The organism is Photorhabdus temperata (assembly GCF_025384845.1).
In the GTDB taxonomy this organism is placed as follows: Bacteria; Pseudomonadota; Gammaproteobacteria; order Enterobacterales; family Enterobacteriaceae; genus Photorhabdus; species Photorhabdus temperata.
On sequence record NZ_JAJAFX010000015.1, the window covers coordinates 1 to 57,671 of the forward strand.

Consider the following 57,671-nt stretch of genomic DNA (forward strand, 5'->3'; position numbering starts at 1 on the left):
CCACAAAAATAGCACCTGCCTGACAGAACAGCATGACCAGTATTATTGGATAATTGATACTATTGCTAATCGTTCAGGTGCCCATAATATCCCGTTATATTATCATCTGGCCGGTAATATCGATTTAAAGAAATTACGCTCTGCTTTGCTGTATACCATGCAATGTTCCCCTGCTCTCCGCCAAAGAGTCACCATGACGGATGGGCAACTCTCTTTAACTCTCTCATCTGCAACCGAAGAAAACCTGCCCTTCGAATATATCGATCTGACTCATGCTACTGGCATCAATATTGAGATTTCATTGCGCAAAATCTTAAATGATATGGCATTCAAACCGATGTCATTGCAGGACAATCCACCGGTATGTTTTAAGTTGTTGAAAATAGCAGAGCATAAGCATTACCTTTTGTTAAATTTCCATCATGCATTTTGTGATGGAATGTCGATTGCTTATGTATTGCAACAATTATCCTCAGCTTATACGGATAATGCACCGAAAATTGCAGCAACTGTAGAAACAAGAGTTACCGTAATTAATCCGCGCATGTCGGACCAAACATTAAATTTTTGGACAGAAAAATTGCTCAACGTATTTTCTGTTGCCGGACAGCAAGATATTACATCAGGGGCTAATCTGCGGGTTCGTGGCCGACGCTACTCAATGCCGTTGTCTCCTCAATTAATTAACACGCTGTCCTGCGTGCAAAAGAAACACACGGTGACTTTGGAACATATCGTGATTGGGGCATTTCTGATGACCATCAGATCATTACTCAATAAAGACGAATTGATCCTGGGTATCCCTTGTGCCAATCGTGTTTCTCCTGTGCCATTCGATGGTGTCGGCAGCTTTGCTACAACGTTGCTACTGCCCTATGTTACTGCGGAAACCTCATTAATTAACGTATCCAAGTATGTCCGTGATTTCCTGATGGATGCAAATGCCCATTCAAATATCTCGCTGGCGTATCTGAAACAACACCTTCACCACCACCACAGCATACAGTTACCGGAAATCTCTTATTACTTCTCTTCTCAAATAGGATTCTCCACCGGTTTATATCTTGGGGAAACCCATTGCACAAAAGAGAAAATCAAGGGACTCAAGCCTAAAGGGGATATCGCGCTCGAACTGGTAAATTCACCAACCGGGATGGGCCTGGAGTGGCTCTACGACGATGATATTTTCTCTGAAGATATCATCAGCGACATGGGGCTGTTTTTGCTTGATTTATTAGATTGCATGGGCGTTGAGCATAACTTAATGCCTGACGATACGGAACGATAACAACAACTAAAATGGATGCTGATTGTGCTGGTTAAAAAAAAGAAATGGGTAGTTACCACTATCATCATGATCGTTTTTCTTGCCGTGATTTATAACAAATTCAATCGGAAAGAAACGCCTGCGGTCATAACAGAACAAATCATCACCGGAACGCTGGGCGATGTTATCACGATAGTAGACGCTGCCGGTGTTATACAACCAACCCGCCAGGTTAACGTTGGTAGCCAAATCTCAGGCCAATTAAACCAATTGCATGTTGAGGTCGGGGATGTTGTCGAAGCAGGTAAGCTGGTTGCCAGCATTGATGACACTTTTTATCGCACCAAAGTTGAAGCAAGCCACGCACGACTGGAAAAATTACGTGCCATTCTGAAGGAAGAACGATACACCTATGAACTTCTGTCCATCACGGAAAAACGCCAGAGGCAGCTTAACCTGCGCTCCGCAACCAGTCAGCAATTGCTGGATGAAGCCACCTTCGGCGTGAAGAAAAGTCAGGCAAGAATTGAAAGCCTCAACGCTGATATCAGGCAAAATGAACATATTTTGCGTAATGAAGAAGTCAGCCTCAGTTATACCCAAATCTATTCACCTATTGCCGGCGTAGTGACCGCAATCCATGTTGATCCAGGGCAAACCCTGAATGTTAATCAACAAACACCGGTTCTCATGCAGATTGCCGATCTCAAGAATATGACTGTTTATGCAAAAGTTTCCGAAGCAGATATTAACCAAATCGTCCTGGGGCAAAAGGCCTCCTTTAGGACCTATGGGGCAAATCAGCATATATGGCACGGTAATGTTAAGAAGATTATGTATAAACCTGACTTAATTAATAATGCAGTTTATTATACCGTTCTGTTTGACGTTCCTAATGATAATTTCCTGCTGAAACCCAGTATGAGTGCTGATGTCACTATTGTGACGCACGAAAGCACCGGGGTAGTGACCATCCCCAGTGATGTACTGAATAATAAGCGGCATCAACCTTTGGATAATAATCTAACCGCCTACTTTTTACGTGAGATGAAAGATGGAAATATCGTAGTAAGAAAATTACTTGTCAGGCATAACGACGGCATTCGCTCAGTCGTTACCAGCGGATTGCAGAATAACGAACAAATCGTTGTGCTTGCCAAACAAGATAATGCCGGGGGTAAAAATGATAACACTCAATAATATCTGCAAAACCTACGGTAATAAGAGTAAAAAACATCTTGCCCTGAAAAATATTTGCTTAACAATCGGCCAGAATGACTATGTTGCTATTCTTGGGCGCTCAGGCTCAGGGAAAAGTACCTTATTGAATATCATAGGGCTTTTAGATATCGCCAGTGCAGGAGAATATATTATTAACGACCTCAAGGTTACTCAGCAAAAGATTCACTCACTAGCGCTCTTACGGCGGAAATATTTTGGTTTTATCTTTCAAAACTATAACCTGCTCGATAACTACCGCATTGATGAAAATATCCTGATGCCCATGTACTATTTAAAAAGAAACTTCGATTATGACAGAGAACACTTCAATTACTTAATAGATCGCCTCCATCTTAATCCATTATTAGCTAAATACCCACGTCACCTCTCTGGGGGAGAACAACAACGCGTTGCTGTAGCCCGCGCATTAATCAACAATCCGAAATTTATTATTGCCGATGAGCCTACCGGTGCGTTGGATACTACCAATGCGGCCAATCTCATGCAGCTTTTTACCGAATTACATCATAGTGGATGTAGCATCATCCTGGTGACGCATGATCAAGTTGTCGCCGGATATGCAAAACGCAGGCTGTACCTGGATAATGGTTCTTTGGTGACTCAATAGGCATGAGTAAAATATCCTTAACGTTTAATATTTATTCTACTGTTATCCTGTTCAATCTCAAGATGGCAGCACGTTCCCTTACCGCACATAAAACACGGGTCTTCCTGACTTTGTTATGTATTGCTGTCGGGGTAACCTCAATTGTGATTATGCAAGCAGTCGGATCAGCAACTCAGGATCATATTGTCAAAATGGTCTCCTCAATGGGGAGTAATATCATTTCAGTGAAATACAAAGGACAGGAAAACGGCGCTTTCGATTCCCATCACGATTATCTGACACAAGCAGATATAACGTCACTTTCAGGCAATCCACATATCAGCCACAGCACCCTTTTTTCCACTGCTACAGGAACGATAGTTTCTCCACAAGGCACTGCCGATGCTCAATTAACCGGTGCCAATGCGAATATAGCGGTTATCCGTAATCTAGTGATTGAACAAGGACGTTTTTATACACCGCAAGAAGACGCTGCCCTGGCAAATGTCGTTGTTTTAGGTGCCTCTCTGGCCGAACGACTCTTTCCGCAAAAGGAAACTGCATCTGAACAGAGTATCAAGATCAACGACATCTCCATGCGGGTTATTGGTATCTTGGCACAGAAAGGCGAAAGCATGGATGCAGGGGTCGATGATACTGCGTTTTTACCAAGAAATAGTTACCTGGTGCGACTGTTCGGCAATACACCTCCCAGTGGCATGGTGTTGAAAGCCAAAGATGCCGCCCATGTCGAACTGGTTAAACACGCCGTTGAGGAACGGTTGTCACGGTTTAAACGTCAACAAAGCTATGAGATACGTAGTACCACAGAGTTGTTAAAAACACTCAATGAAACTCAATCACAAATTAACCTTTTCCTGTTGGCAATTTCATCAGTAACACTCTTTGTTGCCGGTGTCAGTGTCATGAATACCATTCTGATCAGTGTCAGAGAACGTAAACGGGAGATTGGTATACGGCTTGCCGTAGGCGCAAGTTATTCCGATATTTTTTATCAGTTTCTTACCGAAGCATTTTTAATTTCATTATTGGGTGCGTTATTGGGATTATTATTCTCATTTATCGGTTTCAGAATATTATCGTTATTTGATATTGCTGTTGGTTCCTCTTTTTATTCCTTTTTATTGGCTTCCCTCTCGGCATGCTTCATCACAATGGTGTTTGGTGTATATCCATCACATCGCGCAGCAACATCCGCACCGATCGAAGGGATCAGGGAATTATAGTTTGTTTTGTTTAATGCAACTTTGGAGACACAATGAAAAATCAGCTTTTGTATGAAATTCTACACCGGGAAATCATGGCTCTTCACCCAGAAGTTGAGGAAATACCGGCAGATGAAAATCTTTTTGATATCGGTTTCGACTCGATAAAAATGCTGATGCTGGTTGATCGGCTAAAGTATGCAGGGTATCCAGTCAAATTTGCGGATTTGGTCCGGTGGCCGACAATAAATGACTGGGTCAATCTGATGGCAAAAGATTAATGTCGCGATCTGCTGTTTCATGATGAGTGGTGGCTGATCCATGCAGCAAGATCTGCAATCACCTGCTCTGAGATCTGCCCTGGTTGCAGATAATCCTCTCCACCAGCATATCCTGTCGTGGGCAACAAAATATGATTTAATCCCGTATAGAGTTTGAACGTCACCTGTTTATTGCCTTTCAATGCGGTTTTCCACATGGCGAAGTCAATATCATACGGAACCTGAAAATCCTGATCGCCTTGAGCGAAGAATAGAGGCATTGCGGACAAGCCGGTTAAACAGGTAAATGCGTGGTAATCCTTAAGCTGCTTGAGATAGCTATCCGGCACTGCAAGGAAATCTGCGAGGGATGTGGTGTTTTTCCCGCTGGTATCTGAGCTGGCGGTACATTCCGGGGACAAATCGACATCTTGTAACTGGGATAAAATCACCTGAAGTAAACTACGAAAAGGCGTAGCCAGCATCGCAATGCCGATAATATTTCTGCCTGATTTTTGCCGCAAATTCTTTGCAATTAGCGGGCTAACATATCCGCCGAAACTATGCCCGACAAGAAATACGGGCACATTATAGAATTCAGCATGTTCTATCAGACCAGCTAAAATATTGCAGGCATCATCAATAACCTCTGTGTTGAGATCGATAGCCTCAGAGTCGGTATTCCCCTGACAGGCGCGATAGTAGCGTTTGTCAAAACGCACACTGGCGATACCATGTTGGCTTAATTCATGTGCCAGCATGCGAAACAGTGGATTAGGCCCAACATCATAATCCATCGAATGTGGGCCAGAACCCGCAACCAATAGTACAAGCGCTGTAGTATTTTGGGAGGATGGCAGGCACACCAGACCGTCAGGAACATCTTCAAGACCAAACTCCCTTAGTGTTTTTTCGGTGAAAACACCTGATTTTTCATGCGCATCAGGTAGTGGGCACGGAGCCAGCATAAGCGAACTAATTAGCTGATCTTTCAGCCCAATATAAAGGTTGAGTTTTCCATTCAAGGTATTTAGTCGCAGACGGCAAGCATCTTGCTGCCGGGAGATAATATCAATATCTGAATTACACAAACTGTCTGCCAACGCAGTTAAGGCCAGATCATCAGCCGCCATACTCAATGGCTCACTCATCAATTCCCTAGCCTTTTCCCACTGCTCGTCAAACAACGCAGTTATTAATACCTGTATTTCCCCATCCAATGAGGCAATTAAACGCTTAACAAGCATGTCTTTTCTCAGTTTCCGGCGGCCACAACCGTAGTACCAGAGATCTCTCCTGCATGACCGATATAAGGGAAATCTGCTAATCGATCGGCTGCTGACTCAAACAGTTCGCAGAAGGCGCTTTAGCTTCCTACTTCCCAAGCAAAGCCCTAATTACGATAAGTACGTTAACGGGTCCTCATCCGATGCCAACGCCAGTGTGTTGATCACCTTAAGCATATACACGACAAATTTTTCAGAAAAACCATCACCAAAACAATTTTCATCTGCGGTGACATCAACAGATAACTTATATCCTTGTCGTTCATTGATGACTTCAACCCTGATGGGCAAACTGGTGTGATCCCGCATATCCTCCTCATCATCAACCATTCCACTCTCCAACAACTCATTGAGTCGGTGAAAATGAACATAACTGAAAGCCGCCTCAAAAGGAGATCCACCAATTATCTTTTGTACCTCAGAATACGGAAAGCGACGATAATGCAATATTTGACTTTCAACATCGAAAGCTTGTCTGGCAAGGGCGTGCCAATCTTGTGCTATAGTCAAATCTAACGTTAATGGTACATGGTTAAGAAAAAGTCCTAATGTCAAATCAGCTCCCAAGGCTTCTGGCCGACCATTGACAGACATACCGACAATCGGTGTTCTATCTGATAACTGGTTGGCTACCGTGACAAAAAAAGCTGTGAAAAATATGCTCTTAAGCGGTATACCCCATTGTGAAGATTTATCATGCAGTAATCCGGCGGTATCGGCAGGAACTGAAGCCGAAACTTTACAGTAATGAGCGGTTGGATTCGCTCTTTTTTTCCCTCGTCCATGATATCGACTGAAATAAACTCTGGCACTTTCATCCTGAATAACTTCTCTTTCCAGCCGGACAAATACCTCTGGAGAAACCGGTTTTTCCAGCAATATTGAAGTACCCTCCAACCTGGCTTTATAGAGCTGTAGCAATTCAAATATGAAAACAGATTCACTCCAGCCATCCAATATTGCGTGATGAAATGAATAGGAAAGTTTAAACTTACGATCATCCAGTACCGCAGCATGTACCCTCATCAATGGAGCAATTTCCGGGTCAAATTGTTCACTTAACTGCTTAACAACCTTTTCATGCAATAATTGAATATCCTCTTGTTCCTTGCCAGCATAGCTTTCTATCTTGAGCGGCAAAGAGGGTAAAGATTCTACAAGCTGCATCGGTTCTGAAAAAGTCGCAAGATCAAAGCGTATACGTAAAGAAGGATGTCTGAAAGCTAGCTCCTGAAGCACATCGCGAAAAATATGCTCATTGAGAGGCAAATTGATATGTCGTGAAATCACATCCAAGTAAATAGTTTTACTACTCAGCAAACCTTCAAATAACATACCCAACTGTAACCTTGTCGCAGGGTATGCCGCTTCAATTCCCAAAGGTAATAGTTGCTGATCTGCATGGCTAATCAGGCTACTATTTACTGTCTCTATTTTATTTCCTTCAGATAAGTTATCAGGTGTTAATCCTTGACACACTTCCCGCAACGTAGGCGATTTGAATAACCTGGCAAGATCGATCATTAGACCTTTTTTTTCTGCCTCTGCAATAATCTGTATGGCTAATAATGAATCCCCGCCAAGAGCAAAAAAATCTGCTTCAGGGCTAACTTTGAAAGGACCAAGGATGTTGCTCCAGATTTTCGCAAGCAAAACCTCAGCAGGCGTCAATTCATCCTGGATTACAGAGGTGTCTGCTCTTTTTTCATTCTCCCAACTCGCCAGTTTTTTGCGGTCTGTTTTACCACTTGAGGTAAGTGGAAGCTGGCTATGAATGATAAATCTATTGGGGCACATATATTCAGGGAGTTTATCTTTAATGTGCCGAGTAAGGATATCGTCCGTTAATACCGTGTCAATATTAACGGTAAGATGTGCAATAAGCTGTGCTGACTGCCCTTCCTTTTGATCACTGAGCACAACGCACACTGAACTCACCATTGGATACGATTCGATAATCTTTTCAATCTCAGCCAGTTCAACCCTGTGCCCTCTCACTTTAACTTGATCATCAAAACGTCCAATAAATTCAATAAGCCCCTCTTCTGACAACTGCCCTATATCACCTGTGGCAAACATACGGGCACCACGCAGATGAGAGAAGGGGTCTGGAATAAAATGTAAGCTGGTTAATCCGGGTTTATTTATATATCCCCGGGCCAAAGAGAGACCACCAATATATATTTCTCCATATTCACCCGGTTCAACCTGACGAAGGGCCGGGTCCAACAGATATAATTTCGCACCTTCAATGGCATTTCCCAATGGCAGCCGGGAGGCTTCCGCTCCAACATTAATCATGGGATAGCTGCTAACCAGCGTCGTACCTTCCGTCGGACCATAAACATTATTGAAAAGAAATACTTTCCTATCTGTCAATTTGCGTGAAATATACTTCCGGGCATGTCTGGCTGACATTGCATCACCGCCAACAATCAACTGACGGACATTGTCAAGCGACTCTGGTCGGTGATCAACCAGCACATGGAATAGTGCCGGCGTTAAAAGCAGTGTCGAAATCTTTTGATCAATGAGACACTTTGGTAATTCATCAAGCGCCTGATAGGAAGGAGAAGCTAAAACAAGTCTTGCGCCGTTCACCAATGCAGACCATATCTCAAAAGCCGAAGCATCGAAGGCCATAGGAGCCAACTGGAGTACTGTTTCCTCCGGTCCGAAATGTACATAATCTTGTCTAGGGCTAACTAAATTAACTGCTCCCTCATGGGAAACCGCTACCCCTTTCGGTTTCCCTGTACTGCCAGACGTGTAAATCACGTAAGCAAGATTATGAGGTTGTAGTTCAGGCAGAGAGGCAGATAGCACTCCCCCCTCCTCATCAATAAACATACTGAGAGAGGTATCAAAAGGCAAAGCCGCCTCAGCTGATTGATTTACCAAAACCAAAACAGCTCCAGCATCCTCTATCATATAACTCAATCGTTCTGATGGATAATCAGGTGGCAAAGGAAGGTAGGCCGCCCCAGCTTTAAGTATACCCAGCATTGAGATAATCATTTCCGGAGAACGTTCCAGATAAATACCCACAACATCTTCTGTTTTTACCCCTGCGCTGATGAGCCGTTGGGCTAATCGGGTTGACCTTTGTTGCAATTCAGAATAAGTCAGATTCAAACAATTGAATGTCACAGCAATATGATTGGGATAATTATTAGCAGCTTCTTCGAACTGTAAATGTAAGAGTTGATGTTCTTGATTCAAGAGATTCATCATTATTTTCCTTGCAACGATATTGCTGGCGTAAATCTTACCGGCAACGAGTGGAAACCTGACAGAAATGTTGAATAAATTGGCAAGGGTGTACTAACCAGAACAATATCCTGTACCTGTTCAACTAGAGCATTAAGTAATGCAGCTATTTCTATGCGTGCAAGTACGGCACCAAGACAAAAATGCGCACCATAGGCAAAAGAAAAGTGACGATTTTCTGCGCGGGAAAGATCCAACACCCCAGGATTATGAAAAACTGATTCGTCGAAATTAGCAGATTTGATCCATACAGTGACAATTTCCCCTGCTTTGATATGAATACCACCCAGTTCTGTATCACGAGTTGCAGTACGTCCACTATGCAAAGCTGGTGTTGTCCAGCGAAGCAATTCCTCAACCGCTTTACCTGTCTCTACGTTTCCTTGCCGTAATTGATGCCAGCTTTCAGGATGTTCTGAAAATGCTTTGATGATACCAATCATAGTTAAGCGAGTGGTTTCATCTCCACCAAGCAACAGGCTATAACAATTAAAAATAAGTTCCTCTTGTGTCAACGCAATATCACTATAACTCATCGCAATTAAGTTACTGACAAGATCTTCGCCAGGCGCTTCAAGCTTTCGTTTCTGAACTAATTTAAAGAAATACATCAACACGCGATTACGGGCAATACGGGCATCAACGTCCTCCGCATCCTGCAAATTTGAGGCAAGCGCTGAACTGGAATCAGTGAACAGTTTCTCACGATCATCTTCTGGTATTTGAAGAATATCGCAAATTGCAGATAAAGGGATCTTGGGTGCCACATCAATAGCAAAATCAAAAATTCCATTACGAACAGCCCGTCCGATCAGTTCATGCATCGCTGTCTTTATTTTTTCCTGCAATGATTCGAGATTTTTGGGGCTGAAAGAGCGTAACAATACCTTACGAATCTCCCGATGCCTCTCTCCATCAGATACAGCAAGCATTTTCCCTCCCGCAGAATCTCCCCCACGCAAAAGTGTCGCCAAAACATTTCCCTGGGTCGAGCTGTAAACTTCACTGTCACGATAGACTTGTGAAGCATATTGGTGACTACTCACCACCCAGAATCCAGGCTGACCATTAACCTCAGGATGCCAGGCAACGGGCGTTTCTTTTCTTAATGTCGTCCATAACGCATTAATGTCCGGACGCAGATGCGTACTGGGATCAGTTAAATCAATATTATTTAGTATTAATAGATTAGTCTCACGGTATCTCATAATGCCCCCAACTGGTGAGCATCTAGCTCAACAATGTTATCGTTATCTGGGAATCGAACCTGGTAACGCAAAGTTCGACCAACGAGATGATAAATATTCAAAAATTCGTTATAGTCGGGAACATGACCCAAGATGATATTAATCTCATTGGTTTGTGTTCCCCCAGGCAAACGGCTTCCCGGCCAGATATAGGAACGATAAAAAGATATAGCAGGGATCTCATTAAGCTCCTGTTCTCCTGTAATAGTTACTATTTCACAGGGTTGGGTCGGAGCAATATGAGATATATTGAAGAAAATATCATTCGATAAATAATTCTGAGGAAGCTTCACGGGTTGCCCCATCGCTATACGGGCAGCAACAGCGAACAAACTGATATTAAAACTCATTTTTGCCATTTCATTGATGCCTCCCCCCACTCGCCCATTGATTTCAATTATCCGTGGGCCATTTTCAGTGAGTTTTATTTCTGTGTGAATCAGTCCACTCATAATGCCTAAAGCCTGTAATGAACGTGTTGTCAGATGGTAAATTTCATCCTGTTCATCACGGCCTAAAGTTGAAGGCCAGAAGTGACCATATTCCCTGAATGGGTGACTTAAAGGCATTTTTCCAGTAATTGCGATATGTTCGACAACACCATTTATGACAGCACTCTCGACAGAGACATAATCTCCGAATGGAGCCGTCACTTTACCCACCAGAAATTCTTCCAGTAATAACGCTCCGTTTGCCTCAAAACCAAGTTTTTCTTGAGCAAATAATTCCTCAACAATGCTTTTACCTGTGCATACATCTTCAATAAAAAACGTATTTACGCTCCCTCCACCATAAGAAGGCTTCAATACAGCGGGCAGCCCAACAGCATTCACAGCCTTTTCCCAATCATCAGTTCGGTTAATAAGGTGAAAACGTATTGATTCTATGCCAGCATTGGAGAATACTTTACGTTGGGTAAATTTATCTGTGAGTTGTGTTACCGTAGAAATGCTATGAAAAAGTAAGTTAAGTTTTTCTGCTAAAAACGCAGTCAAACGTAATGCCCTTTCGCTAAAAGTCACAATCCCAACTGGTTGGTATTTAGCTAATTCTTCTGCTGCCACTTCAGCTAAAGTTCCATCAATAACAATGCCAAATCTTTCAAGTAATGGCCGTCGGTAACGTGCATATTCACTGTTCTGAATAACAAATATCAGTGATGCAACGCCCTTAAGTTCAGCGACAATATCATTCGGCGCAGCGGCACCTTCATCATAAACAACAACGAGTGAGCCAGTCTTTTTTTTCAAACTATCCTCACGTAAAGAAACTGGCCGCATATCTTTCCAGACTTGCTCTACCCATTCGGCACACTCTCGTCGTGTACCTCGAAATCCTGCTTCATTCCAACCTGCCCCAAACGGCCAATCAGAACGAATACATGAATATTGCCCTTCTTCATTTATCAGAACAATGAATTCGAAAGAGTCATCATTTTCTAATTCAGGCTGATTGCTATTTATTTTATTTCTAATTTTCTGGTTGGAATTAACTTTATTGGCTTTATTTTTCATCGGTAATTTTTCTCCTATTATCGTTTTCTGAGAGTGCTGTATTAATGGCGTGGCAGACTCCCTGAAGATTTTCCCGATAATAAAAATGTCCACCGTGAAGCAATACAGCTTTAAAATAACTTTGCGTAAATTGTGCCCAAGCTAATAAATGTGCCTCTGTTACCCAAAGATCGGTATGACCACCATCCGCCATCGAATAGGCATTGCCGCCTCCAAAGGGAGCAATGACGACCGTAGGTTGTTCGTGACCAGATTCCAGGGAGTAATATTGCCATAATCCCGGAGCTAGCCTTCTTCTCATTCTCTTCCCTCCTCACTACTATGAAGAAAAAAAGGGGTAGTCCAGTGAGCGTCAATCCATTCCAGACACTCTTTTTTTGAACCCTTAACTTCCATCGCGTACCAACCATCCGGCAGTGTTCTGGATATTGACCAGACAGAAAATATATTCTGCCTATTCTGGACAACCATACGGGTCATACCAATTCCCTCCGCCTTTGAATGGTTACAATATGGTCAGCTTTAGCGAGAAGATACGCATTATGTGAAACGACAATCCACAGACCAGGCCAGCATTCAGGTAAGGTGGACCACAATCGACGGGTTGTATCCACATCCAATGACGAATCACAGTTATCAACAACATAAACCTCTGCGGGACGGCATAGCATTCGGGCCAACGCCAAACGCTGACACTGACCACCAGATAATTGCCCAGCACTGCCGGAATTAATGATGGTATCAAGACCTTCAGGCAATTCATGTGAGCCAGGAGTCAAGCCTACAGCCTCTAAAGCCTGAACCATGACTTCGTCATTAATATCCGTATCGCCCAATGAGAGGTTTTGTCTTACTGTTCCACCAAAAAACCCCGCTTTCTGTCTGGCATATCCGATACGTGGATTCCGCCACCAATTTTCATTCCCCAACACTTCCCTGTTATTCCACAGTACACTGCCAGAACTGGATTTTTCCAAGCCAATTAAACAACGCAAAAAGGTGGTTTTACCCGAACCAATCTCACCGACGATTCCGACGATCTGATTAGTAGTCGCTTCAAACGAAACAGGGATCTGAGCATCCGAATATGCAAGATGATTAACACTCAGTTTATGAAGAGCCTCACCTTGCTCATATTCTTTCTCTTCACTTTTATCTGTCAAAAGCTGTCTGATGCGTTCATAACACACATCCGCATTTTTATAATTGGCAATCGCCCGGCCAAAGAAAAATATCTGTTCACTGATCCAGCCTATATATGTCAAAAATAATGCCAGATCGCCTATGGTAAAACTGCCATCAACAATTCGTTTACTCACGACTAATAAAACGACCGATGTCCCAAATATGACGATATTTCTAAATAAACCAGAAAGAAGGTCAGTAAATACCTGGTGTCTGGCTTGAATAGCCCGGCGAATGACAAATTTCTGCGACAGTCTCTCAATCTGTCCCGCAATTTTGTTGCTAAGGCGCAGGTCGCGTATACCTGTTAAAATGTCAGTAATTTTACCCGCTATATCTCCCTGTGATTGACGCTTGCTCTCCTGTAAATCACCCACTCTGCGTTTAAGTATCGTCCCAATCCAGAGGCCCGCAACCATAGGCATAAGCGCAAGCGTAGTTATTATGTCGGTATTGATAAGTACAGCCAATGCGATGATTAAAAGTAATGTTCGGTAGAGAAAATCAGAGGTCCAGCTCAGAAATTCCGCAATTTCATCACTATCATCACGAATGCGGTTCAGAATATCGCCTTGTGAAAAAGATCGTTTCTGATTGTGGGAACCATGACTGACTCCCCATAAAATGCTCTCTTTCAGATGAGCACTTACCTTAAAGATCAGCGTGAAGTCTAGGTTCAGCCCCAGCAGGAGAATCAACGAACGCAAGACCATTGCAGCAATCGCAAATGTAAGCAACCACCAGACGGCAGGGTTAGCCGGTTCATTTATCGCTCTGTCCAGCAACTTGCTGATTAACCAACCAACCAACAAAGGCAGGCCATGTATAAGCGTCCACACAGCCATTGTAATGAAATAGACAGGGGCAAATTTCCTTACCAGTCCGAGCAGAGCCGGTAACATTTTAGGTTTAGCCGATACACTGGATATAGTCATACAATAAGTCCATGATTGTTCGTTAATGTTGCGATTTCTGACCCTGTGATTCTCTGTTGGACCCGCCCGTCATTGATAATGATAACTTCATCAACGGCTGCAAGCGTATGAAGGCGATGTGCGACCATTACTACGGTACGGTTGCGGCTTAATTTTTCGAGCAATTTCAGCCAGCTCTCTTCTGTCCGGGGATCAAGCTGAGATGTTCCCTCATCAATAATCACCAGGGGGCAGTGCTGTAGCATCACTCTGGCACCTGCTATCATTTGAATTTGCCCTTCTGACATTATCCAGCCATTAGCTCCGACTTGTGTATCAAGGCCATCAGGTAATACCCTGACCCATTCAAGCGCATCTAATTCCTGGAGAACATCCCAAATCTGAGCGTCAGATATTTCATCACTGAACAGCGTTAAATTTTCCCGCAGCGTTGCGGAAAATAAATGTGATCGCTGACTAAGGACAGAAACCTTTTTTGCAAACTCTTCAGGTTTAATTGTTGAGACATCAATATTCCCAATGGTTACTCTTCCTAAGGCGGGTCGCGCAAATCCACATATCAAATTAAGAATGGTACTTTTTCCCGCTCCCGTTCTACCGATAATGCCAATTTTACTACCCGGAGCGACATAAAAATTAACACCATGCAAAACCTGTATTTCTTCCCCGTGATAACTGAAATCAACGTTATCGAAATGAATAGAAAGGGGACCATCAGGCAACAGATTATCTGATGATTTACCTGAGTTACCTTCATTTAACGTTTTTGCCGCAAGTGACAAAGCAGCAAATAATTTCTGGATTTGATCCACCTCTGACGACATGTCCTCCATCGGCTCCCGAAGCCTGTCAACATAGAGGTAAACCATGGTTAACGTACCGATGCTTAAACTGTCCTGACCAAGCAACTGAAGCCCGAAACCAAAACCAATACCGAAACACAATGCGAAGAAGAGTTGAGTAATTGGCCAAAAAGCTCTGCCGCCAATATAAGCACTGCGTTCAAGTTTGAGCAATATTGACAGCATCTTACGAAGTGCAATGGAAGGCCAACGCGCCTTTGACAACGGTTGTAAATCATCCATTGCATGTAGTGAATCACCAATGAAACCAAAGATACGAGCTTTTTCAGTTCGCGCAATTAACCAGCGGCGAACAGCAAGTTTGGTCAATTTAGTCAACACATATGCCACCAATATTACAACAACAGCCATTGAAATACCTGCCTGGGGCATGACGCTGAATATAATTATCAATGTACCGAGTGCCAGCGCTAAATTACCAATCGCCTTGAAGCCTGCTTTGGAAATTGTTTTTCCTATAATGTCAGCGTTACCTTCGACATTTTCCAGTAACTCTCCCCGCGATCTTCGTTCTATTTCCAATACCGGTAAAACCGTTATTACATGATGAAAGAGCTTGTATCTAATGTTATCTGCAATACCCCAACCTGCCCGGGTACTCATATAACTCATGACCAAACTACCAATGACACCAAGCAAGGCGATAAAAATATAAATTATTGCCAACACGATAAGCTGATCAGCAATGGTTCCTGATGTCGCCCTATCGACGTAATCCCTTATAATATAAGGACCACCCAAATCGCATAACAATGTAACAATTAAGGCCAGAAAAGCACATATAACCGTTCCCTTAAATGGTATGGCACTATGCAACAGTATCTGCCATGCAGTTAAATTCTTTGACATGATCTTTTCCATCTTTGGGTTATAACTCCTCAGAATTCGTCAATATCAGTTCACGTTTATAAGCTAAAACTAATGCATCAATACGCTCTCTTGTAAAAACCTCTCCGGCAAATTGAGAGCGAATCTCCATACACCCATCGTTAACATAAATGTTGTAGCAAAGCAGATAGGCCAAAGGAGAACCAGCCGTCTTCCATTGACCGGTATTACTGGTAGTCACATTGATAATTGTTGTATTTTCCTCATGCTGGCTATTGAGAAATGATAATTCACCTTCGAAGTCAAAACGGAGTTGCGGTCGCTGAATTGAACATAACTTATCAGAGATATCAGTATTAGCTGACAGATAGCGCAGCACCTCATAACCAAAGCCCCGCACCGGGATCTCTGCCAATCTTTTCGCAATTTCTCTGGTATGTTCATCAAAGTCACGTCCTTTTGAGAATGGCAATTTAAAAGGATAAGAACTGGTAAACCATCCAACGGTATTGCCCAGTTCAATATCCTCAAATATATCTTCCCGACCATGCCCACCCAGTTCAATTAGAATGTCATCCTGTTCCGCAGGTAACCACCATTCAATAACCCTGGCGAGTAACGCTAAAAGACGAATGGCGGGATGTTGGTCTTTCCCATTCACATGAAGGAATGCTTTTGTCCAGTTACTATCAAATATCGTCGTGACTTCAACCATATTTTCTTCCTCACAGGGAGTGTTGACCTCAATAAGGTGTTGAACATGGTTAAAGTCTTGAGATAACCAATATTGACACCCCAGACTTTCAGGATCATTCTGCACCAATTGATGTAATCTGCGTGCCCACTTGAAGTAAGGAGTTGTGACTTCACCGGGTAGAGTCTTACGGTCAAGTAAATGGGTAAAGTCCACCGTAAGTATTTCCCATGAATAGGGATCGACAACCAGATGGTGTACGATCAAGAGAAGTTGATCAAAAGCACCGGCAGGCATCCGGTATAAATGGGCTCGCGCTATTGGTCCGTTGACAACATCCAGGCTTTCATGGCCTGCATTCGCCAGCTTATTGAGTGTCTCTGAAAGCTCCCCAGACGAAAGCATCTGGAGGTCATACTCCACTATATGAATTTTGTTTTCCGTTAAGATGCCTTGCCATTTACCCCTTCTAGTTGATATGAATCCCGCACCAAGTACCGGATGGCGGGTTTGTAGTTGGGCTAATGCACTCTCTGCTTCTGCAAGGGTAATTTGCCTGCCAAATGTAAACAGCACACCATGATTATAGTGGTTGTAATTTGGGATACTCCGCTCAAAAAATGCAAGTTGCGCAGGCGTTAACGGCGCTAAGTCGTTTAACTCAATAGGTTCTGATGCTATCTCTGATAATGCTTCTCTCCATGCAGAAAGGAAGCGATCTATCTCCCCTGGAATATGTCTGCCGGGTACATATTCTATCGTCAATATCAGCCGGCGATTGACAATGCCGGCATTAATTTCCCATTCTAGCGGGCGATGACTTAGTGCCGCCCGCCGTAAGCCAATATCTTCCTCAATGGCAAAATAACTCTCAATGTTATCATCTTCAGTGATTCGCCCAAGATAGTTGAAACTTATCTGCGGAGCTTTTTGAATACAATGAGTTTGGTTGAGATAAGCCGATATCTGTGGATTTGATTCGATAATCACCTTGGTAACATCGGCTATTGTGATGTCATCACTGACAGGAAGTTCAAGCGGGCCAAATGTCGTAAACCAGCCAATTGTTCTGGATACATCCGCGATCCCTTCAGCCTCTTCCCGTCCATGACTTTCAAACTCAATGAGCAGGTAGCCCTCCCCATACTTAGAAGCGACAACTTTAGCCACACCTGACAGTAAGGCTGCTGGCATACCTCTATTAGACATATGAGCAGCACATGACACAATGCGCTGTGTTTCCTCTTCAGACAATATAAGTTCGTTTACCGCACGTTTGCCATAGAGATTAGCGATTGAGCTATTAACCGTAATCACATGAATGCCTTCTGATGATATCAGAGGAATAACCGTTTTGACTGTTTGCTGATGTTGACGCTGAGACCACCGTAAATATTGTATTGTTTTAGACGGTAATGAAGGTTTAATCTCCTGGATATATGAGAGATAAACACGTTCCAAATCTTCCAGTAATATCTGCCATGAAAACTGATCAACAATAAGGTGATGCAATGTTAATAACAGTTGGTTTTCATTGAGCAATACCGCGCGTATGAGAGGACCACCCTCCAATGAAAGTGAAGCATGCGCTTTATTTGCTATTGACTCTATCGAAGATGAAAGATCGTGTTGCCATAAAATATTCTCTCTGACAGAACCAATACATTGAACCCGCTCACCATTCTCAAACGGGAAATAAACCCGCAGTTGATCATGATGTTCCATAATGGTGTTGAGCGCCAGAGATAAAATATGTGCGTCCAAACGGGTTTTAGCTTTGAGTACATAAGATTGGTTCCAGTGATGTGGCGCCGCAAATTGTTGAGCAAAGAACCACCGCTGAATAGGTGTCAACGGGCCACGAACTAAATCCGGTTCAGCAATCATCACTGTTCTCTTCTTATCAAGAACATTAACCAAAGCTTGGATAGTGGGATATTCAAATAAATGCCTTGGCCTGAGCATAATTCCCATTGAGCTAGCTTCGTGTGCTAACCGGATGCCTAAGATAGAGTCTCCACCCAAGGCAAAAAAATCATCGGCTATACCTACCCGTGGTAATTTAAGATACTTACACCATAACTTACATAATATCTCCTCTGTTTCATTACGTGGCGAAATATAGTTATCCTCTTCCTGGGGAACATTTGCCAATGCTCTAAGCTGCTTGCGATCTATCTTGCCATTTTGATTGCAAGGTAATGCCGTCAAGATCTCATACCTAGCAGGGATCATAAATGCAGGAAGTTCCCCGGCCAGAAAGAGCTTCAGTTTATCGGCTATCAGGTTCGCTCCCAGTACTGGGGTAACGAAAGCAACCAACCGCTCAAATCCGTCAGTATTAACTAATTCAACGGCACACATTGCCACATCGGATCTGCTGGCTAGCAAAGATTCAATCTCACCTAACTCAACTCTTCTTCCACGAATCTTTACTTGATTATCTGTGCGGCCCAGACATTCCAATGTGCCATCAAGACGCCAGCGACCACGATCACCCGTCCGGTACATTCTTGAACCTAGTTGCTGATGATAAGGATCAGGGATGAAAGCTGCGGCGGTAAGGCCGGGTTCCCCAATATAACCCCGGCCAACATTAGAACCGCCAATGTAAATTTCACCGGCAATCATGGGTGGAAGCAATTGTAAATCATCATCCAATACATAAATCATGACATTCGGCAACGGCGAACCGACGGGACAAAAAAGCCCATCAAGATTGTTACTCACAATGCCCTGAGTGACATCATCAGTACACTCTGCCGGTCCATAAGCATTCAGTAATGTTATATCCGGTAAACACCTATTCCATCTACGGGCTAAATCAGTGCTGAGTACTTCTCCCGTGGCAATTAATCCACGCAAATAGCGCTGGATAAGAGGTTTTAGCTGCGGTTCTGATTCGACAATATCGATAATGATTGAAATTAACGAAGGCACAAGTTCAATGTACTCAAACCGCTGGGTAATGATTCTGTCAATCAATACCACAGGATCTTTCACAATATTGTCTGGTACAACGCATAAAGTCGCGCCGGCAGTCAGGCCAGCAAACATTTGCCATACAGATATATCAAATGAAACCGGTGCAGTCTGTGGAATAGGTACACCAACCCGCAGATTACAGTTTTGCACTCTAAACGACAGTAAACTCAAAAACGAATGGTGTTCTATTCCAACCCCCTTTGGATTACCCGTCGATCCAGAAGTAAATATTATATAAGCCAGATCATCAGACTCCGGAATACAGCGCATAAGTTGCTGTATGGAATAAGTGTCTATTGCTGAATGATGCCATTCTTGCTTCAAAATAAGCCCAGAGAAAGAAATATTAATTAATTCACTCAACTCTTCTGGCTCATCAGAAATAAATACCTTTGCATATTTCAGCATCTGCTTTTTTCTGGTTGACGGTAACGCAGGGTCAACAGGAAGATAGGCGGCACCGGAAAATAATATGCCAGTGGCAACAATAATAAACCCCATGTTTCGGGGTGCAGAAATCGCTATAACATCGTTGGGATTAACATTCAACCCTTTCAATTTCAACGCTATTGATACCGAGATATTAACCATCTCCCGGTAATTAACAGTATCATTATCATCCCAAATGGCTAATGCGTCCGGCTCCTTATGAGCAATGTGCAAAACACGTTCAAGAAATGACTTTTCTTTCACTGGTTTTGATGGAAAATTGAACTCTTCGAGCAACATTGATGAAAGATGTGCGTTAACCACAGATATATTGCAAACCTTGATATCCGGCTGATTAAATCCATTTTCTATAACTTCCGAGATCCCACTGAGTAAAATATCAAGAAAATAGCGAGTCATACCAGTAGCTTCAGCTCTAAGCTCACTGTCACCTATTTGCAGTACCAGCCCTTCGGCCTTAATTTGATTACCAATGACGACAATCGGATACCCATCCTGATATTTTTCAAGAATACCGCTTTCTACGGAATGATGTGAAAGAACCGCGCTACAATTTAGACGAACTTCATTCAGCCACTCACGAAATGTTGCCGTTGGAGGAACATGCAAGAGTACCGGTAACGATTTCCCATTAGCCAAATCCGTGTGAAATACGACTGATGATGTTATTCCAAATCGCCGTAACACAATAGCCATTGACGCCGCAAGCACTGCCCAGGAAAGCAATTCAGAATTAGATGTAACTTGTTTGAAATTCGCAGCAACCCTCTCTTTCAGTGGATAAACGACGTTAATTATTTGTTTTTCGCCATTCTGAAAAATCTCTGAGGTCGCCGCTGTCGCTGCTGCAATCTCAGTCATTTTTTCCAACCAAAACTCACGATCTCTCAAGTTCATCATATTTTGCTCAACAGGCCGCTTAAAAATTAAAATCGGGAATAGGTTCAGACTCATTGTCGGTATGATCAAAGAGTCCAAATATATCCATCTCCACACCTGACATACTGATCCGTTCAAGAGCGTGATTAAATTCATTCAACCAGTGGCTGGCTATTTCTGAGCCAAATAATGCGCTTGAATATTCCAATCTTAGCTGTAAATCTTCTCCATATTCAGTACAGGTAATATTAAGCGGATATTTGGCACCAACAGGATCAATATCCAGAAGCTCGACCTTTTGCTGCTCTTTCCCTAAATAATTAACTGGTAATACTGCGTTGTGATAATCAAACATAGTGATATCAAATGCAGATCCGCCAACCAATTTAAATATGCTATCAACAGGAAGTTCACAATGGGAAATTGCACTCAGCGAAGCTGACTTCACTTTATTCAATGCCATTAAAAAGGGCTGCTGAGGATGAATTTCTGATCGTATAATTGTCGTATTTACATAACATCCAATCGTGTTTTCGTCCTCTGGCAATCTGTTTGAAACCGGCATAGCAATGCATATATCTTTTACAGCCGTGATCTTCCATTGCAATGCAACCCAGACAGTGAGCATGATCATTTGTATTGTGACACGGTGTTCTTTCGCTATTTTTTTCAGTCCCACAACAACTTCAGGTGAAATATCTAAATGAATATTAGCTCCTTGCAATGCAACAACTTCCCCCTTAACCAAGTAATGACTACCCGGTAATTTGGCAACGGTTGCCCCCGAAAGATAATCTGTCCAAAAATCAATAAGTGCTTTTCCTTCAACACCCATGAGCATGTCACGCTGATAATGGCTGTAACTAATATAATCCCGTTCAGGAATAGCATGGCGACTATTGCTTAACGCAGCAAAAATAAGCCGCCATGACCAGCCATCAAAGAAAAGATGATGAAATGTCAACAATAGTATTTGTCGCAAGCCATCCTGAAACTTGACAGAGATAAGTTCAAAACGCACTGGTGGTATATCATAGGGAGAAAGCGGCTCTGCAACTTTAGCCCTGAGAATATCAATTAAGACAGGCATACCTGATGATAATGGGGTATCAGTCAAAGCAAACTCCTGTAGCACAAGTTTGACAGGTTGAGCAGGGAAGATAACCTGTATTACCTCCTCTTCTGCCTGTTGTAATGCGCAACGAAGCATAGGCTGATGTTCAACAATCTGGGAAAGCTGTTTTTCAACCCACTCAATATTAATTTCCACTTCACTGAACAATGCCACAGGAACATTATACGCGCCGGTTTCTCCGGCAAGTTCAATAGCTGCCCATATGGATTGCTGCTGCCCAGTCAGGCTACCTTGGTCAATACTTGACTTATTTGTTTCAGGAACCCGTTTTTCAAAGGGTATAGCTGCTTTAGCCAGGTCACAAAACGCTTCCAGACTTGTAGATTCAAGTAAATCCATTAATTCAAGTTCAATTCCCAACGCCTTATTGATCCTGACAATCAATTGAGCGCCATTAAGTGAGTTACCACCAATATCAAAAAAATCATCAGCCAATGTGACAGCAGGTTCTTTTAATATTTTGCGGATCAGCTCTAACAGAGTATCCTCTACCGAAAGTGTATTGTTGACAATCTCACTCTGGGCGGCAGGTTGCTCTTTTACTCTTTCAACTGTTTTTGGCCAACATGCCTCTGCGGCAAAAGGCGAGATAGGAAGCTCGATACGTTTAGGTAACCGATAACCAAATCCATTTTCCCAACAGAGATCAATACCGCTCTCAAAAATCCTCCCAAGCACTACCAATAGAGAACAATCCACCGATAATGTGTTCATACCGATATTTCTGATAATCTCCGACAATTCACTCGCTGCGGAAAAATCTATAAAGCATATATCCCTGTTTTCTTCATAAACTTTTTTTAGTCGCTCAGGATCAAGTGTAATAGAAACCTCCACCTTCACCTCAAATAATGCCGTGACAAAATCAACCTCTCCATTGGCAACTTGCGCAGCCAATTTACCTATTCCATGCCCTAATATAATGTCAGTAGTGAGTCCGAATGAGGAAAACAAAGCATAATGAGCAACTAACCATGTCAGATAACGTTGTGGTAGTGTAAGCTCCTTGCCCTGAATCACACTCTTTGCCTGATGAATAACAGCCGAAAAAGCGGGAAAAGCCCTCATTCTCTCTGAAATTAAATGGCTATCAACCTCACAAATATCACCGAATATAAGCCCATACTTGGGTTTATCCACCGCACTATTCACCTTCACCGTTTTTCTGATGAGTGCATCTGAGAGATCTCCCAGCGATTCAGCCACGTAGCTCCAACGGCAGTCCATATGTTCTCTACCCAACATCAACACATTAGCAATATCTGCCAACGAATACTGATGTGACATCAACGCCGTAGATAATGAATTCAGGTACTGTGAAAGACAGGCTTTATTGCTGGCAGACACGACAATAAGTCGCTCTGTTTCTTCCGAGCACTCTGTAATAGCGGTAATTTCAGGTTCCTGAATGACAAAATGCACATTCGTGCCACTGAGACCAAATCCGCTTAAACCGGCTACACGTATTCCATCAACGGCTGACAACCACGGCTGATTTGAATCAGATATTTTTACAGGCGCGTCCTCTGTTAATGCCAATAATGGGTTCGGTATATTGAAGTGTACCGTCGGAAAAATAGTTTTTGCCCGAAACTGAGCAATGATACGCATCAATCCGGCAAAACCTGCCATACCACTAAGATGACCAAAATTCCCTTTCACAGAGGAGATTAAACATGGTTTTTCCTCGCGCGGCGTTGATTCGAAAGCCTTAATTAATCCATCTAATTCAATAGGATCGCCTATTTTAGTCCCGGTACCGTGAGCTTCTATATACCCAATGTCATTACCGGTGATATTCGCCCGTTCCCATGCAGAGACAATAACTTGAGTTTGTGCCTGGCTACTGGGTGCCGTTATGCCATTACTTCTCCCACCATCATGATTGGTTGCGCTGCCACGAATAACCGCATGAATGATGTCTTTATCTCTGGTCGCGTCACTCAACCTTTTGAGCAAAACGAAACCACCTCCTTCGCCAAAACCAGCCCCATCAGAGGCTGCATCAAAAGGACGGCAACGATCAGTTGATGATTCAACACCAAGCCCTTGGTTGTCTCCCTTTATTTTCTGAGGAAGCGGGCCCAAAATCAGTTCACAGCCACCCGTCAACGCAACATCACACTCTTCTGTCAGCAACATCTTGCAAGCTTCGTGTAAAGCAACCAAGAAAGAAGAACAACCTGTATCAATTGATTGAGCAGGACCATGCAAGTTTAACAGATAAGAGATACGCCCCGCAGCAAGCGCATGTAAACTGCCAATGAATGCTAATGGATTAGCCTGATCTCTATCGGTAAGCAGTTGATAAAGATCCGGTCCAAGCCCACCATGTGCAGCGACCAGTACCCCAACCGACTTTCCTGATAAATCGTCAGGTTTATAGCCCGCATGACCAATCGCTTCGATTGCAAGTTGCAGTGTAAGGCGTTGTCTCGGATCAATTAATTCAGCCTCACGGCGTGAAAGATTAAAATAACGATAATCAAAACCAGAAATATCCTCAAGCCATCCCCCCTCCTTCTCATTACCATTCAGAGATATTCCAGTTGCAGATGCCCTTTTTGTAGAGAATGGACGGACACAATCTGAACCTTGAGCCAGTAATCGTTCCAATTCATCCCATGTTGAACAGAGCGGAAGACGAAAAGAGACACCCACTACAGCAATCATATCCTTATCATATAACTTCATAATTGCACCACCTTAGTAGACTTAAGGGTGATATTCGAAGCATCAATATATGCAGCTAACGCCGAGATCGAAGGATAACTAAATAATATCGCTATCGTGAGTTGCGGATAATGACGTCGCAACTTTCCAAAAACAGCTAATGACTTAAATGAATCCCCACCTAATTCCATAAATTTAGCATTGATATCGATATCCTTAAGTCCCAATATTTCACGCCATATTTCAGTAATTAATTTTTCGGTGGCTGTATGGGGCTGATTCACTACCAGTGCAGACCTTTCGCATTCTGCTTTTTCTGTCATGCTTTTCAGCATAACCATGTCAACCTTGCCGTTAACCGTGACAGGGATCTCATCAACCCGGTATATTTTTGAAGGTATGTGACTAGCGGGAAGTACTGTCTGTAATCGTTGCATCAAGGCAGTAATATCCACCGTGCCTACAATACAAGCAACTAATTCTATGGAATAACGAGTATTGTTCGTAATACTAATAACAAATGCCTGCGCTACATCTGGATCAGCAAGAAGGGCATTTTCTATTTCCAACGGATCAATTCTGTATCCCCTTACTTTTAATTGGCGATCCTCACGCCCCCAAAAAAGGTATTCTCCATGAGGAGTTTCTTTCGCTAAATCCCCACTGGCAAAGAATCTTTCACCTGCAATGCTGATAAAACGCTTATTCGTCAATTCGTCATCACCAAAATAGCCTCTGGCTAATGATCGTCCACCGATATAAAGCTCTGCTGTTTCACCTACCCTGACAGGTTTGCCAGCCTTATCCAATAATCTTATCTCCACACCGCTGAGAGGGCTCCCCAGCGGGATAATTTCCCTGCCAGCATCCTCTTCAGAGATCTTATGCATTAACACACCTATCGTCGTTTCCGAAGGGCCATAATGATTAAAAACAGTAAGATCAGGACGGCGTTGTATAATGGCCCCGGCAAGACGGGGAGGAAAAATCTCTCCACCAAGGATAAGCACCTTTTCAGGTAATAACTCTGAGAGATCAATTTGAGTAGCAAGAACCTCCAATTGGGAAGGCGTACATTTAAGCAATCCGATTGAAAATTCCCTTATCGTCGCAGCAAAAGCTTTTGCATCTAAAACCACTTCATGGGAAATGATCTGGAGCGTACGGCCAGATAAAAGAGCACCAAAAATACTGGTATTTCCAAGATCAGAAGCAAAAGTTGTCGTACAGGCAAGACTATTCGGCAATGGTCCTATACGCTCAACAAAAGCAGTAAAATAGTTAAGGACAGAATAGTGTTCTATAGCAACAACTTTAGGCGTACCAGTTGAACCAGAAGTAAAAACCAAATAAGCGATATCACCTGGCGATCTTCCTACAACCGGGTTGTATTGCCCGTATCGAGTTGCTGTTTTCTCAACATTCAACTTAACAAACTCGCCAATGCGGTTTTCATTCTTATTATCAGTCACTACCAGATCCGCATGAGCAATAGACAAAAGAGCTTCAACTCTATTCTCAGGTTCATACTCATTAATATGTACATAGACGGCACCGATGGACCAACATGCCAGCGCAACAACAATCCCCAAAGGAGAGCGCGCTAATAAGGTAGCAACGATATTCCCTTGACCAATCCCATTGGATCTCAACTGTTCTGCAACGGCACCTGCACGGCTTGCCAGTTCTTGATAGGTTAAGAACTGAGCATCTTGTCGCACTGCAATCATTGAACCTGACGTGATCACATGATGATTAAAAATATCTGCACAGGTTGTAGAAGAATCAATCACCACCATAACTTATTCCTGATTTAATTTATTGAATGTTGAGTGCATAGGATTAGCCATCATGACATAAACTTTTCTGTAACCTATGAATGGCTCTCTACCATGTGCAATGGCTAAATTATCAACTATAGCAACATCGCCACTTTGCCAATTCGGATAAACAGTTTCTTCATCCAAAGCGACACGTATCTCTTTTAATGTCTGCTCTTCAATCGGCGAACCATCGCCATACTTTGCCATGCGTGGGATATTTTCTTTTCCCAATGCAGCCTCCAGAGCTGCACGAATTTCAGCTTTCAAACTTGAAGGATGAAATAGATTCGCCTGATTGAACCAGCTTTTAATCCTTGTCCGTGGATGTGTTAAAACTCCCTGTACTACCTGTTTTGTGTAGAGAATATTCTCATCAATCCAATCGAACTCTATGCCCTCTTCCAACAATCTATTTTCGACAATATCTCGATCATCTGTCTGGAAAACATGCTGCCAGGTCAAATCAAATCCAGTATTATAACGACGCTCATAAGCCACTCCTTTGTTTTCAAATTTATTTATTATTTCGACAGGCAATCGATTCAAAACTTTCCTGTAATCGGCAAGTGTCGTTTGTCCCCCTGTTTTTGCCGCAGTTTGCACCCAAAACCATAAATATTGCGGCCAGGTACGACGATATGACATCTCATTATGCAGTGGTATACGTTGATCAGCAGGGTATTCGGTTGAGGTAAATATTTTACTGGCAATCTGAGTACGCGGAGTCGAAGGTTCTGTATAATCAATGATATCGGGTGTCACAGCTTGTACGGAATGACGAAAATCATCCACGCTATCAAGTTGAAAACCCCGAAAAATTATCGCCCCATGCAAATCCAGCAGTGCTGTATATTCATTCCCGTGTTTCTCCAGATAATCTTTTAACGATGTTCTGCCCGATTTAGAACAAATCACTTCATAAGGTAACTTTTCCATTCCCGACTCCCCAAATACTTAGAATTATTTGCATTAAATAATGCTGCGATTACTGTAATTAATAACATATCGAAACAGAAAAATCTGTTTGCATTTAACCAAATACAGTTATCGCAAAATGTTCGTGTTTATCACTACACGATTAAAGTCTTTATAAATACTGACCTAATAAAACAGTCACAATACCTTTCTAAAATTACCCCACATACCTAGCTGGCAAATATATGGACAATATCAAAGTACATATAAAATAGCGTACAGGATCACATTTTCATGCCTGAAATCACACCAGTAGCTTATTAGTAGAAATCTCATCTTAAAAACAACAATAAAAAATCAATTTCCATAGTTTGAATCTATTGTTTACTTTATAATTTAATAGAAGTACTACTTCCCTATATTATTGGTATGAAGTGATTAATTCAGCTAGGTATAGCTGACACTGAACAAACCTCTGCCATCGATTCCTCCAGAATATTTAATCCATCTTCCAAATGTTTCTGGCTGATGGTCAACGGACTCAAGCATTTTATTACCTGATTATCTGCACCACTGGTTTCTATAATCAACCCCTTGCTGAATGCTTTTCGGGTAATACGGGATGCCAGAAGACCTGTTATACAATTTATCCCTTGTAGCATACCACGACCGCAAACAATGAAATGTCCTTCGCCAAATTTATTCGCCATACTTTTCAGACGATGGGTAAGATATTCACTTTTAGTATTGATTGATAAGGCAAACGTATTATCTATCCAATAGTTATCAATGGCCGCCTTAGCTGTAACAAAGGCAAGATTATTCCCCCGGAATGTACCGTTATGCTCTCCTGGCTGCCATTTATCAAGCTCCGGATGAATTAAAACCACAGCAAAGGGTAAACCATATCCGCTCAATGATTTGGACATAGTCACTATGTCAGGAATAATACCAGCAGATTCAAACGAAAAGAAATGACCAGTACGACCACACCCCGCTTGTACTTCATCAACAATCAAGATGACGCCATATTTTTGGCAAATAGCTGAAAGATTTTTCAGCCAACTCAATTTAGCTGCATTGACCCCACCTTCTCCCTGAACGGTCTCAACTATAATAGCTGCCGGGAGATCAATACCGCTGAAAGTATCACCTAATACTTTATTCAGGAAAACCGTCGTATCAATATGTTCCCCCAGGTAACCATCATAAGGCATACGTGTTACACCAGTGAGAACAATACCTGCTGCGGCTCGGTGATGTGAATTACCTGTAGTGGCAAGTGCTCCCAGACTGACACCATGAAAACCATTAGTGAAAGCAATGACGTTTTGCCTGCCGGTGACTTTACGCGCCAACTTCAGTGCAGCTTCTACCGCATTCGTTCCCGTCGGCCCGGTAAACTGGACAACATATTTCAAGGCACGGGGTTGCAGGATTTTATTGACAAATGTTTCTAAAAATTCGCCTTTCGCTACAGTATGCAAATCCAGTCCATGAGTGATGCCGTTATCACGAATATATTCAATTAAACGTTCTTTCAGAACAGGGTTATTATGACCATAATTCAATGCACCTGCGCCTGAAAGAAAATCTATATAAGAAGCTCCTGCTTTATCAAAGACCAGGTCATCCTGAGCATGATGAAATACTCGAGGGAATGATCGTGAATAGGACTGTACGCCTGATTCATATTTAGCAAAAATATCCATTTTTCTCACCTTGGTTAGCTAAGCCACAGTATAAAACCATTTTTTCTATATACGAAAATTATCATCCTCTCATTCTCTGTCTATGCACATTAAGGATTGATATTCAACGTTGCCTAACTGACATCAAAAATAGGATGCCAAAGAACGACAGAATACCAAGCCATTTCCATGTCAGACATTAAACTTCCCATAGTGAAATAAGCCATCCAGACTATTAAGACTTCTGATATTATATAAATTAGGGATGACTACCAATCTTTTAATTGCAAAAATAAATTATTTATTCTCAATATTTATTGATGACAAGCTTCCAGTGGAATATCAAAAAACATTCCAAATGATTAACTCCTTTTTCCCCACTAGCAACTTGGAAACTATCATTTTCTAGTTTTATAAGCATTATTGACTGCATGTTTCATAGCATATTATCAATAAACTCTTACTATGTTTATCATGTGTTAATATAAATGTAAACTAAAAACGTTAGACTAACTAAATATTAATTAAAACTTATCTTGTCAATGATGTGTTCTTTAACTCAACAATGTTAAATATATCAATAAATTATGACTAAATATCTTAATAGGCAGCCTATTTCAGTCAATTATATATAATCGAAGTAAAAATCAGCAATAACATTCTGAATTATAATTACTTTTAAAGATACAAAGAGATAATATAAATACATTTCTGGTTAGCATTAATCGCACGCTGAATTCGCCATAATTTTTATCATTTATTACTAAGGAGATGACATATTACCTTATTGAATTAAAATTAAATTAATTAAAATAAAAAAATAGATATAAGTTAATGTGTATTAACTACTAATACAATATGATAATATTAATTACTAAAAACAAATAAAAAAATTATAATCAAGATGACTTGATACCAATATAATAAAAAGGGCCTTTCAGAAGTCAGCCGGCACCATTCTCATTTTGAATCTTTAACTTCTACGATATGCCAGCCACCCAGAAATATTCTGAATGGCTGGTCAACCAGGAAAATACTGCCTATCCCAGCCTCATGCCAATTCCCTCTGCCGTTGAACAGTCACAATATGGTCAGCTTTAGCGAGGAGATCAGCATTATATGAAACAACAATCCACAAACCGGGCCAATGCTCAGGTAAAGTGGACCACAAGCGGCGGGCCGTATCTGCATCTAATGACGAATCACAGTTATCAACGATATAAACGTCAGCAGGACGGCATAGCATCCGGGCCAATGCCAAACGCTGGCGCTGACCACCAGACAATTGCCCGGCATTGCCAGAATTAATGACAGTATCAAGCCCTTCCGGCAATTCATATGATCCGGGAATCAAACCTACCGCCTCCAAAGCCCGTGCCATGACGTCATCGTTAATATCCGTGTCACCCAATGCTAAGTTTTGTCTTACCGTTCCACCAAAAAAACCCGCTTTCTTTCTGGCATAGCCAATACGTGGATTCCGCCACCAGTTTTCATTTCCCAACACTTCTCTGTTATTCCACAGCACACTGCCGGAACTGGATTTTTCCAAGCCAATCAAGTAACGCAAAAAGGTAGTTTTACCCGCGCCAATATCACCAACAATGCCAATAATCTGATTAGCCGTCGCCTCAAACGAAACCGGAAGCTGAGTATTTGAACAGGAAAGATGATTAACACTCAGCTTATGCAGCGCCTCACCTTTCTCATCTTGCTCATATTCTTTGGTCTCTTTTTTATCTAGCAAAAGCTGTTTGATTCGCCCATAACACACATCAGCATTTTTGTAATAGGCAACGGCCCGACCAAAGAAAAATATCTGTTCACTGATCCAGCCTATATAGGTCAAAAATAATGCCAGGTTACCTACGGTAAAACTGCCATCAACGATTCGTTTACTGACTATCAATAAAACAGCTGATGTTCCAAGTATCACAATATTTTTGAACAAACCAGAAAGCAGGTCAGTAAATACCTGATGTCTGGCTTGAATAGCCCGGCGACTGACAAATTTCTGCGACAATCTCTCAATCTGCCCCTCAATTTTGTTGCTAAGACGCAAATCGCGTATGCCCGTTAAAACATCAGTAATCTTGCCGGCAATATCTCCCTGGGATTGACGTTTACTCGCCTGTAAATTACCTACTTTGCGTTTAAGTATCGCCCCAATCCAAAGGCCCGCAATCATAGGCATAAGAGCAAGCGTGGTTATTGTGTCGGTGTTGATAAGCACAACTAATGCGATAATTAAAAGTAAGGCACGGTAGAGAAAATCAGAGGTCCAGCTCAAAAATTCCGCAATTTCATCACTGTCATCACGAATGCGGTTCAAAAGATCGCCTTGTGAAAAAGTGTGTCTCTGATTGTGGGAACAATGGCTCACGCCCCACAAAACCCGTTCTTTCAGGTAAGCACTGACTTTAAAGATCAGCGTAAAGTCCAGACTTAATCCCAAAAAGAGAATCAATGATCGCAAGACCATGGTTGCAATCGCAGAGGCAAGCAACCACCAGACCACAGGGTTAGCAGGTTCATTCATCGCTCTATCCAGTAACTGGCTGATCAAGTAACCAACCAATAGCGGAAAACCGTGCATAAGTGTCCACACAACCATGGTGATGAAATAGAGAGGGGCAAACCTTTTCACGAGATCAATCAAGGCCGGTAACATTTCGGATTTAGTTGATACACTGGATATAGTCATACAATGAGTCCATGATTGCTGGTTAATGTTGCGATTTCAGCTTCTGGAATTCGCTGCTGAATCCGTCCATCATCAACAATGATGATTTCATCAACGGCTGAAAGCGTGTGAAGACGGTGTGCGACCATCACTACGGTGCGATTGCGGCTTAGTTTTTCAAGTAATTTCAGCCAACTCTCTTCAGTCCGGGGATCAAGTTGAGATGTTCCTTCATCAATAATCACCAGCGAACAATGCTGCAACATCACTCTGGCACCCGCTATCATCTGAATTTCACCTTCCGACAGCATCCGGCCATGAGTGCCAACCTGCGTATCAAGGCCATCAGGTAACGCCCTGGCCCATTCAAGCGCATCCAACTCCTGGAGAACCTCCCAAATTTGATTGTCAGATATTTCATCGCTGAACAGTGTTAAATTTTCTCGCAGCGTTGCGGAAAACAGATGGGAACGCTGACTAAGAACGGAAACCTTTTTTGCAAACTCTTCAGGTTTAATTGTCGAAACATCAATATTTCCAATGGTCACTCTTCCTGAATCAGGTCGCGCAAATCCACACATCAAATTAAGAATGGTACTTTTTCCCGCGCCTGTTCTGCCAATAATGCCAATTTTGCTTCCCGGAGCGACGTAAAAATTAACACCATGCAAAATCTGTGCTTCTTCCCCGTTATAACTGAAATCAACATTATCAAAATGGATAGAAAGAGGACCATCAGGCAACAAATTATCTGATGATTTAACTGGCGCACCTTCATTTAACGTTTTTGTCGCCAGTGATAAAGCAGCAAATAATTTCTGTATTAGCTCTATCTCTGATGACATATCCTCCACCGGCTCGCGAAGTTTATCAACGTAGAGATAAATCATGGTTAATGTACCAATGCTTAAGTTATTCTCACCAAGTAATTGAAGCCCAAAACCAAAACCTATACCGAAACACAGTGCAAAAAAGAGCTGAGTAATTGGCCAGAACGCTCTGCCGCCAATATAAGCACTGCGTTCAAATTTGAGCAATATCGACAGCATTTTACGAAATGCGGTGGCAGGCCAATGCGCCTGTGACAATGGCTGTAAATCATCCATTGCATGTAATGAATCACCGATAAAACCAAAGATTCGGGCTTTTTCATTGCGCGCAATTAGCCAGCGACGAACAGAAAGCCGGGTTAATTGAATTAATACATATGCCACCAGTATTACAACAATAGCCATAGCAATACCTGCCTGGGGCATGACGCTGAATATAATTATCAATGTACCCAGTGTCATTGCTAAATTAGCAATGGCTTTGAAACCCGCTTTAGAAATCGTTTTTCCTATAATGTCAGCATTACCTTCGATATTTTCCAGTAACTCTCCCTGCGATCTTCGTTCTATTTCCAATACAGGTAACACTGTCATCACATGATGAAAAAGCTTGTATCTAATGGTATCAGCAATACCCCAACCAGCCTTGGTGCTCATATAACTGGTCACCAGACTACCGATCACACCAATCGACGCGATAAAAATATAAATGATTGCCAGCATGATAAGTTGATCAGCAGTCGTACCTGATGTCGCCTTATCAACGTAATTCCTGATAATATAAGGACCACTTAGATCACATGATAATGTCACGGCTAAAGCCAGAAAAGCACATACAACCGTTCCCTTAAATGGTATGGCGCTATGTAGCAGTATCCGCCATACAGTTAACTTCTTTGACATGATTTTTTCCATCTTTTGGTTATGGCACCTCAGTAGAATTAGGGATGTTATTCAAAACATCGGGATTATTAATAACAGATTGATTACAGCAGCAAGATCTTGTTCACAATTAGCAAAATGCAATTATCGCAAAATATCCGCATTTATCACTATCTGATTGAAGTCTTTATAAACACTATCACAAGAAAACAAAATTTATATCTTATTCTATAATGTCAATACCTTTGTGAGGTTATTTAACATCCTAATTGGAAGATATATCACCAATGTGAGTAATAAATAACTGGCTCCAAGTCATGAATCATAAATAGAGGAAAAACCGGTGATAATCCCAACGAATTATAATGATTTCCACAAATATATAGCGATTATATAAATGAATTCCTATTCAATATTAACGCACCTTGAATTGCCCACAATTTCAGCGAGTTATGACTAACAAGGCGGTAGCCTACTTTATATTGAATTATCCATATTCACTACTCATATTATCGGATAATATTTGGTCACAAAAAACAAATGAAAGAATTATAACCAAGATGAATTTATACCAGTAAAAGGGCCTTTCGGCCCAGGTAATCGTTTGCGTAATTAATCCAAAATAACACCGATACGGTGCGCTACTTCTTCATACGCTTCAATCAGACCACCAAGACTTTGGCGGAAACGATCTTTATCCATTTTGTCTAAAGTCTCTTTATCCCACAAACGGCTGCCATCAGGAGAGAACTCATCCCCCAGAATCACCTGCCCTTTAAACAAACCAAATTCCAGTTTGAAATCAACTAAAATCAAACCGGCATCATCAAACAATTTACTCAATACTTCATTAGCCTTGTAGCTTAATCTTTTCATCTCAGCCAGATGTTCTTTGCTAACCCAGCCAAAAGTTTCACAATAAGACTCATTCACCATTGGATCGTGCATAGCATCATTTTTCAGAAACAAATCGAACAGAGGTGGATTCAATATTGCACCTTCCTCAACACCAAGGCGTCTGACCAATGAACCCGCAGCCCGATTGCGAATAACACATTCAACCGGCACCATATCCAGATTTTTAACTAATACTTCGGTGTCTGATAACAGACGTTCCATTTGTGTCGGGATACCCGCTTCTTCCAGTTTACTCATGATGAAATGGTTAAATTTGTTATTCACCATCCCCTTGCGATCAAACTGTTCAATGCGTTCGCCATCCAATGCTGATGTATCATTACGGAACTCCAACACCAGCAAATCAGGATTATCAGTGGTGTACACCGTTTTTGCCTTCCCACGATACAACTCAGCTCTTTTCTGCATCTTATTACTCCAAAATATCTCTACTGAATAAACGTCAGAGATAAATAATAAAGCAGATTGCTGACAAAATCCTGTTCAAAAGGTCGATTTTTTCTATCGTTATCGGGTTAGTCTACAAAACGAACTAATCTTTAGGCCAACAGTCTTCTCCTCATCCAATTAAAATAACCAAAATTATTACCTGAAAATAAAATTCCGTTTTTTGTGAATCCAAAAATTCTCTCAGAGACCATTACTTGGTGCATTAACTATTACAACAAATATTGCGCCTGAAATATAAGTATTATTTATGGTTATTATTGCAAACTCTAAAGATGTTTAGACACCAGCTCTTCAAGGGACAGACTTTCAGGGAGAAATTATGGATGGAGGAAGTCTCTTAACACGGAGGTAAATTTGTTTTTTGTACGAATTTTTATTAATTCAAAGTGCTGACTAAAAAACCAGCACTTTATCAACAAAGGGGCAATTCATTTCGCCCCTTTATTTATATCTATAATCCTGTCGTCTGGCTGAAAGCAGCTTTCAATACTGCAACCAGCTCATCATTTTGTGACTGGGTCAACGGCTTACCTTTCTCACTAATAAACTGCAAGCTACTTCGGTTATTCAAATCACCAACCTGTAATTTGTAATCACCTTCGCTGATAGAAGGTTCATTAACCCCCATTGATTTCCAGTCCGATGCGCTAAGACCTTTATAAGTTACAGCGATAGAACCCGTCGAACGGCTGCGGCTACCCACTTTCATACCCGCTTTTTCCAGCGCTGCCGGCAACCTATCCCAGACGATATTATATGGCGCACGAACAATCATCTGAGGCAACCCAGAAGTGTCACCGCCACTCTGTACATCTAATGGCCCCAAATTGCGGGCTGCCGTATTATCGCTAATCCGTTCACGCTGCTGGTTCACACCTTCGATCAACTCATTGAGCATCAGTGCGTTATAACGTTGGATTTCGATAGGATCCGTTATTAGTTGATCACCTTGTCTCAGGCCTTCATTAGTAACTGATAATTCAATCTGATAACTCCGGTGTGCAATACTGATACGATAGCGAACCTGATACGGAACGTTTTCATCTGCACGCAGCCACTCAATCCAGTCGGTTGTCAGTGTCTGACCAGCATCATCGCGCTGGCTAACTTTGTAACCTTTTTTCAGCAGAACATTATTAATCTGTAACCACAGATTGCTATTCTCAGGTGTGTTTTCAAGCAGCAATTTACTGCTCTTCACACTATTTTCAGCACGGGTGCCACTCAACAGGGCCAATGCCTGCGATGGTGGGCGAATATCAAGCCCTTTGCCAACCTGTCCTTTTGATACTGTTGGTGGAATATCATATTCACCATTCTGTAATGGCAATATCATACCCGCAGGAACATTCAGCGCTTTCAGAGGAGGTGCTTCAAGATACGTGTCATCATCATTGATCTGACGCTTATAACTTTGGTCACCAGAACACGCTGCCAATAACACTACCAGTGACATACCAGCAGCCTTCATCACCTTTGATTTTTGCAACAATATTGCCATTAAAATTCCCTAAATTTTACAGTAATCCGGCCGTTTTCAAGGCTTTTTCGACTGAGACTTTTCCTGCACCTGTCAATGGCGTCATCGGCAGACGCAGCGTGTCATCAGCAATCAGCCCCAGTTTGTAACATACCCATTTGACTGGAATTGGGTTAGGTTCAACAAAGAGTTGATGGTGTAAATCCATCAGGCGGTTATTCAGTTTACGCGCTTCGGCAAACTGGCCGCTCAACGCCAACTTACAAAATTCAGCCACTTCAGCAGCCGCAATGTTTGCAGTAACAGAAATTACCCCTTTACCACCCAGCTGGATAAAATCCAACCCACTTGCATCATCACCACTCAACAAGATGAAGCTATCATCATTAACTAACTCTTGGATTTGACTGACACGACTTAAGTTCCCTGTAGCTTCTTTAATTGCGACAATATTTTTAATCTTCGCCAAACGCGCTACAGTTGGCGGCAACAGATCACACCCGGTACGGGAGGGCACATTATACAGAATTTGTGGCAAATCAGTATTTTCAGCAATCGTTTTAAAATGCTGATATAAACCTTCCTGCGATGGCTTATTATAATAAGGCGTTACCGTCAGGCAACCAACAACACCACTGTTTTCAAAACGTTTCGTCAGAGATATTGCCTCAGCAGTCGCATTGGCGCCTGTTCCGGCGATGACCGGAATACGTCCGTCGGCCAGTTCCACCGTTGTCAAAACAACATCACCGTGCTCATCGTGACTCAGTGTGGCAGACTCTCCGGTTGTTCCTACCGAAACGATCGCTGATGTACCACTGGCAACATGGTAATCAATTAACTTTTTCAAACTGGTCTTATCAACACGACCATTCGCATCCATTGGTGTTACCAGCGCAACAATACTGCCTGTAAATTCAAAGCTCCCGCTAGACATTACATACCCCCCTATACAAACAAGAGTTCAATGGTACTTTCTAGTCATACAGAAGGAAACTATTTAACACAGGATTTCAATGAATTTTGTTAATACCGGATAACCTCCATTAAAAAGAAGTGATAACCGAAGTAATTTATTGAAATTCAAAGGTGGGGAATGAGAACAATAGAGCAACTTTGATACGATTGACCTTGGCAGTATACCCTTTTTGTGTTTACCTTAAATAAACTACAGCAGAGAAGGAAAAGTGACTTTGCCGCAATCAGAACAACATTTTCTCGTTATAACCGCTTTAGGTGCTGACCGTCCTGGTATCGTCAACACGATCACTCGTCTTGTGAGTGAATGTGGTTGTAATATTGAAGACAGCCGCTTAGCGATGTTTGGTGAGGAATTCACCTTCATTATGCTGCTTTCCGGTAGCTGGAACGCTATCACCATGATTGAATCTTCGCTGCCACAGAAAGGGGCCGAACTGGATCTTCTTCTCATCATGAAACGTACAAGATGTGATGATCATACAACATTTCCTTCTACGGTTTCTGTCAAGGTTGATGTTGATGATTCACCCGGTATTGTTGAGCAGTTTACCAATCTGTTTACCACGCAGGATTTTAATATTGCTGAACTGGTATCAAAAACACAGTCACCAGAAGATGATATCCCTGCCCGACTACAAATCCAGATTACCGCTCACAGTCTATTAGATGATGACGGCATAATTATTAAGCAGGCGTTTAATAAGCTATGTACAGATCTAAATGCACAAGGCAATATTAGTATTCTTGAACCACTTTAGCAGAAAGATTAAACGGAGAATACGTGATGAGCCCATTGAAAGCCGGTGATAAGGCCCCTCAATTCAGCCTTCCTGACCAAGATGGAGAAACAATCAACTTGTCTGATTTCGAAGGTCAGCGTGTTTTAGTTTATTTTTACCCTAAGGCAATGACTCCTGGTTGTACTGTACAAGCCTGTGGTCTGCGCGATGAAATGGATACATTAAAGGAGTCAGGTGTTGAGGTATTAGGCATCAGTACTGATAACCCAAGTAAACTGTCACGCTTTGTGGAGAAAGAAATGCTGAACTTCACATTGTTGTCCGATGAGGATCATCGAATTGCTGAGCAATTTGGTGTCTGGGGTGAAAAGCAGTTTATGGGGAAAACCTATGATGGTATCCACCGTATCAGTTTTCTGATTGATGCCAAAGGTAATATTGAGCATGTTTTTGATAAATTTAAGACCAGTGATCACCATCAGATCGTGGTGGATTATCTGAAACAACATCCTTAATAAAAAACCGCTAAAAAATTAATCGTACTCATTCAGCAACTCAAGATACCAAGGGCAAGTACAAGGGAAGATTTCCATCCCGTACTTGCCCTAATAACGAATAACCGGCATTAACCCAGAGATAAATACAAAGTCCATTTTCATATTAAAAATAGATTTATTCTTTTATTTCATCGTCTTCTGTTATAACCATCTCCTCCGGCCATGCATGAATAACGGCTTTAATCAGCGTCGCCAGCGGAATAGCAAAGAATATGCCCCAAAATCCCCATAAGCCACCAAAAGTAATCACAGAAAGAATAATCACCAGCGGATGCAAGTTTACTGCTTCAGAGAACAAAATCGGCACCAGTAAATTGCCATCCAGCCCCTGAACAACCAAATAAGCAATAACCACGGTCCAGAAATCTGTCCCGACGCCCCATTGAAATAAAGCAACCAATACAACAGGGATGGTGACAATCACCGCTCCCACATAAGGAATTAACACTGACAGCCCAACCAGAACAGCAAGCAACAACGAATAATCTAACCCAAGAAATGCGAATACAGCGTAGGTACAGATACCAACAATCACCATTTCCGTCACTTTACCACGAATATAGTTAGTGATTTGCTGATTCATCTCGCGCCATACCTGCCCGGCTAAAATGCGGTTACGTGGCAAAACCCGTTGTAACGCTTGCAGCATCTGGTTTTTATCTTTCAGCAGGAAAAAGGCCATTAGTGGCACAAGAATCAGATAGATAGCTAATGTCAGCAAACCAATCAATGAAGCTACCGAAAACTTCACCACAGATTCCCCAGCTGTTGAAATCTTACTACGCAGATTTTCGGCCATCATATCAATGATGCCGGCATCAACCAAAGCCGGATAACGGGTCGGTAGTGTTTGAGCATATTCATTAAACCGGTTAAGCATATTCGGCATATCTGACAACAGATTAATTCCCTGCTGCCATGCCGTTGGTGCCACAATCAGAATAACCAGCAAGCTGATCCCGGAAAAAATAATCAGCACAATACAAACAGCGACTGTCCGCGAACATCCCAGCTTCTCAAGTTGGGCGGTTGGCCATTCCAATAAATAAGCGAGAACAATCGCCACCAGTAATGGCGTCAAAATGCCATGTAAAAAATAAATAATGCAAAACCCTGCCAGGAGGATGACAAACAACGCAATAACTTGCGGATCAGTAAACCGACGGCGATACCACTGTATAATCATATCCAGCATTGACCAGGCTCCTTGATAGCAATATTCATGTTTCTATTTTTGTTAAAAATTGTACTAATTGGTTAATTTTAAGGTACCCTTGTTCATCATACACGTATTATCTAAAACGATGGCTAAATGAGAGCATTTTTGTTTTATGAAAATAATGTCTAAACAGTCCCCGACAGCAATATTAATCAGTACATTGTTGCTAGTAAGTCCCCCTGTTCTCAGCGCCTCTATTGAAGATTCATTGCCGGATATAGGTACCACGGCAGGTTCAACCCTGAGCATCAATCAGGAACTGGCAATGGGCGATTTTTACGTCCGCCAGATGCGTGATAACGCTCCGCTGATTTATGACCCATTATTGACACAATATATCAACACCCTTGGACAAAGGTTGGTGGCTAATGCAGATTCAGTTAAAACACCTTTTCACTTTTATCTGATCAATAACCCGAATATCAACGCTTACGCTTTCTTTGGCGGTAACGTTGTGCTCCATGCCGCACTTTTTCGTTATAGCCGTAATGAAAGCGAACTGGCATCCGTTATAGCCCACGAAATTTCCCACGTCACTCAGCGCCATCTGGCACGAATGATGGAAGATCAACAGCGTACCGCGCCGCTGGCTTGGGCAAGCGCTCTGGGCGCTATCCTGTTGATGATGGCTAACCCACAAGCAGGAATGGCGGCACTCAGCGGGACTTTTGCCGGTATCCAACAAGGTATGATCAGCTTTACTCAATCCAATGAGCAGGAAGCTGACCGCATTGGTATGCAGACGCTACGCAAAGCGGGTTTTGATCCCCAAGGCATGCCGGATTTTATGCAGATCCTGGCAGATCAGACTCGTTACAGTTCTAAACCACCAGAGATGTTGCTGACTCACCCATTACCTGACAGCCGCCTTGCTGATGCCCGTAACCGTGCTAACCAATATCCCGCCAAGCGTGTTCCACAATCTCAAGATTTTCTGTTCGCCAGAGTCCGTATTATGGGAATGTACACTACGGAGCAACGCGGCTATCTGGAACAAATTTTGGAAAATTACCGTAAAGGCACAGTTAAAGAGCAACTTGCCGCCGCTTATGGACAGGCAATCTTACTTTCTCAGGATAAAAAATACACTGAAGCGCGGGCTATTCTGGAACCATTATTAGCAAAACAACCCGATAACCTCTGGTTTATCGACACAATGACCGATATTGATATTGAACAGAACCGAACGGCTCAGGCTATCACCCGATTACAGAACGCCTTACAGAAACAAAAAGACAATGTGGTCTTACAGATTAATCTGGCAAACGCGCTCATTCGCGCAAAGCAATACCCGCAGGCTACAAAGCTGCTCTACCGTTATACGTTCAATAATCCTGATGATCCAAACGGTTGGCACCTGATGGCGGAAGCCGCTGCCCAACAAGGCAAACGCCATGAAGAATTATCGGCGTATGCGGAAGAAATGGCACTTCGTGGTCAGTTTGACAATGCCATTAAATACCTCAGCAGTGCCAGCGCCCTGGTAAAATTAGGTAGTTATGATCAAGAACGTTATGATGCCCGTATCGATCAGTTACGCCAGCTACAACAGCGTTACAATCAATACAAACGTTAAGGAACTTTCATGCAACAAGTGATCATTTATCATAACCCCCGCTGTTCTAAAAGCCGTGAAACTTTGGCTCTTATTGAAGAGCAAGGCATTAAGCCGCAAATTATTCTCTATCTGGAGCTCCCTCCCACGGTAGAACAATTATCTGTTCTGTTAAAACAGCTTGATTTTCATGATGCGCGCCAGTTGATGCGAACGAAAGAAGATCTATACAAAGAGTTGAATCTGGCCGATGAAAAACTTACTCAACACGATCTACTGAAAGTGATGGTTGCCAATCCTAAACTGATTGAGCGTCCTATTGTCGTTTGTGGTGATAAAGCCAAGCTTGGGCGCCCACCGGAACAAGTAAAAGAAATTCTTGGCTAATCCGGTAGATATGATGATGGTGAAACCACCATCATCGTCACAGATGCAGAATATCCTTCACAAATGGAATCGTCAGCTTGCGCTGGGCAACGATCGAAGCGTGATCTAACTGATTCAAAGTCATAAACAGCGTCCGCATTTCTCTGTCTAATCTTTTCAGTAAGAAGCGCCCCACATCTTCCGGCAACTCAAACCCACGTAATTTTGCCCGCAGTTGCAAAGCCTGTAATTTCTCATCATCGGAAAGCGGTTGTAATTTATAAATTTGCCCCCAATCCAGACGGGAAGCCAAATCAGGTAACCTAAGATCAATCTGACGAGGTGGACGATCGCCACTGATAAGTAAACAAGTGCGACCGATTTCCAGAATGCGATTATAAAGATTGAAAATCGCCATTTCCCACTCTTCATCACCAGCAATACATTCGATATTATCGATACAAACCAGTGATAAGTGTTCCATGCCATCAAGCACCTCAGGGATAAAATAGGCACGTTTATCCAGCGGAACATAGCCCACAGCTTCATCTTTCAGGGACAATTCAGCACATGCGGCATGCAACAAATGACTTCGTCCCCCACTATCACGGGACCAAAAATAAATATAGCTGCCATGCGGCTGATTAATGGCCAATTTGATTGCAGCTAACAGGGTGGCGTTTTCCCCCGGAAAGAAACTGGCAAAAGTTTCATCATCGGGAAGATATAAAGGTAATGAAAGCTGCGATGGTGTGTTCAGAAGCACCTCAAACAGAGCAGGTAACAAGCGCAAACAAGTTTATCACAGAAAATAGTTGTAAATGAACTGTATAGATAAATAATAAAAAAACTATTTTTTAGATTCAATAAGTTAAACCCATTTCAGTCTCCCCTTAAATGCACAATATTTATTCATAATACAGAACAATCTGCAAGCACTGGTGAAATATTCTGAATGCGAAAACAGGAAAGACGTGACTGCTCCCCGCCGTAAAAAACGGCGAGGCTTCCCACTTCTCAGGCCGCAACCGTCTTTATGACGGATTTACACTGGCCTCCGTGGGCAGAAACGACGAGTCCCGCCGCCTGTAATGCTGTTATGCCCTTGCGCTGGATGTTGAGCGCCGCATTGATATCGCGATCATGTTCCGTTTGGCACATTGGACACATCCAGTACCGCTGGCTTAAGGGCATTTCTGATTCTTTATGACCGCAACAATGACAGGTTTTCGAACTGGCGAACCACTGATCCAGTTTGACCAGATGGACGCCCGCTGCTGCGGCTTTGTATTCCAGTTTCTTAATGAAACCATGCCAGCCCGCATCCCCGATAGCGCGGGCAATGCGGTGATCCTTCATCATGTTGGCCGATTTTAGTGTCTCAACAATGAGCGCTTGGTTTTCGTCAACCCTTGTCCGAGAGAGTTTGTGTTGAAAATCGGCGCGGGCATTGGCTACCCGCTCATGGACTGCCGCCAGACGTAATCGGGCCTTCCCGCGGTTAGCACTGCCCTTTTGTTTGCGGGACAGCGATTTCTGCTTTCGACGCAGGTTACGGGTGGCGTTGATAAGGTGACGCGGGTTATTGACCTTCTCCCCATTCGACTCGATAAGATAGTGGGACAAACCCCTATCGCAACCGGTCACGCGGGTGATAACGCCCGGCTTTTCCCGCGCCTCTTTTCCATCGTCACACAGGATAGCGGCGAAATATTTTCCCGTGGCGGTTCGGGACAGCGTAATGCTCTTCACGTCCCCTGCAATTTCTCGGTGTATGCGCGCCTTTATCGGTGACAATTTCGGGAGCTTCACCGCACCCTCCCGCACTTTCACCCCAACACAGTGATAGCTGGATTGCTTGCCCTGTTTGCGTTTGAACGTGGGAAATTGGGCGCACAACTTCGGATTGAAGAAATTATCAAACGCAGTATGCAGATTGATAACCGCCTGCTGTAACGCGATAGCGTCATATGCCTTGAGCCAGGCGTACTTGCGGGATTTCTTCGCGACCGCCAGGAGCGGTTTGAGGTCTTTGCGCGGATTTAAACTCACGCCGTGACGTTTGTAAGCCTGCTTTTTAATGTGCAGCGCCTTGTTGTACGCAAAACGGACCGCACCGAACTGGCCATTAAGATACTCGGCCTGTTCGGGTGTGGGGTAGAGGCGGACTTTGGTCGCTCTTAACATATTCAGCGCTCATTGATAAAGTGCATTCATTTTAGCCTGTTTTACCGGCAGATATTAATTCAGTCAGGATACGTCGCAGTAGCCCGCCTTAAAGCCCTTTGGGCTTTTCGCCTTATATCCCCGCCCGCACTGGGCAAGGGTTTACGGCGGTTTTTGCTAAGTTTTTAATTTCATGCTATCTAAGAGGAAATAGTCAGATGGTGAGATTTGTCAGTTTTCAGAAGGATCAATGTAATAGTTCTTTACTGATAACAAAAAGGCGATGATAGTGGTAATCCTTGTCATAGCCCCAACAATAATCAGCCCAAGTTATATAGAAATCATCCCATGATGTAATCAAGTTCAGTGGACGCTCCTCTATGGTGCCATCAGAAACATATACATGATATCCATCAGCATTGATTGCCCAGGCAATCATACGTTCCCAGAACCTGCGCCCATCTGATGTCTGCTCACTGTCAGACACGACAATAGAATAGTTTTCAAGAAAGAACCTGAAAAATTCTTGTGGTAAGCCTCTCACAGCCCCATCATGCTGAGGAAGGACTGTACGCCATACAAGTATCTGTGTGCATGTGTTTTTGGATGGAATAATGTGTTCCATAAACTCCATTTTCACAGCATAAACCGTTTCCGGCTTATCTGCGCCAGTAACTAATCTGTACTGATTGCCAGAAACAGATGCTAATAAGCGATAACCATGTGGTGTAACAAATCCAGGCAAAGAGAAAACCTTCACCCCACGCTCAATGAAAGCCTGAGTATGCTCTACATTTTTCTCTGTCATGTTAAGCTTGATATTAAAATCTGCTTCTGGGATGAGAACGGGCATCTTCTCTTTTACTGTATAACTATTCATCGTCTCCTCCAACAGTTGTCGGAGCACTTCTGAAAAAAAGCCGAAATTCTTTGCTTCGGCATTAGGCATATCTGATACGCAGTGTATTAACAAAATGATAAATAATCAACGTCCGGCTGACGTAAAAACGAGCAATCCACTATTTTCATGAAATAAGAAATCCCTCTGCAACGCCCTGTACAACCTGACATTTTCACGCTATGTTCAATACAAACAAAGCTCACATTCTATCGCTATTCCTCACACTATTCAGATTAATATGCCAACAAAATCCCAACAAATTTAACATAAGTGCTAATCTTAATAAGAAGTGGGCGCGCTCTGATTTACCGCCTACCCCATTATCAACTGACATAATAAACAGGAAGCTGAGTAATGAAAAAAATCCTATTGTGTTGCTCTGCCGGCATGTCCACCAGCATGCTGGTACAACGTATGCAGGCAGAAGTGACAAAACGAGCATTGGATATTGAGATCAAGGCCGCCTCTACCATCGAATTAAAACATCTGATAACCGATGCCGACGTTGTTTTACTTGGCCCGCAAGTAAGACATCAGCTGGCTCATTTTTCCGCTATCGCCAAACCACTCGGCAAGCCGATAGACATTATTGACATGATGGATTACGGCGCTCTCCGTGGTGACAAAGTTCTCGATAAGGCATTAAGCCTGTTGGAATAATCAACTTCATCATCATACGGAGTGCCCTATGAGCCTCTATACTGCTTTCATACGCGTAATAGAAAGCCATATTGTCCCGCTTGCAGGACGAATCGGTAATCAGCGACATATTAGTGCGATACGTGACGGCTTTATCTCAGCCATGCCATTTTTACTCATCGGCAGTATCATGTTAATTGTGGCAAACCCGCCATTTGATTCACAAACTTCATCCTCATTCGGTCAGGCTTGGTTGTCCTTTGCTAAAACTCACTGGGATACCATCACCATGCCTTACTTTATGACCATGGGATTAATGAGCATATTTGTTTCGGTCGGCACGGCCTACAGCCTGGCTAAATCCTACGGTCTGGATGGATTAACTTCTGCTTTACTGTCACTAATGGCATTTTTATTAGCGGCAGCACCACAAATAGAAAACAAAATAGCACTCGATTTTCTCGGAGGAGCAGGTGTATTCACCGCATTGATTTGCGCTATCTGGTCAGTTGAACTGACACGTTTATTAAAAAAATACAACATCACCATCCGTATGCCGGCACAAGTACCACCGGCGATTGCCCGTTCCTTTGAACTTTTATATCCGGTCACCGGTATCCTGCTGACGGTTTACCCTATCAGTTTGCTCTTGCAGAGTGAATTCAATCTGCTCATTCCAGCCGCCGTCATGCAGATTTTTCAACCCCTCATTTCCGTCGGTGACACACTGCCAGCCATTATGCTGGCAGTGCTGATTGCCAATCTGCTGTGGTTTGCCGGTATTCACGGCGCTAACATTGTTACTGTCCTGTTGAGCCCCATATTTATGGCAAATATTGCCACCAATGCGGCATTAATGGCTCAAGGAGCTGCTGCAACCCAAATTCTCACTGATCCCTACTGGTCATTTTATATCTGTCTTGGTGGCTCCGGCTCCACCCTGGCTCTGGCTATTCTTTACCTACGCAGCCGTTCTATACACTTGCGTACTATCGGAAAACTGAGCGCAGTTCCGGCTATTTTCAACATTAACGAACCTCTGTTATTTGGTTCACCGATTGTTATGAACCCAACCCTATTAATTCCACTATTGGTTGTGCCATTGGTCAATGCAGTCTTATCTTACAGCACCCTGCATCTTGATCTGGTGCATAAAATGGTCGCTATCTCTCCCTGGACCACGCCGGCCCCATTCGGTGCAATGCTTTCCGCCGCCTGGGATTACCGTGCGGCAGTGCTGGCTATCGTGTTGATGATAATCGATCTATTTATCTGGTATCCCTTCTTCAAAGTTTATGAAAAGCAATTAATCAATGAAGAACATAAGCAGCAAGAAGAGACGATATCCACCCGCGTAGAAACTTAATCTTAGCCATAATCTTCGGAGGATTTACACATGGATTTGGAACAAACTGTTGTCGAACTGCTGATTCATGCCGGGAGCGCACGCAGCCATGCGCTGATGGCATTACAACATGCCAGAAACGGTGACTTTCAAGCTTCACAAACACTGATGGCTGAATCTCAACAGGCAATCAAGGAGGCGCATGCCATTCAAACTACTCTCATCGGATTGGATGAAGGCAGCGGTAAATTGCCTGTCAATCTGATCACTATACATGCACAGGATCATTTGATGAACGCGATGGTTATTCAGGATCTTGCCGGCGATATGATTGAACTCTACCGCCGGATGCCATCACAGGAGGAAAAAATATGAAACAAATCAAAATAGCCGTTATCGGCGGCGGTAGCAGCTACACACCTGAGTTAGTAGAAGGACTCATTCAACGCAACAAAAGCATTCCACTCTCTGAACTGGCATTAGTTGACATTGATGGTGGAAAACAGAAAGTAGAAATTATCGCTGCACTTACCCGTCGTATGCTAGCCCGTCATGGCCTGGAACACGTTATCGTCAGCGTACATTTCACACCGGATAATGCAATTCGCGGCGCCAGTTTTATTTTGACTCAATTGCGTGTCGGCCAGCTTCCGGCACGTGCTATGGATGAACGTCTAGGGCTGAAATATGGCTTAATCGGTCAGGAAACGACAGGCGTAGGTGGATTTGCCAAGGCGCTGCGTACCATCCCCGTTTTGCTGGATATCGCCCGTAAAGTTGAACAACTTGCGCCAGATGCATGGATTGTTAACTTCACTAATCCGGCGGGGATCGTCACCGAAGCGGTTTCCCGTTACAGCAAAGCAAAAATTATCGGTCTGTGTAATGTCCCGGTCACCATGCACCATATGATTGCCAATATGCTGCAACACCCTTATCAAGATGTACAATTACGTTTTGCAGGGCTTAATCATATGGTTTGGGTACACCAAGTACTGGTTTCAGGGCGGGATGAAACGCATCGGGTACTTGATATGTTATGCAACGGTGTGGCATTAACCATGAATAACATTAAAGAATCCCCCTGGCCCCCGCCATTACTCAGAGCATTAGGCGCAATCCCCTGCCCTTATCATCGCTACTTCTATCAGACCCGCAACATGTTGCAGGAAGAGCGCGAAGCCGCCGCCAAACAAGGCACACGGGCAGAACAAGTCATGAAAGTAGAACAGGAGCTGTTTGAACTGTATGCCGATCCAAACCTTGCTCACAAACCAGAACAGCTCAGTTTCCGCGGTGGCTCATTCTATTCTGAAGTTGCACTGGATCTGATGTGCGCTATTCACAACAATCTTGGCAGCCAACTGGTGGTTAATACCCCTAACCACGGTGCTATCCGCGGCCTGCCGGACGATGCCGTCATTGAAACCAACTGTATCATTAATGCAGAGGGTGCCCGCCCGCTGACATTTGGCCGCCTGCCTGACAGTATGTACTCTCTGACCCAACAGATAAAAACCTTCGAGCGTTTGACGATTGAAGCAGCAGTTCATGGCGATCGCAACGCGGCACTGCGGGCATTGATCACCAACCCACTGGTTGCCGATGTAGATATTGCTTCACCGCTTTTGGATGACGTATTGGCGATAAATCGTGATTATCTGCCGCAATTTTAATGAATAATTTGTACCTGGTTGAATAACCTGAAACCAGAACGAACATAAAATTAAAGAGATATCAGTTATTAGTAACCAAAAAACTAATACTGATATCTTTTAATCGTAACTGTCCTTGTAATCTCTTTTTTTGCGGCATAACACGCATTTATTTCTTCTGCTAAGTTTGAACAGGAAAGTCTGTATTATAATACTGCTATGAAATCAATTGATTGAAGAATACTGAAAATATAAAGTTTCAACATGTTGAAACTTTGGGAAAATCTATGCCTTTTAACGAAACTGCGGAATTCTCCCCTCCCCCTAAATTTTCATTGAGAGCGAAACGAACTTTACTCTGAATAATTGCTTACTTTTGTATCTACTTTATTGATACTCACGTGGATTAATGTATACTCACTGGATATACATAGAGATATTTATGGAGGCATATAAATGCGCACCCAAGCAATTTTGCAAAAATGGGGAAATAGCATTGCTCTGCGGCTATCAGGAAATCTTAAAACAATACCCAATTTTGAAGCAGGTGATGCAGTAGACATTGAGATCAGTGAACAAGGATTAGTTATTCAAAAAGCCGTCAAGAAACGATTGACTGAGTCTGACTTATTAAATGGCTTATCTGCTTATACTGCTCACGCTGACGAACTGGCAACTCCAAATGACAAGGAGCTCAATTATTAATGTTCGTTCCTAGACGTGGTGATATTTGCTGGCTTGATTTCGAACCAACAAAAGGCAAAGAAATTGGTAAATATCGCCCAACACTCATACTTTCACATGAAACTTATAATCGACTGACTGGACTGGTTATCTGTTGCCCTATTAGCACAAGTATAAGAGGAGCACCTACAGAAGTACCTGTCACCAATCTGGAACAGCGCTGCATCGTGGCAACAACTTTGATCCAAACTCTGGACTGGCGGCAACGCAAGGTAAAATTTATCACAAAGTCAGAACCCAGACTTTACGATGAAGTTCTGCTAAAACTGATTCCTCTCATTGGTGGTGAACATCTGCTTCCTTAATCTCTTCCACGGATAAGATAAATTATTTTACCCATCCCCGCCCTCCCTGATTAAAACCATTCAAAGCGGGGAAATGAATCGAATTTATTGCTTCAATGACTTATCACGCTTAACAGATTCAATTGAAGACTCAATATATTGTTCTTCAGGACGAATAATACTAATCAAGCGGAAAATCAGACTCATACCAATACCCACAATAGTTGCCAGCGCCATACCTTTAAGTTCAGCAACGCCAATACTTATTTTCGCGCCACTGACACCAATAATAAGAATAACGGAGGTCAGAATTAGATTCTGTGCTTTATTGTAATCCACTTTGGAATCAATCAGCACCCGAATACCTGATGCTCCGATAACCCCATAAAGCAACAGAGAAACACCGCCCATGACCGGAACAGGCACGGCTTGAATTGCTGCCGCCAGTTTACCAACACAGGAGAGCAGAATCGCCAATACCGCCGCGCCACCAATAACCCAGGTGCTGTAAACTTTGGTAATTGCCATCACACCAATATTTTCACCATAAGTCGTATTAGGGGTTGAACCAAAGAAACCGGAAATCACAGTTGAAAAACCATTCGCGAACATAGAACGATATAAACCGGGTTCTTTCAACAAATCTCTCTTCACAATATTTGCCGTAACAACCAAATGACCAACATGTTCCGCGATGACAACCAGTGCCGCAGGCAGGATCATCATTATGGCAAACCATTCAAAACGGGGCGTGTAGAAAGTTGGCAATGCAAACCACGGTGCTTCACGCACGGGTGTCAAGTCAACCTCTCCCAACAGGAATGCCAGCGCGTAACCCACCAACACCCCAATCAGAATCGGAATGATAGCCAGAAATCCACGGAACATTACGGAGCCAAGAACAGTAACCGCCAGTGTGACCAGCGAAATTGTCAGCGTCGTTGGATTAACATCAGCGCCTTCTGCCGGACGCAAACCGGCCATATCAGCCGCAACACCTGCAAGTTCCAGCCCGATAACCGCAACAATCGCCCCCATTGCCGCAGGTGGAAACAGCACATTAATCCAGCCTCGTCCCGCCACTTTGACAATCAATGAAACCAGGCAGAACAGCACACCACACAGGATAAAACCGCCCAACGCTAATTCATACCCCAGTGGCAACAACAATAAAACCGGTGAAATAAATGCGAAACTCGATCCCAAATACGCCGGAATTTTTCCCTTACAGATAATCAGATATAACAATGTACCAATTCCGTTAAATAGCAGAATCGTCGCCGGGTTGACTTTAAACAGAATCGGCACCAATACCGTTGCACCAAACATAGCAAAAAGATGTTGGAAGCTCAGTGGAATGGTCTGTAAAAGTGAAGGCCGCTCATCTACCCCAATAGTGCGACGGGTCATTTGTTTATCCTCTTCATATTATCGCATCACGAACCAAAAAAAAGCCGACTCAAAAGTCGGCTAACTTATTATTTTGTACCAAATATTTTATCGCCTGCATCCCCCAGGCCGGGCACAATGTACCCCTGTTCATTGAGTCTCTCATCAATAGAAGCGGTATACAGTTCTACATCAGGATGGGCTTTTTCCAGTGCAGCAATACCTTCAGGCGCCGCAACCAAAACCAGAACTTTAATCGACTGACAGCTTGCTTTTTTCAGTAAATCAATAGTTGCAATCATGGAACCGCCGGTCGCCAGCATGGGATCAACTACCAGCGCCAGACGTTCATCAATATTAGAAGCAAGTTTCTGGAAATAAGGGACCGGTTCTAACGTATGTTCATCGCGATACACACCTACGACACTGATCCGGGCACTTGGTACGTTCTCCAATACGCCATCCATCATACCCAATCCCGCACGCAGAATAGGCACAACGGTTATTTTCTTACCTTTAATCTGCTCAACAGCTACTGGGCCACACCAGCCATCAATAGTGACCTTTTCAGTTTCTAAATCAGCGGTGGCTTCATAAGTCAGAAGGCTTCCGACTTCTGCGGCCAGTTCACGAAAGCGTTTGGTGCTGATATCATTCGCTCGCATCAGGCCGAGTTTATGTTTAACAAGTGGGTGGTTCACCTCAACGATCTTCATGGACTTCTCCTACTGTATTGTCAAGTCGCCGGCAGACAAAAAATCGCGAGATTATACCGCTTTTTAACCATAACACCACTACCAATCTGTTGATTTTAATCAAACGCACGGCTTTTCTCCTATAACGGAGATCCTGCATAAGAGTCTCGCAAACGTTTGCTTAGGCTGCTAGAATTGTCAAAGTTCTATCTTAATTTATCAAATGCAACTGCCTTGAGGGCTTCTCAGTGACCAACAAAACCTCTCTCAGCTATAAAGATGCCGGTGTAGATATCGATGCGGGTAATGCCTTGGTAGACCGTATCAAAGGTGTTGTAAAACAGACTCGTCGTCCAGAAGTCATGGGCGGTTTAGGTGGATTTGGCGCTTTATGTGCATTACCGCAAAAATACCGCGAACCTATTCTGGTTTCCGGTACCGACGGTGTGGGTACCAAACTGCGTCTGGCGATGGATCTCAAACGCCATGACACTATCGGCATTGATTTAGTTGCAATGTGCGTCAACGACCTGGTTGTCCAGGGCGCAGAACCCCTGTTCTTCCTTGATTATTATGCAACCGGAAAACTGGATGTTGATACCGCCGCCAGCGTTATCACCGGTATCGCGGAAGGTTGTAAATTATCCGGCTGTGCTCTAGTTGGTGGTGAAACTGCGGAAATGCCGGGGATGTATCATGGTGAAGATTATGATGTTGCCGGTTTCTGTGTTGGTGTTGTTGAAAAATCAGAAATCATTGATGGCAGTAAAGTTCAGGCTGGTGATGCCCTGATTGCTCTCGCCGCCAGTGGCCCTCATTCAAACGGCTATTCTCTGATACGCAAAATTCTGGCCGTCAGCAACACAGATCCAGAAACAACCGAGCTTGAAAGCAAATCACTGGCAGATCACCTGCTCGCCCCGACAAAAATTTATGTGAAATCCCTTTTATCCCTGATTGAGCACGTTGATGTTCACGCAATTGCTCATCTGACCGGCGGCGGTTTCTGGGAAAATATTCCACGTGTCCTGCCTGAAAATACCCAGGCACAAATTAATGAATCCAGTTGGCAATGGCCGGCAATATTTAACTGGCTGCAACAAACCGGTAATGTCAGCCGTCATGAAATGTACCGTACATTCAACTGTGGTGTCGGGATGGTCATTGCATTACCACAAACAGCCGTTGAACAAGCGCTTGAATTACTCAACGCCGCCGGTGAAAAAGCCTGGCAAATCGGTACCATCGCCACACAGAAAGAGAACGAACAACAGGTTGTTATTCAATGAAAAACATCGTTGTATTGATCTCCGGCAACGGCAGCAATCTCCAGGCGGTGATTGACGCCTGCCAGCAGAACAAAATCAGTGGGCAAATTTGTGCGGTATTCAGTAATACCGCTAATGCTTACGGTCTGCTACGGGCTAAACAGGCGGAAATTCCCGCCCATGTCGTCAGCCCGAAAAACTATGCGGATCGTCAGACTTATGATCAAGCACTGAAACACGCCATCGATCAGTATCAACCCGATTTAGTCGTTCTCGCAGGTTATATGCGTATTCTGACGCCGGATTTTGTTCAGCACTACTTTGGTCGCCTGCTAAACATTCACCCTTCTCTATTGCCAAAATATCCCGGCCTGCATACTCACCGCAAGGCAATGGAAAATGGCGATACAGAACACGGCACCTCCGTTCATTTTGTGACAGAAGAGCTGGATGGCGGCCCGGTGATCCTGCAAGCCAAAGTTCCCATTTTTGCAAATGACCAGGAAAGTGAGGTTATTAAACGGGTCCAAACTCAGGAGCACGATATCTACCCATTAGTTATCAACTGGTTTGTCGAAGGACGCCTGAGCATGGTTAATGGCAAAGCCCATCTGGATGGGAATATTCTTCCTCCACAAGGCTATGCCGCAGAATAATCTATTTATTCACCCCTAATTACAGTGCTGTGGTAATATACCCGGCACTGCGAACTATTATTAATAATACTCTCTTATTTATTAAAAACCGAGGTATCAAATGTCTGGTGGTTCTCATTCTCCACCTGTCAGGTTACGCCCCCTTGAGCGGGAAGATCTGCCTTTTATCCATCAATTAGATAACAACGCCAGCGTCATGCGTTACTGGTTCGAAGAGCCTTATGAAGCTTTCGTTGAACTAAGCGATCTCTACGACAAACATATTCACGATCAGAACGAGCGCCGGTTTATTATCGCGAGTTCTGATGCCAAAGTTGGGCTGGTTGAATTAGTCGAAATCGACTACATCCATCGCCGGGCAGAATTTCAGATCATTATCGATCCGGCATATCAGGGCCAGGGCCATGCAACCAAAGCGGCAGAACTGGCGATGGAATACGCATTTTCTGTGCTTAATCTGTATAAACTCTACCTGATTGTCGATAAGGAGAACAGTAAAGCCATTCATATCTATAGTAAGCTGGGTTTCTACACTGAGGGCGAATTAATAGATGAATTCTTTATTAACGGCTGTTACCGCACAGCAATTCGCATGTGTGTATTCCAACATCAATACTTCGCGTCCAAGGCAGATAAAAAGGCCTGAACCCATCATGACAGACGAGGTTATAACAACAGGCCACGACTAATAACACTCAAAATTTCAACACATTCACCTCAACACCTGGAGTAACAATGTCCCAAGACAGGCTCTATACCGAGAAAGAACTGAGTTGGTTATCCTTCAACGAACGTGTGCTTCAGGAAGCGGCGGATAAGAGCAACCCATTGATAGAACGGATGCGGTTCCTGGGTATTTACTCCAATAATCTGGACGAATTCTACAAAGTTCGTTTTGCTGATGTGAAACGGCGGATACTGATTAATGAAGCGCGGGGATCCGCCACCAGTTCCCGACATGTACTGAAAAAGATTCAATCCAAAGTCGCTAAAACCGATCATGAATTTGATGTGCTCTATAATGAGTTACTGCTGGAAATGGCCCGCAATCAAATTTTCCTGATCAATGAACGGCAAATTTCACCGAATCAACAAATCTGGTTACGCCAATATTTTCGTCAACATCTGCGGCCCCATATCACGCCAATCCTGATTAATCCGGAAACGAATCTGGTTGAATTTCTGAAAGATGACTACACTTATCTGGCGGTTGAAATTGTCCACGGCCAGAATATCCAATATGCATTACTGGAGATTCCGTCGGATAAGGTACCACGTTTTGTTAATTTGCCGCCTGAAATGCCACGCCGCCGCAAGTCAATGATCCTGCTGGACAATATTCTGCGCTACTGTCTTGATGAAATTTTCAAAGGTTTCTTTGACTATGATTCACTAAATGCCTATTCAATGAAAATGACCCGTGATTCTGAATATGATTTAGCAACAGAGATGGAATCAAGCCTGCTCGAATTGATGTCATCCACCCTGAAACAACGGCTGACTGCGGAACCGGTAAGATTCGTTTATCAGAGAGAAATGCCGGATGAAATGGTGGAATTACTGCGTAGCAAGCTCGGCTTGTCAAATGACGACTCGGTGATCGCCGGCGGACGCTATCACAACTTTAAAGATTTCATTAAATTTCCCAATGAGGGAAAGAAAAACCTGCTGAACAGACCCTTGCCGAGATTACGGCACACTTGGTTTGATAATTTTCGCAATGGTTTTGATGCTATTCGTGAACAGGATGTTCTGCTCTATTATCCCTATCACACCTTTGAACACGTACTGGAATTACTGCGCCAGGCTTCTTTTGACCCAAGCGTGCTTTCCATCAAGATCAATATTTATCGGGTAGCAAAAGACTCCCGCATTATTGAATCAATGATTCATGCTGCCCATAACGGTAAAAAAATTACCGTTGTTGTTGAATTGCAGGCACGATTTGATGAAGAAGCCAATATTCATTGGGCTAAGCGGCTGACCGAAGCAGGTGTGCATGTTATTTTCTCGGCACCGGGGCTAAAGATCCACGCAAAACTGTTTTTTATTTCCCGTCTGGAAGGCGAAGAAATTGTTCGCTATGCCCATATTGGTACAGGTAACTTTAATGAAAAAACAGCGCGTCTCTATACCGACTATTCCCTGCTGACAGCCAATCCGCAAATTACCAACGAAGTCCGTCGGGTATTCAACTTTATTGAAAACCCCTATCGCCCGGTCAACTTTGAAAACCTGATGGTTTCGCCACAAAATTCCCGCGCGATGCTCAACCAGCTTATTTCTCAGGAAATAGCAAACGCCAAAGCAGATAAACCCGCTGGCATTACGTTAAAAATCAATAACCTTGTTGATAAAGAGCTGGTGGACCGCCTGTATGACGCCTCAGAAGCCGGTGTAAAAATACGCCTGCTGATACGTGGTATGTGTTCACTGGTGCCCAATCAGCCAGGATTTAGCGAAAATATTCAAATCACCAGCATCGTTGACCGTTACCTCGAACATGATCGGGTTTATGTCTTTACCAATAACGGCGATGAAAAAGTCTTTCTCTCCTCTGCCGACTGGATGACCCGTAATATTGACTACCGGATTGAAGTTGCTGTCAGCCTGCTTGATCCACAATTGAAACAACGTGTACTGGATATTCTCGAACTACAATTCAACGATACGGTAAAAGCCCGTTACGTCGATAAAGAACTGAGCAACAGCTATGTGCCACGGGGCAATAAACGGAAAATCCGTGCACAACTGGCGATTTATGACTATATAAAAGCCCTCGAACAACCTGGACCAAGAGCCTAATTTATGCCGCTAACACACGATAAATCTACGCCGAGACCAATGGAAATTGCCGCTATCGATCTGGGTTCAAACAGTTTCCATATGATCATTGCACGAATCGTTAACGGCGCATTGCAGATCCTTGGCCGGTTAAAACAACATGTCTACCTTGCTTACGGTCTTAATCAAAAAAGCGAATTAAGCGAAGAAGCCATGGAGCGCGGTCTGGCTTGCCTTGCGCTGTTCGCTGAACGACTACAAGGATTTCCGGCAGATAACGTCTGCCTGGTCGGCACACACAGCTTACGTGAAGCCAGCAACGCCAAAGAATTCATCAGGCGGGCACAAGAAGTCATCCCCTATCCGATTGAAATTATTTCCGGCCACGAAGAAGCCCGCTTGATTTACATGGGCGTCGAACACACTCAGCCGGAACAAGATCGTAAGCTGGTGATTGATATTGGCGGTGGCTCTACTGAACTGGTGATCGGCGAAAATTTTGAACCCTTATTAATAGAAAGCCGCCGGATGGGATGCATCAGTTTTTCTCACCAATTCTTTTCCGACGGTGAAATCAGTGCGGAGAAATTCCGCAGAGCACGGCTTGAAGCAGCTCAAAAACTGGAGAACCTCTCATGGCAATACCGCATAAAAGGCTGGAACTCCGCGCTCGGCGCATCCGGGACAATCAAAGCCGTTTATGAGGTATTGGTCGCAATGGGAGAGAAGGATGGATTAATCACACCTGAACGGCTGGAAATGTTGGTCAAAGAGGTGCTCAAATTCAAAAAGTTTAAAACCCTCGACTTACCTGAATTATCCGATGATCGTAAACACGTTTTTGTTCCCGGCTTAGCTATCTTATGCGGTGTATTCGATGCCCTGCATATAAAAGAGTTACAGCTATCAGATGGCGCTCTGCGCGAAGGTGTTTTATATGAAATGGAAGGCCGTTTCCGCCACCAGGATATCCGCCGGAGAACGGCAAAAAGCCTGGCTGAACACTACAATATCGACAGAGAACAGGCAAAGCGTGTGCTCGATACCACTGAAGCACTTTACCAACAATGGGCCATCCAGAACCCAAAGCTGGTGCAGCCCCAACTCGAAGCGATTTTACACTGGGCGGCAATGCTGCACGAAGTTGGGCTGAGTATTAACTTAAGCGGATTACAGCGACACTCTGCTTATATTTTGCAAAACACCAACTTGCCAGGCTTTAATCAGGAACAACAATTACTGCTGGCAACACTGGTTCGCTGTCACCGCAAAACAATAAAACTGGATGATTTGCCAAGATTCAATCTATTTAAGAAAAAACAATATTTGCCATTAATTCAAATCCTGCGTCTGGCGACATTACTCAATAATCAACGTCAATCCACAACCACCCCTGAATCACTCAGACTGGTTACTGATGATGGTCATTGGGCACTCTATCTGCCTTACAATTACTTATCAGAAAACACCCTGATGCAACTTGATCTGGAAAAAGAGCAGGAATACTGGCATAACGTTACAGGTTGGCAA

The 57,671-nt window shown here is 43.2% G+C and carries 44 protein-coding genes (1 of these 44 running past the window's edge); 20 read left to right on the forward strand and 24 right to left on the reverse strand.

The annotated features are described in order from the left end of the window. From LGZ99_RS07720 to LGZ99_RS07740, 5 genes are all read left to right on the forward strand, one after another. Positions 1-1,288: condensation domain-containing protein (locus tag LGZ99_RS07720; protein ID WP_262979006.1), on the forward strand; the 1,288-nt coding region annotated here is incomplete at its 5' end. Between the two features lie 15 nt (positions 1,289-1,303). Next, positions 1,304-2,467 carry an efflux RND transporter periplasmic adaptor subunit gene (locus LGZ99_RS07725; protein ID WP_262979007.1) on the forward strand — a complete coding sequence of 388 codons (1,164 nt, stop codon included), beginning with the start codon at positions 1,304-1,306 and terminating at the stop codon, positions 2,465-2,467. Beyond that, a complete protein-coding gene (locus LGZ99_RS07730) occupies positions 2,451-3,116 on the forward strand; it encodes an ABC transporter ATP-binding protein (protein WP_021324459.1) in 666 nt (221 codons plus the stop codon). Before LGZ99_RS07725 ends, LGZ99_RS07730 begins: the two co-directional genes overlap by 17 nt. 2 nt (positions 3,117-3,118) lie before the next feature. Then, the gene (locus LGZ99_RS07735) at positions 3,119-4,342 is read left to right on the forward strand and encodes an ABC transporter permease (protein ID WP_036837974.1); all 1,224 of its coding nucleotides are present in this window, start codon (positions 3,119-3,121) and stop codon (positions 4,340-4,342) included. Positions 4,343-4,374: 32 nt separating this feature from the next. Beyond that, positions 4,375-4,602 carry a phosphopantetheine-binding protein gene (locus tag LGZ99_RS07740; RefSeq protein WP_021324461.1) on the forward strand — a complete coding sequence of 76 codons (228 nt, stop codon included), beginning with the start codon at positions 4,375-4,377 and terminating at the stop codon, positions 4,600-4,602. Between the two features lie 17 nt (positions 4,603-4,619). Here LGZ99_RS07740 and LGZ99_RS07745 read toward each other — a convergent pair whose 3' ends face one another. From LGZ99_RS07745 to dapA, 18 genes are all read right to left on the reverse strand, one after another. After that, positions 4,620-5,828, reverse strand: a complete 1,209-nt coding sequence (locus LGZ99_RS07745) for an alpha/beta hydrolase (RefSeq protein ID WP_036837972.1) — start codon at positions 5,826-5,828, stop codon at positions 4,620-4,622. Positions 5,829-5,978: 150 nt separating this feature from the next. Next, complete coding sequence (locus LGZ99_RS07750) at positions 5,979-9,098, reverse strand: non-ribosomal peptide synthetase (RefSeq protein WP_036837970.1); 3,120 nt, start codon at positions 9,096-9,098, stop codon at positions 5,979-5,981. 2 nt (positions 9,099-9,100) lie between these two features. Next, entirely contained in the window at positions 9,101-10,345 is a 1,245-nt protein-coding gene (locus LGZ99_RS07755; RefSeq protein ID WP_036837968.1) for a cytochrome P450, read from the reverse strand. Further along, complete coding sequence (locus LGZ99_RS07760) at positions 10,342-11,898, reverse strand: MbtH family NRPS accessory protein (protein ID WP_051769306.1); 1,557 nt, start codon at positions 11,896-11,898, stop codon at positions 10,342-10,344. The genes LGZ99_RS07755 and LGZ99_RS07760 overlap by 4 nt, the downstream gene beginning before the upstream one ends. Further along, a complete protein-coding gene (locus LGZ99_RS07765) occupies positions 11,888-12,199 on the reverse strand; it encodes a hypothetical protein (protein WP_021324465.1) in 312 nt (103 codons plus the stop codon). Before LGZ99_RS07765 ends, LGZ99_RS07760 begins: the two co-directional genes overlap by 11 nt. Beyond that, positions 12,196-12,378, reverse strand: a complete 183-nt coding sequence (locus tag LGZ99_RS07770) for an MbtH family NRPS accessory protein (RefSeq protein WP_023045448.1) — start codon at positions 12,376-12,378, stop codon at positions 12,196-12,198. The genes LGZ99_RS07765 and LGZ99_RS07770 overlap by 4 nt, the downstream gene beginning before the upstream one ends. Next, positions 12,375-14,018 (reverse strand): ATP-binding cassette domain-containing protein, encoded by a 1,644-nt coding sequence (locus LGZ99_RS07775; RefSeq protein ID WP_023045449.1) that lies wholly within the window; start codon positions 14,016-14,018, stop codon positions 12,375-12,377. Before LGZ99_RS07775 ends, LGZ99_RS07770 begins: the two co-directional genes overlap by 4 nt. After that, on the reverse strand, positions 14,015-15,730 hold the full coding sequence (locus LGZ99_RS07780) for an ABC transporter ATP-binding protein (protein ID WP_235184714.1): 1,716 nt from the start codon (positions 15,728-15,730) through the stop codon (positions 14,015-14,017). The genes LGZ99_RS07775 and LGZ99_RS07780 overlap by 4 nt, the downstream gene beginning before the upstream one ends. Positions 15,731-15,749: 19 nt before the next feature. Beyond that, entirely contained in the window at positions 15,750-20,738 is a 4,989-nt protein-coding gene (locus LGZ99_RS07785) for a non-ribosomal peptide synthetase (RefSeq protein WP_160171152.1), read from the reverse strand. Between the two features lie 19 nt (positions 20,739-20,757). Beyond that, positions 20,758-24,546, reverse strand: coding sequence for a beta-ketoacyl synthase N-terminal-like domain-containing protein (locus LGZ99_RS07790; protein ID WP_036837959.1), 3,789 nt, complete (start codon positions 24,544-24,546; stop codon positions 20,758-20,760). Beyond that, on the reverse strand, positions 24,543-26,324 hold the full coding sequence (locus tag LGZ99_RS07795) for a non-ribosomal peptide synthetase (RefSeq protein ID WP_051769303.1): 1,782 nt from the start codon (positions 26,322-26,324) through the stop codon (positions 24,543-24,545). The genes LGZ99_RS07790 and LGZ99_RS07795 overlap by 4 nt, the downstream gene beginning before the upstream one ends. Before the next feature lie 3 nt (positions 26,325-26,327). Further along, positions 26,328-27,284 carry a TauD/TfdA family dioxygenase gene (locus tag LGZ99_RS07800; RefSeq protein ID WP_021324469.1) on the reverse strand — a complete coding sequence of 319 codons (957 nt, stop codon included), beginning with the start codon at positions 27,282-27,284 and terminating at the stop codon, positions 26,328-26,330. 422 nt (positions 27,285-27,706) lie between these two features. Continuing rightward, positions 27,707-28,975 (reverse strand): diaminobutyrate--2-oxoglutarate transaminase, encoded by a 1,269-nt coding sequence (gene ectB, locus LGZ99_RS07805; RefSeq protein ID WP_036837958.1) that lies wholly within the window; start codon positions 28,973-28,975, stop codon positions 27,707-27,709. 1,030 nt (positions 28,976-30,005) lie between these two features. Next, positions 30,006-31,658, reverse strand: coding sequence for an ATP-binding cassette domain-containing protein (locus tag LGZ99_RS07810; protein ID WP_051769300.1), 1,653 nt, complete (start codon positions 31,656-31,658; stop codon positions 30,006-30,008). Next, positions 31,655-33,370, reverse strand: a complete 1,716-nt coding sequence (locus LGZ99_RS07815) for an ABC transporter ATP-binding protein (RefSeq protein WP_021324472.1) — start codon at positions 33,368-33,370, stop codon at positions 31,655-31,657. Before LGZ99_RS07815 ends, LGZ99_RS07810 begins: the two co-directional genes overlap by 4 nt. A 591-nt stretch (positions 33,371-33,961) precedes the next feature. Beyond that, on the reverse strand, positions 33,962-34,675 hold the full coding sequence (gene purC, locus LGZ99_RS07820; protein WP_021324473.1) for a phosphoribosylaminoimidazolesuccinocarboxamide synthase: 714 nt from the start codon (positions 34,673-34,675) through the stop codon (positions 33,962-33,964). Between the two features lie 493 nt (positions 34,676-35,168). After that, on the reverse strand, positions 35,169-36,218 hold the full coding sequence (bamC, locus tag LGZ99_RS07825) for an outer membrane protein assembly factor BamC (protein ID WP_036837954.1): 1,050 nt from the start codon (positions 36,216-36,218) through the stop codon (positions 35,169-35,171). Between the two features lie 16 nt (positions 36,219-36,234). Further along, a complete protein-coding gene (gene dapA, locus LGZ99_RS07830) occupies positions 36,235-37,134 on the reverse strand; it encodes a 4-hydroxy-tetrahydrodipicolinate synthase (RefSeq protein ID WP_036837952.1) in 900 nt (299 codons plus the stop codon). A 256-nt stretch (positions 37,135-37,390) separates the two neighbouring features. Between dapA and LGZ99_RS07835 the strand changes: the two genes are divergently transcribed. Together LGZ99_RS07835 and bcp are read left to right on the forward strand one after the other, a co-directional pair. After that, positions 37,391-37,936, forward strand: a complete 546-nt coding sequence (locus tag LGZ99_RS07835) for a glycine cleavage system transcriptional repressor (RefSeq protein WP_023045953.1) — start codon at positions 37,391-37,393, stop codon at positions 37,934-37,936. A gap of 26 nt (positions 37,937-37,962) precedes the next feature. Further along, complete coding sequence (gene bcp / locus LGZ99_RS07840; protein WP_021324478.1) at positions 37,963-38,433, forward strand: thioredoxin-dependent thiol peroxidase; 471 nt, start codon at positions 37,963-37,965, stop codon at positions 38,431-38,433. A gap of 157 nt (positions 38,434-38,590) precedes the next feature. Here the strand turns inward: bcp and LGZ99_RS07845 are convergent, their stop codons facing one another. Continuing rightward, positions 38,591-39,670 carry an AI-2E family transporter gene (locus LGZ99_RS07845; RefSeq protein ID WP_021324479.1) on the reverse strand — a complete coding sequence of 360 codons (1,080 nt, stop codon included), beginning with the start codon at positions 39,668-39,670 and terminating at the stop codon, positions 38,591-38,593. 136 nt (positions 39,671-39,806) lie between these two features. On the opposite strand from LGZ99_RS07845, the gene bepA reads away from it, so the two are divergent. Both bepA and arsC read left to right on the forward strand, forming a co-directional pair. Next, positions 39,807-41,270 (forward strand): beta-barrel assembly-enhancing protease, encoded by a 1,464-nt coding sequence (gene bepA / locus LGZ99_RS07850; protein WP_036837950.1) that lies wholly within the window; start codon positions 39,807-39,809, stop codon positions 41,268-41,270. A 9-nt stretch (positions 41,271-41,279) separates the two neighbouring features. Further along, a complete protein-coding gene (gene arsC, locus LGZ99_RS07855) occupies positions 41,280-41,636 on the forward strand; it encodes an arsenate reductase (glutaredoxin) (protein WP_021324481.1) in 357 nt (118 codons plus the stop codon). A gap of 37 nt (positions 41,637-41,673) precedes the next feature. Here the strand turns inward: arsC and hda are convergent, their stop codons facing one another. The 3 genes from hda to LGZ99_RS07870 all read right to left on the reverse strand — a co-directional run bounded on the left by hda (position 41,674) and on the right by LGZ99_RS07870 (position 44,661). Next, a complete protein-coding gene (hda, locus tag LGZ99_RS07860; RefSeq protein ID WP_021324482.1) occupies positions 41,674-42,381 on the reverse strand; it encodes a DnaA inactivator Hda in 708 nt (235 codons plus the stop codon). Positions 42,382-42,632: 251 nt separating this feature from the next. Beyond that, on the reverse strand, positions 42,633-43,802 hold the full coding sequence (locus LGZ99_RS07865) for an RNA-guided endonuclease InsQ/TnpB family protein (RefSeq protein ID WP_262979008.1): 1,170 nt from the start codon (positions 43,800-43,802) through the stop codon (positions 42,633-42,635). 226 nt (positions 43,803-44,028) lie between these two features. Beyond that, entirely contained in the window at positions 44,029-44,661 is a 633-nt protein-coding gene (locus LGZ99_RS07870; protein ID WP_023044807.1) for a hypothetical protein, read from the reverse strand. 375 nt (positions 44,662-45,036) lie between these two features. Here LGZ99_RS07870 and LGZ99_RS07875 point away from each other — a divergent pair, with 375 nt between their 5' ends. The 6 genes from LGZ99_RS07875 to LGZ99_RS07900 all read left to right on the forward strand — a co-directional run bounded on the left by LGZ99_RS07875 (position 45,037) and on the right by LGZ99_RS07900 (position 49,370). Further along, entirely contained in the window at positions 45,037-45,342 is a 306-nt protein-coding gene (locus tag LGZ99_RS07875; protein ID WP_021325670.1) for a PTS sugar transporter subunit IIB, read from the forward strand. A 28-nt stretch (positions 45,343-45,370) separates the two neighbouring features. Then, positions 45,371-46,687 (forward strand): PTS sugar transporter subunit IIC, encoded by a 1,317-nt coding sequence (locus LGZ99_RS07880; protein ID WP_262979009.1) that lies wholly within the window; start codon positions 45,371-45,373, stop codon positions 46,685-46,687. 30 nt (positions 46,688-46,717) lie between these two features. Further along, positions 46,718-47,041: a PTS lactose/cellobiose transporter subunit IIA gene (locus tag LGZ99_RS07885; RefSeq protein WP_023044809.1), complete on the forward strand. Its 324-nt coding sequence runs from the start codon at positions 46,718-46,720 to the stop codon at positions 47,039-47,041. Continuing rightward, positions 47,038-48,342: a 6-phospho-beta-glucosidase gene (locus LGZ99_RS07890; protein WP_036840572.1), complete on the forward strand. Its 1,305-nt coding sequence runs from the start codon at positions 47,038-47,040 to the stop codon at positions 48,340-48,342. The genes LGZ99_RS07885 and LGZ99_RS07890 overlap by 4 nt, the downstream gene beginning before the upstream one ends. Before the next feature lie 435 nt (positions 48,343-48,777). Continuing rightward, on the forward strand, positions 48,778-49,026 hold the full coding sequence (locus LGZ99_RS07895) for an AbrB/MazE/SpoVT family DNA-binding domain-containing protein (protein ID WP_021325668.1): 249 nt from the start codon (positions 48,778-48,780) through the stop codon (positions 49,024-49,026). Beyond that, on the forward strand, positions 49,026-49,370 hold the full coding sequence (locus tag LGZ99_RS07900; protein ID WP_021325667.1) for a type II toxin-antitoxin system PemK/MazF family toxin: 345 nt from the start codon (positions 49,026-49,028) through the stop codon (positions 49,368-49,370). Before LGZ99_RS07895 ends, LGZ99_RS07900 begins: the two co-directional genes overlap by 1 nt. An 84-nt stretch (positions 49,371-49,454) precedes the next feature. On the opposite strand, the gene uraA is transcribed toward LGZ99_RS07900, so the two are convergent. After that, positions 49,455-50,759 carry a uracil permease gene (uraA, locus tag LGZ99_RS07905; RefSeq protein ID WP_036840570.1) on the reverse strand — a complete coding sequence of 435 codons (1,305 nt, stop codon included), beginning with the start codon at positions 50,757-50,759 and terminating at the stop codon, positions 49,455-49,457. A 68-nt stretch (positions 50,760-50,827) separates the two neighbouring features. After that, positions 50,828-51,454 (reverse strand): uracil phosphoribosyltransferase, encoded by a 627-nt coding sequence (upp, locus tag LGZ99_RS07910; protein WP_021325665.1) that lies wholly within the window; start codon positions 51,452-51,454, stop codon positions 50,828-50,830. Between the two features lie 227 nt (positions 51,455-51,681). On the opposite strand from upp, the gene purM reads away from it, so the two are divergent. From purM to ppx, 5 genes are all read left to right on the forward strand, one after another. Further along, positions 51,682-52,722 (forward strand): phosphoribosylformylglycinamidine cyclo-ligase, encoded by a 1,041-nt coding sequence (gene purM, locus LGZ99_RS07915; RefSeq protein ID WP_021325664.1) that lies wholly within the window; start codon positions 51,682-51,684, stop codon positions 52,720-52,722. Next, positions 52,719-53,357: a phosphoribosylglycinamide formyltransferase gene (purN, locus tag LGZ99_RS07920; protein ID WP_021325663.1), complete on the forward strand. Its 639-nt coding sequence runs from the start codon at positions 52,719-52,721 to the stop codon at positions 53,355-53,357. Before purM ends, purN begins: the two co-directional genes overlap by 4 nt. A gap of 100 nt (positions 53,358-53,457) precedes the next feature. Continuing rightward, entirely contained in the window at positions 53,458-54,003 is a 546-nt protein-coding gene (speG, locus tag LGZ99_RS07925; RefSeq protein WP_023044812.1) for a spermidine N1-acetyltransferase, read from the forward strand. An 89-nt stretch (positions 54,004-54,092) separates the two neighbouring features. Then, positions 54,093-56,162 carry a polyphosphate kinase 1 gene (gene ppk1, locus LGZ99_RS07930; RefSeq protein WP_021325661.1) on the forward strand — a complete coding sequence of 690 codons (2,070 nt, stop codon included), beginning with the start codon at positions 54,093-54,095 and terminating at the stop codon, positions 56,160-56,162. 3 nt (positions 56,163-56,165) lie between these two features. Continuing rightward, positions 56,166-57,671, forward strand: the 5' portion of a protein-coding gene (gene ppx / locus LGZ99_RS07935) for an exopolyphosphatase (protein WP_036840567.1). Its footprint extends 27 nt past the window's final position; 1,506 of the gene's 1,533 nt are visible here — the first part of the coding sequence; its start codon is at positions 56,166-56,168; its stop codon lies beyond the right edge, outside the window.

Excerpts from the sequence above, each read along its gene's own strand:
- ectB (WP_036837958.1), bottom strand. The coding sequence starts at position 28,975 with ATGGATATTTTTGCTAAATATGAATCAGGCGTACAGTCCTATTCACGA.
- bcp (WP_021324478.1), top strand. The coding sequence starts at position 37,963 with ATGAGCCCATTGAAAGCCGGTGATAAGGCCCCTCAATTCAGCCTTCCT.
- LGZ99_RS07890 (WP_036840572.1), top strand. The coding sequence starts at position 47,038 with ATGAAACAAATCAAAATAGCCGTTATCGGCGGCGGTAGCAGCTACACA.
- LGZ99_RS07770 (WP_023045448.1), bottom strand. The coding sequence starts at position 12,378 with ATGACCCGTATGGTTGTCCAGAATAGGCAGAATATATTTTCTGTCTGG.
- LGZ99_RS07815 (WP_021324472.1), bottom strand. The coding sequence starts at position 33,370 with ATGTCAAAGAAGTTAACTGTATGGCGGATACTGCTACATAGCGCCATA.
- LGZ99_RS07760 (WP_051769306.1), bottom strand. The coding sequence starts at position 11,898 with ATGAAAAATAAAGCCAATAAAGTTAATTCCAACCAGAAAATTAGAAAT.
- LGZ99_RS07790 (WP_036837959.1), bottom strand. The coding sequence starts at position 24,546 with ATGAAGTTATATGATAAGGATATGATTGCTGTAGTGGGTGTCTCTTTT.
- LGZ99_RS07775 (WP_023045449.1), bottom strand. The coding sequence starts at position 14,018 with ATGACTATATCCAGTGTATCGGCTAAACCTAAAATGTTACCGGCTCTG.
- LGZ99_RS07755 (WP_036837968.1), bottom strand. The coding sequence starts at position 10,345 with ATGAGATACCGTGAGACTAATCTATTAATACTAAATAATATTGATTTA.
- LGZ99_RS07800 (WP_021324469.1), bottom strand. The coding sequence starts at position 27,284 with ATGGAAAAGTTACCTTATGAAGTGATTTGTTCTAAATCGGGCAGAACA.
- LGZ99_RS07900 (WP_021325667.1), top strand. The coding sequence starts at position 49,026 with ATGTTCGTTCCTAGACGTGGTGATATTTGCTGGCTTGATTTCGAACCA.
- LGZ99_RS07885 (WP_023044809.1), top strand. The coding sequence starts at position 46,718 with ATGGATTTGGAACAAACTGTTGTCGAACTGCTGATTCATGCCGGGAGC.
- upp (WP_021325665.1), bottom strand. The coding sequence starts at position 51,454 with ATGAAGATCGTTGAGGTGAACCACCCACTTGTTAAACATAAACTCGGC.
- ppk1 (WP_021325661.1), top strand. The coding sequence starts at position 54,093 with ATGTCCCAAGACAGGCTCTATACCGAGAAAGAACTGAGTTGGTTATCC.
- LGZ99_RS07865 (WP_262979008.1), bottom strand. The coding sequence starts at position 43,802 with ATGTTAAGAGCGACCAAAGTCCGCCTCTACCCCACACCCGAACAGGCC.
- LGZ99_RS07725 (WP_262979007.1), top strand. The coding sequence starts at position 1,304 with ATGCTGATTGTGCTGGTTAAAAAAAAGAAATGGGTAGTTACCACTATC.
- LGZ99_RS07780 (WP_235184714.1), bottom strand. The coding sequence starts at position 15,730 with ATGTCAAAGAATTTAACTGCATGGCAGATACTGTTGCATAGTGCCATA.
- LGZ99_RS07810 (WP_051769300.1), bottom strand. The coding sequence starts at position 31,658 with ATGACTATATCCAGTGTATCAACTAAATCCGAAATGTTACCGGCCTTG.
- arsC (WP_021324481.1), top strand. The coding sequence starts at position 41,280 with ATGCAACAAGTGATCATTTATCATAACCCCCGCTGTTCTAAAAGCCGT.
- bamC (WP_036837954.1), bottom strand. The coding sequence starts at position 36,218 with ATGGCAATATTGTTGCAAAAATCAAAGGTGATGAAGGCTGCTGGTATG.
- purN (WP_021325663.1), top strand. The coding sequence starts at position 52,719 with ATGAAAAACATCGTTGTATTGATCTCCGGCAACGGCAGCAATCTCCAG.
- purC (WP_021324473.1), bottom strand. The coding sequence starts at position 34,675 with ATGCAGAAAAGAGCTGAGTTGTATCGTGGGAAGGCAAAAACGGTGTAC.
- LGZ99_RS07795 (WP_051769303.1), bottom strand. The coding sequence starts at position 26,324 with ATGGTGGTGATTGATTCTTCTACAACCTGTGCAGATATTTTTAATCAT.
- LGZ99_RS07880 (WP_262979009.1), top strand. The coding sequence starts at position 45,371 with ATGAGCCTCTATACTGCTTTCATACGCGTAATAGAAAGCCATATTGTC.
- LGZ99_RS07845 (WP_021324479.1), bottom strand. The coding sequence starts at position 39,670 with ATGCTGGATATGATTATACAGTGGTATCGCCGTCGGTTTACTGATCCG.
- bepA (WP_036837950.1), top strand. The coding sequence starts at position 39,807 with ATGAAAATAATGTCTAAACAGTCCCCGACAGCAATATTAATCAGTACA.
- LGZ99_RS07740 (WP_021324461.1), top strand. The coding sequence starts at position 4,375 with ATGAAAAATCAGCTTTTGTATGAAATTCTACACCGGGAAATCATGGCT.
- dapA (WP_036837952.1), bottom strand. The coding sequence starts at position 37,134 with ATGTCTAGCGGGAGCTTTGAATTTACAGGCAGTATTGTTGCGCTGGTA.
- LGZ99_RS07765 (WP_021324465.1), bottom strand. The coding sequence starts at position 12,199 with ATGAGAAGAAGGCTAGCTCCGGGATTATGGCAATATTACTCCCTGGAA.
- LGZ99_RS07745 (WP_036837972.1), bottom strand. The coding sequence starts at position 5,828 with ATGCTTGTTAAGCGTTTAATTGCCTCATTGGATGGGGAAATACAGGTA.
- speG (WP_023044812.1), top strand. The coding sequence starts at position 53,458 with ATGTCTGGTGGTTCTCATTCTCCACCTGTCAGGTTACGCCCCCTTGAG.
- LGZ99_RS07730 (WP_021324459.1), top strand. The coding sequence starts at position 2,451 with ATGATAACACTCAATAATATCTGCAAAACCTACGGTAATAAGAGTAAA.
- LGZ99_RS07895 (WP_021325668.1), top strand. The coding sequence starts at position 48,778 with ATGCGCACCCAAGCAATTTTGCAAAAATGGGGAAATAGCATTGCTCTG.
- LGZ99_RS07785 (WP_160171152.1), bottom strand. The coding sequence starts at position 20,738 with ATGATGAACTTGAGAGATCGTGAGTTTTGGTTGGAAAAAATGACTGAG.
- LGZ99_RS07870 (WP_023044807.1), bottom strand. The coding sequence starts at position 44,661 with ATGAATAGTTATACAGTAAAAGAGAAGATGCCCGTTCTCATCCCAGAA.
- LGZ99_RS07735 (WP_036837974.1), top strand. The coding sequence starts at position 3,119 with ATGAGTAAAATATCCTTAACGTTTAATATTTATTCTACTGTTATCCTG.
- LGZ99_RS07875 (WP_021325670.1), top strand. The coding sequence starts at position 45,037 with ATGAAAAAAATCCTATTGTGTTGCTCTGCCGGCATGTCCACCAGCATG.
- uraA (WP_036840570.1), bottom strand. The coding sequence starts at position 50,759 with ATGACCCGTCGCACTATTGGGGTAGATGAGCGGCCTTCACTTTTACAG.
- LGZ99_RS07750 (WP_036837970.1), bottom strand. The coding sequence starts at position 9,098 with ATGAATCTCTTGAATCAAGAACATCAACTCTTACATTTACAGTTCGAA.